This window comes from Borrelia duttonii Ly (assembly GCF_000019685.1).
Lineage (GTDB): Bacteria > Spirochaetota > Spirochaetia > Borreliales > Borreliaceae > Borrelia > Borrelia duttonii.
In genome coordinates this window covers 807,400-865,070 of record NC_011229.1, presented here as the reverse complement: position 1 = coordinate 865,070, position 57,671 = coordinate 807,400, and the positions used below count along the sequence as shown (strand labels likewise).

General features: G+C 26.8%; 56 protein-coding genes and 2 tRNA genes (2 of these 58 only partly in view). 25 read left to right on the top strand and 33 right to left on the bottom strand.

Translation table 11 applies throughout. The annotated features are described in order from the left end of the window. From truB to mutS, 7 genes are all read right to left on the bottom strand, one after another. Nucleotides 1-181: the beginning of a tRNA pseudouridine(55) synthase TruB gene (truB, locus tag BDU_RS04045; RefSeq protein ID WP_012538542.1), read on the bottom strand. Its footprint begins 665 nt before the window's first position; the window shows 181 of its 846 coding nt (coding positions 1-181); it begins with the start codon at nt 179-181; its stop codon lies off the left edge, out of view. Nucleotides 182-190: 9 nt separating this feature from the next. Continuing rightward, entirely contained in the window at nt 191-550 is a 360-nt protein-coding gene (rbfA, locus tag BDU_RS04040) for a 30S ribosome-binding factor RbfA (protein ID WP_025400981.1), read from the bottom strand. 19 nt (nt 551-569) lie between these two features. Further along, nucleotides 570-3,185, bottom strand: a complete 2,616-nt coding sequence (gene infB, locus BDU_RS04035) for a translation initiation factor IF-2 (protein ID WP_041177756.1) — start codon at nt 3,183-3,185, stop codon at nt 570-572. Nucleotides 3,186-3,189: 4 nt separating this feature from the next. Beyond that, complete coding sequence (nusA, locus tag BDU_RS04030; RefSeq protein WP_038366651.1) at nt 3,190-4,635, bottom strand: transcription termination factor NusA; 1,446 nt, start codon at nt 4,633-4,635, stop codon at nt 3,190-3,192. 13 nt (nt 4,636-4,648) lie between these two features. Continuing rightward, on the bottom strand, nt 4,649-5,080 hold the full coding sequence (gene rimP / locus BDU_RS04025) for a ribosome maturation factor RimP (RefSeq protein ID WP_012538538.1): 432 nt from the start codon (nt 5,078-5,080) through the stop codon (nt 4,649-4,651). 113 nt (nt 5,081-5,193) lie between these two features. Next, nucleotides 5,194-5,799 (bottom strand): amidophosphoribosyltransferase, encoded by a 606-nt coding sequence (locus BDU_RS04020; protein ID WP_012538537.1) that lies wholly within the window; start codon nt 5,797-5,799, stop codon nt 5,194-5,196. An 8-nt stretch (nt 5,800-5,807) separates the two neighbouring features. After that, the gene (mutS, locus tag BDU_RS04015; protein ID WP_041177755.1) at nt 5,808-8,381 is read right to left on the bottom strand and encodes a DNA mismatch repair protein MutS; all 2,574 of its coding nucleotides are present in this window, start codon (nt 8,379-8,381) and stop codon (nt 5,808-5,810) included. A gap of 74 nt (nt 8,382-8,455) precedes the next feature. Between mutS and BDU_RS04010 the strand changes: the two genes are divergently transcribed. Beyond that, nucleotides 8,456-8,965 carry an STAS domain-containing protein gene (locus BDU_RS04010; RefSeq protein ID WP_012538535.1) on the top strand — a complete coding sequence of 170 codons (510 nt, stop codon included), beginning with the start codon at nt 8,456-8,458 and terminating at the stop codon, nt 8,963-8,965. Between the two features lie 30 nt (nt 8,966-8,995). Here BDU_RS04010 and BDU_RS04005 read toward each other — a convergent pair whose 3' ends face one another. From BDU_RS04005 to BDU_RS03995, 3 genes are read right to left on the bottom strand one after another with little or no spacing between them, the layout of a single operon-like run. Beyond that, entirely contained in the window at nt 8,996-9,514 is a 519-nt protein-coding gene (locus tag BDU_RS04005) for an OmpH family outer membrane protein (RefSeq protein ID WP_012538534.1), read from the bottom strand. 32 nt (nt 9,515-9,546) lie between these two features. Then, a complete protein-coding gene (gene bamA, locus BDU_RS04000; RefSeq protein WP_012538533.1) occupies nt 9,547-12,069 on the bottom strand; it encodes an outer membrane protein assembly factor BamA in 2,523 nt (840 codons plus the stop codon). Continuing rightward, entirely contained in the window at nt 12,017-16,408 is a 4,392-nt protein-coding gene (locus BDU_RS03995; protein ID WP_012538532.1) for a translocation/assembly module TamB domain-containing protein, read from the bottom strand. The genes bamA and BDU_RS03995 overlap by 53 nt, the downstream gene beginning before the upstream one ends. 74 nt (nt 16,409-16,482) lie before the next feature. Between BDU_RS03995 and tmk the strand changes: the two genes are divergently transcribed. After that, nucleotides 16,483-17,091, top strand: a complete 609-nt coding sequence (gene tmk / locus BDU_RS03990) for a dTMP kinase (RefSeq protein ID WP_012538531.1) — start codon at nt 16,483-16,485, stop codon at nt 17,089-17,091. Nucleotides 17,092-17,123: 32 nt separating this feature from the next. Further along, nucleotides 17,124-17,741, top strand: coding sequence for a hypothetical protein (locus BDU_RS03985; protein WP_012538530.1), 618 nt, complete (start codon nt 17,124-17,126; stop codon nt 17,739-17,741). 7 nt (nt 17,742-17,748) lie between these two features. Here the strand turns inward: BDU_RS03985 and BDU_RS03980 are convergent, their stop codons facing one another. From BDU_RS03980 to BDU_RS03895, 18 genes are all read right to left on the bottom strand, one after another. Next, on the bottom strand, nt 17,749-18,855 hold the full coding sequence (locus BDU_RS03980; RefSeq protein WP_012538529.1) for a thymidine kinase: 1,107 nt from the start codon (nt 18,853-18,855) through the stop codon (nt 17,749-17,751). 35 nt (nt 18,856-18,890) lie between these two features. Further along, nucleotides 18,891-20,528, bottom strand: coding sequence for a S1C family serine protease (locus BDU_RS03975; protein ID WP_318250783.1), 1,638 nt, complete (start codon nt 20,526-20,528; stop codon nt 18,891-18,893). Nucleotides 20,529-20,544: 16 nt separating this feature from the next. Beyond that, nucleotides 20,545-22,023, bottom strand: coding sequence for a hypothetical protein (locus tag BDU_RS03970; RefSeq protein ID WP_012538527.1), 1,479 nt, complete (start codon nt 22,021-22,023; stop codon nt 20,545-20,547). A 22-nt stretch (nt 22,024-22,045) separates the two neighbouring features. Then, on the bottom strand, nt 22,046-23,956 hold the full coding sequence (gene ftsH, locus BDU_RS03965; RefSeq protein WP_012538526.1) for an ATP-dependent zinc metalloprotease FtsH: 1,911 nt from the start codon (nt 23,954-23,956) through the stop codon (nt 22,046-22,048). Then, entirely contained in the window at nt 23,953-25,269 is a 1,317-nt protein-coding gene (gene tilS / locus BDU_RS03960) for a tRNA lysidine(34) synthetase TilS (protein WP_041177754.1), read from the bottom strand. Before tilS ends, ftsH begins: the two co-directional genes overlap by 4 nt. Next, nucleotides 25,269-25,835 carry an aminoacyl-tRNA hydrolase gene (pth, locus tag BDU_RS03955; RefSeq protein ID WP_012538524.1) on the bottom strand — a complete coding sequence of 189 codons (567 nt, stop codon included), beginning with the start codon at nt 25,833-25,835 and terminating at the stop codon, nt 25,269-25,271. Before pth ends, tilS begins: the two co-directional genes overlap by 1 nt. 5 nt (nt 25,836-25,840) lie before the next feature. After that, entirely contained in the window at nt 25,841-26,389 is a 549-nt protein-coding gene (locus BDU_RS03950; protein WP_012538523.1) for a 50S ribosomal protein L25/general stress protein Ctc, read from the bottom strand. Nucleotides 26,390-26,411: 22 nt separating this feature from the next. Then, nucleotides 26,412-26,483: transfer RNA gene (locus BDU_RS03945), tRNA-Gln, on the bottom strand. A 70-nt stretch (nt 26,484-26,553) separates the two neighbouring features. Next, entirely contained in the window at nt 26,554-26,844 is a 291-nt protein-coding gene (spoVG, locus tag BDU_RS03940; protein WP_012538522.1) for a septation regulator SpoVG, read from the bottom strand. Nucleotides 26,845-26,942: 98 nt separating this feature from the next. Next, complete coding sequence (gene rsfS, locus BDU_RS03935) at nt 26,943-27,293, bottom strand: ribosome silencing factor (RefSeq protein ID WP_038366626.1); 351 nt, start codon at nt 27,291-27,293, stop codon at nt 26,943-26,945. Then, nucleotides 27,268-28,452, bottom strand: coding sequence for an LCP family protein (locus tag BDU_RS03930; protein WP_012538520.1), 1,185 nt, complete (start codon nt 28,450-28,452; stop codon nt 27,268-27,270). The genes rsfS and BDU_RS03930 overlap by 26 nt, the downstream gene beginning before the upstream one ends. Then, complete coding sequence (nadD, locus tag BDU_RS03925) at nt 28,453-29,025, bottom strand: nicotinate (nicotinamide) nucleotide adenylyltransferase (protein WP_041177753.1); 573 nt, start codon at nt 29,023-29,025, stop codon at nt 28,453-28,455. 94 nt (nt 29,026-29,119) lie between these two features. Further along, nucleotides 29,120-30,103 (bottom strand): GTPase ObgE, encoded by a 984-nt coding sequence (gene obgE / locus BDU_RS03920; RefSeq protein WP_012538518.1) that lies wholly within the window; start codon nt 30,101-30,103, stop codon nt 29,120-29,122. A 49-nt stretch (nt 30,104-30,152) separates the two neighbouring features. Then, the gene (rpmA, locus tag BDU_RS03915; RefSeq protein ID WP_012538517.1) at nt 30,153-30,398 is read right to left on the bottom strand and encodes a 50S ribosomal protein L27; all 246 of its coding nucleotides are present in this window, start codon (nt 30,396-30,398) and stop codon (nt 30,153-30,155) included. Continuing rightward, a complete protein-coding gene (locus BDU_RS03910; RefSeq protein WP_012538516.1) occupies nt 30,385-30,717 on the bottom strand; it encodes a ribosomal-processing cysteine protease Prp in 333 nt (110 codons plus the stop codon). The genes rpmA and BDU_RS03910 overlap by 14 nt, the downstream gene beginning before the upstream one ends. Before the next feature lie 3 nt (nt 30,718-30,720). After that, nucleotides 30,721-31,032, bottom strand: a complete 312-nt coding sequence (gene rplU / locus BDU_RS03905; RefSeq protein WP_038366622.1) for a 50S ribosomal protein L21 — start codon at nt 31,030-31,032, stop codon at nt 30,721-30,723. Between the two features lie 137 nt (nt 31,033-31,169). After that, nucleotides 31,170-31,700 carry an adenine phosphoribosyltransferase gene (locus BDU_RS03900; RefSeq protein ID WP_041177752.1) on the bottom strand — a complete coding sequence of 177 codons (531 nt, stop codon included), beginning with the start codon at nt 31,698-31,700 and terminating at the stop codon, nt 31,170-31,172. A gap of 34 nt (nt 31,701-31,734) precedes the next feature. Beyond that, nucleotides 31,735-32,265: a DUF2147 domain-containing protein gene (locus tag BDU_RS03895; RefSeq protein ID WP_041177751.1), complete on the bottom strand. Its 531-nt coding sequence runs from the start codon at nt 32,263-32,265 to the stop codon at nt 31,735-31,737. A 270-nt stretch (nt 32,266-32,535) separates the two neighbouring features. On the opposite strand from BDU_RS03895, the gene flgF reads away from it, so the two are divergent. From flgF to BDU_RS03825, 14 genes are all read left to right on the top strand, one after another. Continuing rightward, on the top strand, nt 32,536-33,384 hold the full coding sequence (flgF, locus tag BDU_RS03890) for a flagellar basal-body rod protein FlgF (protein ID WP_012538512.1): 849 nt from the start codon (nt 32,536-32,538) through the stop codon (nt 33,382-33,384). A 14-nt stretch (nt 33,385-33,398) separates the two neighbouring features. Beyond that, nucleotides 33,399-34,196, top strand: a complete 798-nt coding sequence (flgG, locus tag BDU_RS03885; RefSeq protein WP_012538511.1) for a flagellar basal-body rod protein FlgG — start codon at nt 33,399-33,401, stop codon at nt 34,194-34,196. Then, on the top strand, nt 34,193-34,831 hold the full coding sequence (locus BDU_RS03880) for a hypothetical protein (protein ID WP_012538510.1): 639 nt from the start codon (nt 34,193-34,195) through the stop codon (nt 34,829-34,831). The genes flgG and BDU_RS03880 overlap by 4 nt, the downstream gene beginning before the upstream one ends. A gap of 195 nt (nt 34,832-35,026) precedes the next feature. After that, on the top strand, nt 35,027-36,007 hold the full coding sequence (locus BDU_RS03875) for a flagellar basal body P-ring protein FlgI (protein WP_012538509.1): 981 nt from the start codon (nt 35,027-35,029) through the stop codon (nt 36,005-36,007). A gap of 2 nt (nt 36,008-36,009) precedes the next feature. Further along, nucleotides 36,010-36,342, top strand: a complete 333-nt coding sequence (locus tag BDU_RS03870) for a rod-binding protein (RefSeq protein WP_012538508.1) — start codon at nt 36,010-36,012, stop codon at nt 36,340-36,342. Nucleotides 36,343-36,453: 111 nt separating this feature from the next. Further along, nucleotides 36,454-37,257, top strand: a complete 804-nt coding sequence (locus tag BDU_RS03865; RefSeq protein ID WP_012538507.1) for a sigma-70 family RNA polymerase sigma factor — start codon at nt 36,454-36,456, stop codon at nt 37,255-37,257. 45 nt (nt 37,258-37,302) lie between these two features. Further along, nucleotides 37,303-38,226: a divergent polysaccharide deacetylase family protein gene (locus BDU_RS03860; protein ID WP_012538506.1), complete on the top strand. Its 924-nt coding sequence runs from the start codon at nt 37,303-37,305 to the stop codon at nt 38,224-38,226. After that, on the top strand, nt 38,195-39,211 hold the full coding sequence (gene tsaD / locus BDU_RS03855; RefSeq protein ID WP_012538505.1) for a tRNA (adenosine(37)-N6)-threonylcarbamoyltransferase complex transferase subunit TsaD: 1,017 nt from the start codon (nt 38,195-38,197) through the stop codon (nt 39,209-39,211). The genes BDU_RS03860 and tsaD overlap by 32 nt, the downstream gene beginning before the upstream one ends. Next, on the top strand, nt 39,208-40,002 hold the full coding sequence (locus BDU_RS03850) for a PfkB family carbohydrate kinase (protein WP_012538504.1): 795 nt from the start codon (nt 39,208-39,210) through the stop codon (nt 40,000-40,002). The genes tsaD and BDU_RS03850 overlap by 4 nt, the downstream gene beginning before the upstream one ends. A 141-nt stretch (nt 40,003-40,143) precedes the next feature. Further along, nucleotides 40,144-41,241, top strand: a complete 1,098-nt coding sequence (gene murG / locus BDU_RS03845) for an undecaprenyldiphospho-muramoylpentapeptide beta-N-acetylglucosaminyltransferase (RefSeq protein WP_041177795.1) — start codon at nt 40,144-40,146, stop codon at nt 41,239-41,241. After that, nucleotides 41,222-41,704 carry a CvpA family protein gene (locus BDU_RS03840; protein WP_041177750.1) on the top strand — a complete coding sequence of 161 codons (483 nt, stop codon included), beginning with the start codon at nt 41,222-41,224 and terminating at the stop codon, nt 41,702-41,704. The genes murG and BDU_RS03840 overlap by 20 nt, the downstream gene beginning before the upstream one ends. A gap of 17 nt (nt 41,705-41,721) precedes the next feature. Further along, complete coding sequence (locus tag BDU_RS03835) at nt 41,722-42,765, top strand: hypothetical protein (protein WP_012538501.1); 1,044 nt, start codon at nt 41,722-41,724, stop codon at nt 42,763-42,765. Further along, nucleotides 42,765-43,925, top strand: a complete 1,161-nt coding sequence (locus tag BDU_RS03830) for a two-component system sensor histidine kinase NtrB (protein ID WP_012538500.1) — start codon at nt 42,765-42,767, stop codon at nt 43,923-43,925. Before BDU_RS03835 ends, BDU_RS03830 begins: the two co-directional genes overlap by 1 nt. After that, the gene (locus BDU_RS03825; protein WP_012538499.1) at nt 43,918-45,273 is read left to right on the top strand and encodes a sigma-54-dependent transcriptional regulator; all 1,356 of its coding nucleotides are present in this window, start codon (nt 43,918-43,920) and stop codon (nt 45,271-45,273) included. The genes BDU_RS03830 and BDU_RS03825 overlap by 8 nt, the downstream gene beginning before the upstream one ends. Before the next feature lie 214 nt (nt 45,274-45,487). On the opposite strand, the gene BDU_RS03820 is transcribed toward BDU_RS03825, so the two are convergent. Continuing rightward, complete coding sequence (locus tag BDU_RS03820; protein WP_012538498.1) at nt 45,488-46,375, bottom strand: LysM peptidoglycan-binding domain-containing M23 family metallopeptidase; 888 nt, start codon at nt 46,373-46,375, stop codon at nt 45,488-45,490. A gap of 99 nt (nt 46,376-46,474) precedes the next feature. Here BDU_RS03820 and BDU_RS03815 point away from each other — a divergent pair, with 99 nt between their 5' ends. Further along, nucleotides 46,475-46,804, top strand: coding sequence for a nucleoside triphosphate pyrophosphohydrolase family protein (locus BDU_RS03815; protein WP_012538497.1), 330 nt, complete (start codon nt 46,475-46,477; stop codon nt 46,802-46,804). A gap of 34 nt (nt 46,805-46,838) precedes the next feature. Further along, the gene (locus BDU_RS03810; RefSeq protein WP_012538496.1) at nt 46,839-47,705 is read left to right on the top strand and encodes an undecaprenyl phosphate translocase family protein; all 867 of its coding nucleotides are present in this window, start codon (nt 46,839-46,841) and stop codon (nt 47,703-47,705) included. Between the two features lie 2 nt (nt 47,706-47,707). Here BDU_RS03810 and BDU_RS03805 read toward each other — a convergent pair. The 3 genes from BDU_RS03805 to BDU_RS03795 form a co-directional block, all read right to left on the bottom strand. Beyond that, a tRNA-Leu gene (locus tag BDU_RS03805) sits at nt 47,708-47,791 on the bottom strand. A 58-nt stretch (nt 47,792-47,849) separates the two neighbouring features. Then, on the bottom strand, nt 47,850-48,581 hold the full coding sequence (locus tag BDU_RS03800) for a hypothetical protein (RefSeq protein ID WP_318250782.1): 732 nt from the start codon (nt 48,579-48,581) through the stop codon (nt 47,850-47,852). Continuing rightward, entirely contained in the window at nt 48,556-49,146 is a 591-nt protein-coding gene (locus BDU_RS03795; RefSeq protein ID WP_012538494.1) for an ATP-dependent Clp protease proteolytic subunit, read from the bottom strand. The genes BDU_RS03800 and BDU_RS03795 overlap by 26 nt, the downstream gene beginning before the upstream one ends. A 151-nt stretch (nt 49,147-49,297) precedes the next feature. Between BDU_RS03795 and BDU_RS03790 the strand changes: the two genes are divergently transcribed. The 6 genes from BDU_RS03790 (at nt 49,298) to BDU_RS03765 (ending at nt 55,840) form a co-directional block, all read left to right on the top strand. Then, the gene (locus tag BDU_RS03790; protein WP_012538493.1) at nt 49,298-50,377 is read left to right on the top strand and encodes an NAD(P)/FAD-dependent oxidoreductase; all 1,080 of its coding nucleotides are present in this window, start codon (nt 49,298-49,300) and stop codon (nt 50,375-50,377) included. Nucleotides 50,378-50,682: 305 nt separating this feature from the next. Further along, nucleotides 50,683-51,642 carry a ribonuclease Z gene (locus BDU_RS03785; protein ID WP_012538492.1) on the top strand — a complete coding sequence of 320 codons (960 nt, stop codon included), beginning with the start codon at nt 50,683-50,685 and terminating at the stop codon, nt 51,640-51,642. Nucleotides 51,643-51,663: 21 nt separating this feature from the next. Further along, entirely contained in the window at nt 51,664-52,590 is a 927-nt protein-coding gene (locus tag BDU_RS03780) for an ABC transporter ATP-binding protein (RefSeq protein ID WP_012538491.1), read from the top strand. After that, nucleotides 52,587-53,321 carry an ABC transporter permease gene (locus BDU_RS03775; RefSeq protein WP_012538490.1) on the top strand — a complete coding sequence of 245 codons (735 nt, stop codon included), beginning with the start codon at nt 52,587-52,589 and terminating at the stop codon, nt 53,319-53,321. Before BDU_RS03780 ends, BDU_RS03775 begins: the two co-directional genes overlap by 4 nt. 7 nt (nt 53,322-53,328) lie before the next feature. Next, nucleotides 53,329-54,831, top strand: a complete 1,503-nt coding sequence (locus BDU_RS03770) for a GldG family protein (RefSeq protein WP_012538489.1) — start codon at nt 53,329-53,331, stop codon at nt 54,829-54,831. 13 nt (nt 54,832-54,844) lie between these two features. After that, nucleotides 54,845-55,840 (top strand): DUF4340 domain-containing protein, encoded by a 996-nt coding sequence (locus BDU_RS03765; RefSeq protein ID WP_041177793.1) that lies wholly within the window; start codon nt 54,845-54,847, stop codon nt 55,838-55,840. Between the two features lie 509 nt (nt 55,841-56,349). Here the strand turns inward: BDU_RS03765 and BDU_RS03755 are convergent. Beyond that, nucleotides 56,350-57,671: the 3' portion of a hypothetical protein gene (locus BDU_RS03755; RefSeq protein ID WP_012538487.1), read on the bottom strand. Its footprint extends 250 nt past the window's final position; 1,322 of the gene's 1,572 nt are visible here — the last part of the coding sequence; its start codon lies off the right edge, out of view — the gene reads right to left on this strand; its stop codon occupies nt 56,350-56,352.

The window sequence follows — 57,671 nt, the reverse complement described above, 5'->3', positions numbered from 1 at the left end:
ATGTGATATAACCTGAAAGTTTAGTATATTTACCAACCAGAACAACTAAAAGACCACTTGCAAATTTATCAAGAATACCTGTATGTCCAATGCGACTTGTAGAGAAATATTTTTTTATAGGATAAAGAGCCTCATAAGAGGTCATTCCAACTAGCTTATTTAATAAAATAATCCCATCCATTAATTTTTACTATTCTTCACTAAAATTTAGATTTTCAATTATTTTATTAACATAAAAAGCCTTAGAAATAGTATCATCTCTTATAAAATTCAATTTAGGAGTATTTCTCACCTTAATACGCTTAACAAGTTTTCTTTGAATAAAACCCTTAGCATTATTCAATGCTTTAATAGCATTATCAAGAGATACACCTTCTTTAATAGACCCAACAAATACTTTTGTATTAATTAAATCATTTGCAATCTCAACCCTTACAACAGTCAAAAATTCATGCACTCTAGGATCTTTAATTGATCTTGTTACTATCAAATTACCAATCTCTTGAACTAATAAACTCTCAAGTTTTGATTTTCTTATTGCTTTTTCCATACATAAACACAAACAATTATTAAGACTCAAAACGTCTCTTCACTTTCTTAACTTCAAATGCCTCAATGACATCACCTTCTTTAATATTAGAATAATTATCAATCATAATACCACATTCATATTGAGCACCAACTTCCTTAACATCCTCTTTAAATCTCCTTAATGAGGAAATTTTACCAGAATGTATTTGATATCCATCCCTCATGATATTAGTTACAGCATCACGCTTTATGCATCCTTGTGACACATAACATCCAGCCACTACCCCAACCTTAGGAATATTAATAACAGCACGAACTTCAGCAAATCCAATAAACTGCTGTTCAATATCTGGTTCTAACATACCTTCAAGAACTGATTTAATATCATTAATTGCATCATAAATTATATTATACTTTTTAATTTCAACTTTTTCTTGATCAGCCAAAAATTGTGCTTTTGCTGTAGGCCGCACATGAAAACCAATAATAACTGCCTCACTCGCTGCTGCAAAACTAATATCGGTCTCTGTTATTGCACCTACCGAAGAATGAATAACTTTTACTCTAATTTCATTATTAGTCAATTTTTCAAGAGAATGCTTTAAAGCTTCAACAGAACCTTGCACATCTGCTTTTAAAATTATCTTAAGTTCTCTTAATTCCCCATCCTTAATTGAATCATAAAGATTTGACACGGTAACTTTTTTAACATTTTTAGCATCTTCATATTTCTTAAGATCTTGCCTTTTAGAACTAATTAATTTGGCTTCTTTTTCTGTTTTTGTAACTTGAAATGGATCACCGGCTTGTGGAATTGATGAAAAACCTAAAACACTAATTGCTTTTGCAGGACCAATACTCTTAACAGATACTCCTCGTTCATTAATCAATGCCCTAACTTTACCATGATATACTCCTCCAACAAAAGAATCTCCTATAGAAAGAGTTCCATCCTCAATTATAACAGAGCAAACCACTCCTCTACCCATATCAATCTTAGCATCAAGAACTCTCCCAACAGCCCTCTTGGTTGGATTTGCTTTTAATGACATTACTTCGGCTTGCAAAATAATCATATCAAGAAGTTCTGTAATACCAATATTTTTAAGAGCTGATATTGCAACAAAAATTGTATTCCCACCCCAATCTTCAGGTATCAAATCATACTCTGAAAGTTGATGCTTAACCTTATCTAGATTTGAATCTGGTAAATCAATTTTATTAACCGCAACTATGATAGGCACATTTGCATCCTTTGCATGATTAATAGCCTCAACAGTCTGTGGCATTACTCCATCAACAGCAGAGACAACAAGAACAACAATATCAGTAACCTGTGCTCCCCTGCTTCTCATCATTGTAAAAGCCTCATGTCCTGGAGTATCTAGAAACGTTATTTCATGTTCATTATAATTAATAGTATAAGCCCCAATATGTTGAGTAATCCCACCAAATTCAGTTTGATTGATATCAATATTCTGCAACACTGATAAAAGTCTAGTCTTTCCATGATCAACATGTCCCATTATTGTAATGACAGGTGGTTTTGTAACTTCTTTACTCTCATCATCTTCCTCTGCCTCTATCACTGTTTCATCATAAATTGAAACAACATTAACTCTTGAACCATATTCTTCAACCAAAATAGTAGCAGTATCAGAATCAATCTTTTCATTAATAGTAGCCATTACACCTAAGGTCATTAATTTAGCAATTAAATCCGAAGATTTTAAATTCATTTTTCTTGCAAGTTCAGCAACAGTAATACTACCCATAATATCAATTGACTTAGGAATTGGATTTGCCAAATTTTCTTTCTTCTTTTTCTGAAGTTGTTCAAAGACTTTTTGTTCTATTGTTTTGCTCTCAATTTCCTCTTTCTTCCTTTTATAAACTTTTTGGCTTTCCTGTTGTTGCTTCTTTTTTTCGCCAAGTTTTCTATTAAGAAGACCCTTATTATCAGAATCAGAAGGAGGTGATATAGTTGCACTAGAGACAACCTTAGTCCTAATTACTCTTCTAAATGACTGGGAACTATTATTACTACTATTACTATTATCCCTACTATTATGAGTATAGTTTCTATTAGAATATACCCTATTACCTTGTTGCACCACCCCAGAATTATCTTTATTATCCGTAGTACGAAAAGAAGAAGATTTTATACCTCCCCCTCTAGAATAAGAATGTTCTCTATTATCTCTATTATAAGTAGAGCTTCTATTAGAATACCTTCTATTACCTTGTTGCACCACCCCAGAATTATCTTTATTATCCGTAGTACGAAAAGAAGAAGATTTTATACCTCCCCCTCTAGAATAAGAATACCCTCTATTATCTCTACTATTACTATCTCTATTGTAAGTAGAGTTCCTATGAACATATCCCTTATTGCCCTGTTGAACAGTCCCAGAATTACCCCTATTATCTGTATGAAAAGAAGACGATCTACCACCCCTATCTTTATTATCATACGAATATCCCTTACCAGAAGATTGCTTATTCCATGAATTTGAAGATTTCAAAGAATCATCTCTAGAACTATTCAAATTTTTATCAGTATGAGCTACAACTTTTACCACCTTCTTTCGTAATTTAACAACCTTAATTTTTTTTTCATCTTCACTGTGATCATCATCAATATTTTCTGACAAACTATTACTCCTCTTCAAATTCAAAACTAAGCCCTATCTTACAACCTGGACAAAAAGTCATATTTTCATTAATAACAGCACCACACTCAGGACAAAGTAAATCTTCCTCATCTTTCACATCTTCAACAGATTCATCGTCATTAGAAATTATTACCATTCCTTCTTTTAATATTTTATTTATCTCTTCTTGCTTTTCATAAGTTATTCCTAACTCAAAAAGCTTATCTTCGCTGGCATTCAAAAAATTATCGATATCATCAAGATCTCTTTGAATCAATTTGGCAACAATATCATCATCAAGAACTTTAAGTTCACTAATTTTATTTATCTCTTCAAATTCATCTTCCTGAACATTATCCTGAATAATTTTGTCAAACATTTCAAAAGTATCTTGCTTAAACTCTCCACTTGCCTTCATTTCAGCAAATTGACTATTAGTTTTAACATCAATTGCCCAATCAAGAAGTCTATTTGCAAGTCTAACATTTTGTCCCATCTTACCTATTGCAAGCGAAAGCTGATCATCACTTACAACAACTAATGCCTTATGCAAATCTTCATCAATAATATACACATTATCTATCTTAGCCGGAGTTAAGGAATCCTTAATAAACTCCTTAATATCTTTAGAATAAGGAATAATATCTATTTTTTCTCCTTCAAGTTCTTTAATTATTGATTGAATTCTAACTCCCTTTTGTCCAATACAAGGACCTACAGAATCAACTTCTTCTTTCTCAGAATAAACAGCAACTTTAGTCCTATAACCTGGATCCCTTACTATTTTATGTATCTTAATAATCCCTTCTTCAATCTCAGGAATTTCAAGAGCAAGTAATTCTTCAATAAATTTAGGATGGGTTCTTGATAAAATTACCTCTATCCCATTCCTTCCTTTTTTAACACTATAAACAAGAACTCGCACTTTATCATTAAGACTATAAACCTCTCTTGGAGATTGATATTTCTTAGGAATAACACCATCTGTACTACCAAGATTAACATAAAGATCGCCATTTCTATTTTGTTGAACATAACCAATAACAATTTTATGTAATTTATGCTTAAATTCTAAATAAAGTTCATTATCCTCAATTCCCTGCAAATCACTCTTAGTTCTTTGTTTAGCAACCTGAATTGATAGTCTATCAAAAATTTTAGGATTAATTTCAACATAAACATATTCATTATCTACAACTTCAAATGTTTTAGCATCATCTACTAATATCTCCATTACATTATTTTTAACTTCATCCACAATCCTTTTTTTGGAATAAACTATTAAGTCCCCAGTATTATCATCAAACTTAATTAAAGCATTATCACTTGTTCCAAAGTATTTCTTATAAGCTATTATTACCGATTCTCTAACCGTCTTTCTAATAGCATCTATACTCATTCCCCGCTCACTAGCAATATTGGCAATCATTTGACCAGTACCCTTTATCATATCCAAGACTCCTTTAAGACAATTTAGCCTTCTTAACATTGCTATAAAGAATTTTTACTTCCTTATACTCCGTTTTAAAAATAAAACCATCCCTCTCTGCTCTTAAGATAAAACCTTCTTCAAAATCATTGTTTAACATCAATTTAATTTTTTTACCCTCAAAAATCTTAAACTCTCTATCACTCTTAATTTTTCTATTTATTCCAGGCGTAGAGATTTCTAAACTAACATTATATTTAAGAACCGCTTCCAATTTCAATAAAATCATTTTATGTAAATCACAAAGCATATCAACACTGAAATTATCACTCTTATAAAGAACTATCTGTATTTTAAATTCATCTCTTCTTCTAAAAGTATTAATTTCTATAATTGAGATTCCTAATAGATAGGTTACATCCTTTATTAAATCATAAATTTCACTATTATCAGAAATTTTAACCAATCACATTCCTAAAAAGAATAAGGCTCTTTTTAAAAGAACCTTATTAAATAAAATAATCAATCCAACTCAAATGTAGCATTAATGTCAACAAATGTCAATATACTAATCATCAACTAAACTCTAGCAATTGACAGTTTCATTACCTGATAAAATCCATGCTTTATGAGGATATTTTCACAAAAAGTCATAGATGTTCCGGTTGTCACAATATCATCAATAAGCACAACTCTTTTAAATTTTATATGTTTATATTTAGATCTTAACTTAATCTTATTCTCTAAATTAGTATATCTCAAATTTCCACGTAATAGCTTTTGACTTCTCCCCAAATCTCGTTTCAAAATATTGATATAATTTATCCCTTTCTTAGATAAGAAATTACCAATATATTCCATATGATCAAAATCATAAAAAACATTTCTTTTAAAACTACAAGGAACACTAACAACCAAATCAAAATCAATATTCATTAAAAATTGCAAAATCATATTTGCAAAAAATTTACCAAGTAATTTTTGTCCATCACTCTTATAAGCAAGAATTAATTTTTTATATTCATCTTTATATTCAAAAAAATACCAAATATCATCTTTCAACTTAACATCAAAATGAAAAAAAGTAATACACTGCTTGCAAAGGGAATTTAAACAAACATAATTTCCATGACAATAAGAACAAAAAGGAAGCAATATACTTTTAAAAACAGTCCAATTCCACATTAATATTTTTAAGTTTTAATTTTTAATATTATTTCATTTAACAGATTCATCGCTTGAAAAGGAGTGATACTATTAATATTTATTTGAGAGATAAAATTCTGCAGTTCAAAATAAGCATTAAGTTCAGACTTATAATTTAAACTTTTTTCTGGTAATTTTTCATCAATAACAGAAGTCATAGTAGCAAAATTAGATACACAAAAATGCTCTCGACTAGTCAAACTCTTAAGAATAATATTAGCTCTTTTTACAACCTCTAAAGGTATGCCAGCTATTTGAGCAACATAAATTCCATAAGAATTAAGAGACGGTTTCTCTTCAACTTCTCTTAAGAAAATAAGTTCATCCCCTTGTTGCTCTATTTTCATTGAAAGATTCACAAAAGAATCATGATTAATAGCTGATAGTTCATGAAAATGAGTTGCAAATAAACTCCTAGCCTTAATATGCTTTAAAATATATTCAACAATCGAATATGCAATAGCAAGTCCATCATTAGTACTAGTACCTCTACCAACTTCATCCATAATAATCAAACTATTTTGAGTTGCATTTCTTAAAATATTAGCCGTCTCATTCATTTCTACTAAAAACGTAGATTCACCTTTAGAAATATTATCACTTGCACCTATTCTACAAAAAATCTTATCTGTAATCCCTATTATCGCCTTACTAGCAGGCACAAAAGAACCAATATGACTCATTAAAACAATTAACGCAGTTTGACGCAAATAAGTTGATTTTCCTGCCATATTAGGTCCCGTAATCAAACAAAAATATTTCTCACTATTAATTTTGACAGAATTTTTAGTAAAAGCTTCAATTCCTCTCATATAATGCTCAACAACAGGATGTCTAGCACACTCAAGAATAATTTCTTTATTATTTGTCAAAATAGGTCTTACATATTCATTTTTTCTAGCCAAATATGCAAAATTTGCAATTACATCGATATACGCAAAAAACTCAGCTATTTTTTTAATAATGACACTATATTTAACAACTCTTAAAGCTATCTCATCAAAAATTTCTTGCTCAAAAGCTAATAAATTATCTTCAGCATCATTAATATCTCGCTCAAGTTCAATAAGTTTGTTAGTTTTGTATCTCTTAGCAGAATTTAAATTCTGACTCTCTATAAAGTGAGATGGAACTTGTCCATAATAACTTTTTGTAACCTCAAAAAATAAACCTTTAATGTTAGTTCTCTTGATCTTAAGACTATTAATTTTATTAAAATCTCTCTCAAAATTAAGATAATCATCAATATATTTACTTGCATTATTTTTAATCTCTCTCAAACGATCAATCTTAACATTATACCCATGTTTTATAAGTTCTTCTTGTTCATTTGAAATAGAACTATCAATTAAAGAATAAACTTCCATTATGCTGGTTTCATCATTAACATCAAATATCCAATAATTAAAAGAATATTCATTAAGCAATTCTTTCACTGAAAAAAATGCCAGCAAAGTTTCTTTAATAAACAAAAAATCTTTTTTTACATATTTTTTCATTTGAAGTCTTGATATTATTCTCTCAATATCCCAAACATCACTAAGAATATCTCTCAATTGCATGCTTAAATTAACATTATTACTTAAAAATTCTACATGAAATAATCTATTATTAATTGCACCAATATCTAAGAGAGGATTTAATATATACTCTCTTAAAAGTCTCTTTCCCATTGGTGTTTTACAATCATTTAACACCGAATAAAGAGAATAACAAACTGTCAAATCATTATTATTTTTTACAAGTTCAAGATTTATCTGAGTAACATCATCAAGAAACATATACTCAGAATCATTATTAATATTAATCGTATCAATATTGATCAATAAATTTTTTAAATTGTTCTTTATATAATCTATTATTAAAAAAGATGAAATATAATAAGGCTCACTCTCTGTAAAACCAAGAACACTTAAACTAACAATATTAAAATGTTCCTTTAATGATTTAATAGCAATATCCTTATCTAAATGCCAACTGGGAACTTTATTAACTAAAAATCGATCAAGAACAAGTTTTTCTAAATATTCATAGTAAAAATCATCAGAAACTATTATTTCCTTTGGAGAATATTTTTCAATATCACGCCTTAACTTTTCTAAAAAATTTCCTTTATAAAAAATAATCCCTAGCTTAGATGTTGATAAATCTATATAAGAAAATGAATAATAATCTTTATAATCACTAATAGCTACCAAATAATTATTAACATCATCTTGTAAAAAATCCTCATCAATTACAACACCAGGACTTATAACTTCAACAACTTCTCTTTCTAATGGACCCTTAGGATCAGTTTGCAATCCTTGTTCACAAATTGCAACCTTCCTATCAAGCAAAATTAATTTTTTAATATATTCTCTGCTTGTATGACAAGGGACCCCACACATAGGGACATTTTCTCTTTTAGTCAAAGTTAAACCTAAAAGCTTACTCCCTTCTATAGCATCATCAAAAAACATCTCATAAAAACTACCTACCCTAAAAAATAGAATAGAATCTTTATATTTGTCTTTAATATCTAAATACTGCCTCATCATCGGCGTAATATCTTTTTTCATATAGATAACACTCAAATTATAATTGATATTATTAAAACTTTACAATATACTTAAAAATATCAAAAGAATGAAAAATGGAAAAAGATACTTCTCAAAGCAATGTCTTTTATATGTGTAAAGGCGATTCTATTTTCATAAAGCTAATTAACAGATTCACAGCATTATATTCTGTTAATTTTAAAACATTCATTAAAAATACATTTATTAATAATAATGATAAAATAAATAACTTATATATAGATTTATCTGAAACTCAATATTTAGATTCAACTTTTATGGGAGTATTTCTATATATTGACAATAAAAGCAATGAAAATAAAAAAAATTTCAAAATAATAAATTCTAGTAAAGAAGCACTTCAAAACCTCAGATCGCTTGGTCTTGAAAAAATATTAAAAATAGAAAATAGAAAAGAAAAATTAAATAAAAGTGATATGCAAGAATATTTTTGTTTTAACACACATAAAAATACAATATTCAAGTCTATGCTAAAATCACACATTTTACTTTCAAGTCTAAATAGAGACAACAAAAAAGAATTTTGTACTCTAATTAGAAGACTTAAAAAAGAAAATAGCAATTAAAATTAAATAAAAATATATTATAACAAGACACTATTGTTCATTTAAATATTTAACGACATCATCTGTTATATCAACAGTACTATTATAATAAAGAATATAAGGATTATCCTTTTTCATAACCAAAGAAATACCACTAGTTTCTGCAACATATTGAATACTCTTAAGTATCTTACTCCAAAGTACTCCATCACTATTTAAGCTGTTTATATTAATTTGTTTTTGTTGTTCAAAATTACTTTTCGCCAAATTTTTTAGTTTTTTAAGTTCATCAATCTTTAAATTATACTGATTACCATATAATTTAGCATTATCTAAATCATGTATTTCCATAGAATTATCATACATTTTCCTTAAATCTTTAATCTCAGAATTTAAAGTATCAATTCGCTCTTGATAATGATTTTTCAACTGTTCAAGGTTAGACTTCAATTGGGGACTTAAAAACCCAATTATAACTTTCTCAAAATCCACAATACCAATCTTTGTAACATTAAGTGACAAAAGATTTAACGGAAAAAAACATGCAAATAAAAACACAATGAAAGCCATAAAACCTCCCTATAAAAATTATCTAAATTATATCAGTATCTCATATCAATGGCTAAGAAAAATCGAAATCCTCCCAAATAATTATAATATCTATTAATACTCCCATTATCAAAATAAAATGGATAAGCCATCATAAAGGACAAAGGTATTTGAGGTAAAACAAATCTAATCCCAGATCCCCAACTAAAAATAAAATTACTAAAAGGCACAAATAAAGCATTTTTTTGTCCTTCAAGAGCATAAGAAGCCATATCTAAAAATAAAATATCCCAAACCATAATATTTTTAATTAAAGGCATTGATAACTGAATAGTATTTACAAAAGAACTATAAATATTACTCAAAGTTCCCCATCCCCTAGCAACCATAAAATTTTCACTAATAACCAAAAGATGATGCGGTTGTATTTCTATTTCAAAACCATTTCCAAGTGGTGGCAAAATATTTGAATAAATACTTCTAAAAGTCAAAATTAAATCGATAAACGGACTAAAAACATCTTGATAACCTAAGAGAGAAAAATATCTCTCAAAAGTTGTTGTGGACTTTGTAAAATGACTTTGTCCAAATAAAAATCCACCAAAAAAATCAAATTGTTGTTTAAGTAAAAACCCATTATTAGATAAAGACTGAGAATTTCTCGTATCCCACGCAACACTAACTCCCAAAGAATTCTCAAATCTAATAGTATTATAATTATCTCTCAAATAATAATTTGAAGGTCTATTAACATTATCATCATAATATACATATTTTAAAGCCGTCTGAATAGTTCCAATAAATGACTGCTTTCCAAGATAATTGGAAAAAGCATAGCCAGTAAATCCACTAACACTAAATTTGGCTAAGGAATAATTCATAATATTAAAATCAGAAAAATTTTTAGCATTATTATATGCTTCCCAACTTACAAAAGGATCTGGAACCTCTTTTTTACCTATAAATATAGGACCATTAATATCTTGATAAGCGGTATTCACAGAATGTGACAAATCAAAAAACCCACCAATAGTCCATCTAGTTTGCATAAACCAATTATCCTCAAACATCAACCGAATACTTTGTTCAGAAAAAGCAAGATTAATTCTTGCTGAGAGAGAATATCCTTTACCTAAAAAATTAGATTGTTCCCACTGTCCAAAAAGTGAAAATGGAAACCAAGAATTAGTAATACCACCAAAATTCATACCAAATCTCAAACTTGCTGTCTCTCGCTCTTCAACAATAAAATTTATTTTCATTAAGCCCTCAATATTACTTGGAACAACATCGGGTACTACATTTCCAAAATAACCAAGCCTTTGCAAATTAAGCATTCCCATACGAAGCCTCTCCAAACTGAAAACATCTCCCTCAATTAATGGAATTTCTCTAAGTATCACATGAGAATCTGTTTTGTTATTACCTGAAACAGTAATAGACTCAATATGTGCCTTATCTTTTTCTAATATTTTAATAGAATAATCTACAAAATCATCTCTTATAGTTTGAGAAGGAATAATCTCTGTAAAGATATAACCATCAGAATAATACTTTTCCCTAATCTTTGCAAAATCTTGTTCAAATTTTGACTCATCGAAAATATCTCCTTCTTTAAAAGTAACTAAAGATAATAATTCATCCAATTTAAAAACCAAATTTCCAATAATTTCAAATTTACCAAATTTAAAAATATCACCCTCTGAAATAAAATATTTTAGGTAAACTTCTCTCTCTAATTTTTTAGAATCACTAGGAACACGTATATCTACAATATTATTTACAACTTTTGCATTAATGTATCCATTATTTTTATAATAAGATTCAAGCCGCATTTTATCTTTATCAATATTTGATTTTAAATACTTACCATCAAAGAATAAAGATGCTGGTTTTGATACAAGATATTTTCTAAGAACACGACTCTTAAAATTCAAATTGCCTTCAAAAGAAACCTCTTTAACAATATATTTAGGACCTGCATTAATTTTAAATACAATACTTACCAAATTATTCTCTTCTTTAATATCATATGTAACAGCAACATCAAGATACCCAGCATCCTGATACATTTCTTCAAATTTAATAACACTCTTTTTAATCTTTGAAAGATTTAAAGCTTCTTTTACCTTAACATTCGACTTCTCACGTAATTCACTATTCCAAAAAATTCCACTATCATCAACAAAATTAACACTTTTTATTAACGATTTTTCTTTTACAAAAAATACAATCAGAAGTTTGTCATCATCAAGTTTAAACTCAGGCCGAATAAGTCCATCAAAATAATCAAGAGCATAAAGATCAACTTGTAATTTATCAAAAAGTTCATCAGAATAATGCTGCCCCAAATAAACATTTAAAATACTTTTTAAATCATTTTCACTTACATTTTTAAGACCAATAAAGTCAATATTTTTTATAATCTTGCCCTTATAACTGTCTTGGGAATAAGACAGATTAAATACTAATAAAAAACAAACTATAAAAATAAAGGTTCTAAATAACTGCACTTCAAACCCCTCAATATTTAAATTTCCAAAAAATAGACACCTGGCTCCCGAAACCATAACCATGCTTCATAAAATTATAGTCAAAAGTATAATCAATAAAGAAAAACGGAGAATCAAGTTCAAGACCAAGATTAATACTAAAATTTAAATTTTGAGAAAATGGTGTTATTTCTTCTATTAAAAATCCAAATCCTGCTTTGGCAAAAACACCATCAAGAATATATTTACCCACTGTAACATTTGTTTTATCAAGAACACCTACAAACGTAGGAGAATTTCTCAAAGTACCAATAGCATTCCTTAGTATATCCGTTTTTATACTCAGTAGGTCTAATTTTAATACAGAACGCATATAATCTTCAATAGGTTGTATGATCAAATCAATCAGGATATCACCAACTAGTCCAAGTGCCATTTCAAGCGTATTTACACCTGCCGATTGTAAACCATGTTTACCTCCTCCAATTATTGCATTTGACAAGAGATATTTAATCTCTTGTTCTGTTCTCGCAGGATAAGATGAAAACTTAAAATTCCATAAACTTAAAGGACTATCTATAGTCATAGTTATAAATAAATTTTCACCACCATCTTTAACAATATTTGTAGCCTCAGCTTTTACCCAAGGATCAAATTTATTTTTATTCTCATTAAAAGATATATACGATACACCTCGAAACACAAATTGTTTGCCATTATAATTAAAAGAACCACTTGCAATATTTAAATCACCCTTAAGAATAAAATCATCTGTTTTAGTATCTGATTTAACTTCAAGCGTATTTCCTTTTACAATAACAGCATTTAAAAAGGAAATCTTATTATCTGGCCAATGAAAAGCAACATTATTATCAAAATTAATTTTAAGATCAGTCACAATATCTAAACCTTTAGAATCAGTATTAAATACTCCAACATCCTTTGATTTTTTATAAGGATCTATTAATAAGTCAACAATTGAATTTTCAAGTAAATAAACCCACGCATTAGAGACATTTAAATCTCCCTTAAACATAATCTCTTCAGAATTACCTTCAATAAAGAAATCACCCGAAGCATGTCCAACAAAATTTATAGTCACTTTATCAAATTTAATAGGTACCCCAGAATTACCAGAAACATTAATATCTATTTTATAATAATCAACAATACTATCACTTAAAAAATTAAGATTTAAATGAGCAACAACATCAACAGCAGAATAATAATCTAAATGAAATTTATTCTCAATAATAACACTATTATCTTTAATAGAAACTGGTACATCAATTAACTCTAAAATTCTACTCTGACCATATTGTCTAAATGATTTTAAATATTCAGTGCTCATAGAACCATTTAAAACCTGAAATTTTCCATTAAGATTTGGATTATATAAATCACCATCAAGCTCTAATTCACCAACTAAATCAAGATCATAGAGAACAAAATGTTCCTTAATATTGAAAAGAGATTGTGACACTAATAAATCTTCTGTAATTAATTTTGAATTAAATTTAATATTCCCTATACTACTTGTAATTTTATCCTTTACAATGTTTCCTGTTGCAATAAAACTAAAGGGTAAATAATCATTTAATATCAAATTAAAATTACCATTAGCATATTCATATAAATAACTAATCAAATCATATTCAATTGATGAAATCATCAATCTTTCAGAATTATTTTCAAATTCAATTGTAAGTTCAGAAAGATTTTTGTCTTTATACATTAATTCTCTTAATGCAATCTCTCCATCAATTTCACTCCTTAAAATTCCAAATTCTTCTTCTGTTGAATCTTCCAACATTTGAAAACTTGCATTCACTTTTGACGAAAAAAGATCACTATTAACATTTAAATTAGAAAGTCCAATAGAATTTTCAATATCATATCTAAAATTACCTGTTAAAACTTCTCTTTTATTTTGAATAGCCTTTATATTATAAATATTAAGATTATTATCAACCAATCCCAAATTCAAAGAAAAATATGTAGGAATACCTACCAAAGAAAGACCATCTGTTTCAAGATAAGCATTAAGAGAATATTTAAAAAAATCACTATCTTTAAAATTAAGTATAAAATTACCATTAATCTTACCACTTAAAAATGATAGAAATTTCAAATTATCAAAATTAAATCCCTGAAATCTACCAACAAAATAGCTGCCATCCTCATTAGTATCAATTCCTAAAAAATAACGTTCAGAATTTAAACTTGAAAACAAATTTAAATTACCATTAAGCTTATTATTTAAATTTAAATATCCTTGACCTTGTAAATTTGAATTTTTATTCACAAACTTAATATTTGAAAGACTAACTTTTTGATCCTTATATAAACCTTCAAAACTAAAATTAAAATTAAAATTAGGATTAATAGAAATTTTATCTAACCTAAATTTAGAGAGCATAATACTCAAATTATCTGTCACTCTTTGATAATCACCATAAGAATTTATACTTAACAAAATTTCAGAATCGCCATTATAAAAACGAAAATCATTAATATCACAAAAACAAGCTATGATTAAATCAGAATAAGTTAAATTGATCTGTGCCTTAGGTGAAAGTTTTAAATTGGCATATCTATCTTTAAAATTAAATTCAAAAGAAACAGGATAATTCCTATTTAAATATTGAAACTTAGTATCTATCTTTAAACTATCATCAAACAAATGTACCAAAAAACTAGAATTTACATCATAATCGCCACTATTATAATTAAAGTATTTTACTTTATAAGAATTTCCTTCTCCACTAGCATCAAACATTAAACTAAAATTACTTAATTTTGAAAATAGAGTAAACTTAAGATCATTTAATTTACTCTTAGTATAATCAACAATATTTAAGTTAAAATCTGAATTCAAATTTAAATACTTACCCGACAAAAAATACTCAGGAATGATTTTACTCATAAAAATTTCTGGAAAGATATCTTTAAAGAAAAGCACAGGAAACTCTTTAACACCTAGATTAAGATTGAAATTTTCCCTATTAAAATCACCCTTTAAAGAAAGGGTAGAATTATTGTTAACAAAATTTAACAAATAATCAACATGGATATTCTTTGAATCAAAATCCGTCTTTAAATTTAAATCTTTAATTTTCAGTCTACCAATTTTAAAATCTTTAGATTTTACACAAAAATACTGTTTTTCTTTACTAAAATTCAAATGCCCATTAATATCATTTAAATTAAATATTTTGGCTGATTTAAAATCAAGCTTTCCTATCGGCATTAAATTTTTAAAAGAATAATAACCCTTATACCCAACAAACCCTCTCTTAAGTTTTATGAAAGCATTCTGTATATCTGCAATTTCCTCATTACCTTTAACTTGTATTTTAACACCCTGAATTTCCTTATCTGCAATATCATCACTCAAAGACGAGTTTAATAAAAATGCATACCTTAAGTCTTTATCTGTAAAATCATAAGAAAACGCAAATTGACCATTCAAACTTGTATCAAGATAACTATTATAATTTTTCAAATAATCATTAAGCTTTATCCAATCTAAAAGATTTATATCAAAAAACAAAGCATCCAATCTTAAAAAATTTTTGTTAAAGTCATATTTTAAATTAAAATCCAAATTTTCTCTTATAATATTAAAAACCTCAATATTACCCTTTGAATAATTTATTTGAAACCCTTGTTCAAGAAAAGTAAAATAATCTGTATAAAATTCTAAAAAACTAAAGTTAATATACCCATCTTCAAGATCTTTTTTAAATTTACCCTCAAAATAAAAGACTGAATTAACAATATTTTCACTATTAACATCAGGATATAAAATTTCAGGAAGGCCAAAATTAACAACAAAATTAAATAAAAAATCATCATCAATAGTCTTTAATATAAAATTATTAATTTGAAATCTCAAAAATCTACCAGGACTTAATTTTAAATTAATATTAATATCTTCTAAATGCATATGAAGACTTTCAAAGGAACCAAACATCTTGCCAATTATTACACGACTAGCTTTTTCATCATTTAACTCTAATTTCATAGGAATTGAACTTTTGGATTTAAGAATTTTAAAATCATTTAAATCAAAATTCAAAGTACTACCCTTAACAAAAATATCTAAAATAATATTTTCATTTCCTAACAATAAGTTAAATAAATCTAAATTAACCTTAACAGTATGCATCAAGACTTTATCTTGTTCATTTAAACTCAACTCCAAATTGTCTATTTTAATCGAAGATAAAAAATAAGGATCGATTTTACTATATTTAATCTTAAAACCGAATTTTGCCTCAAGATAATTCATAATAAAAAACCTAGCAGAATAAACTTGAAATTGAACAAACAAAACAAAAATAATAAGAACAAATATAAAAACTAAAATCGAACAAATAAAAGATAGGGTATCTTTATTCCTTATAAAAAACAAATTCATAGATCTATTAATATATATTATATAATATTTACAGTAAGCATCTAATTACTAAAATATCTAAGGAGATAATTTTTGTGACTAAGATCCTAAAAAATTTTTATTGTATAGAAGGAATTGATGGAAGCGGCAAAACAAGTATAATCCAAAAATTACAAAAAATCTGTAACAATAAAATGAAATACCATTTTACAAAAGAACCATCAACAGGAATAATTGGCAAACTCATAAGAAAACAACTGACCAACTTTAAAAATCCCTTACGAAAAGTATCATTAGCACATTTATACGTTGCAGATAGATACGAACATTTATATAATATACAAAATGGAATAATAGCAATACTAAATAAAAATCAAACAAAAGTAATAAGCGATAGATATTTATTCTCATCTATAGCATATCAAGGAGAATTAGGGTATAAACTAAATAAAGATTTCCCATTACCTGAAAAACTTTTTTTTATAAAAACAGACCCCAATATAGCATTTAAACGTATTCAAAAAAATAGAACACAAGCGGATCTTTTTGAATTTGAAGAAGCTAAATTTAAAGAAATAAATTCTAGATACATGGAAATGTTTCAAATTTTTAATCAACTAATTGATATTGTATATATTGAAAACTCAAGTGAACACGATCTTGAAATAAGTGCAAGGAAAATTTTTGATTTAATAAAATTTTAACATCTAGTATAACAAAAGGAAGGATACAAAACATGTTTCATAATAACTTTTTTGTATTATATTTAATAGTACTTTCAATTTTACTCATAATTAACGTCAATGCATCATCAAAATTTTTCTATGCTGAACAATGGTATGTTATTTTTAATGAAAATATGAAAAAAAAACCAGACAATTATAAAAGGAATATTTTTTTTCTACAAAACGCATTAAAATATCCATTCGGGAATCCAAATTATTCTCTAGCTCAAATAAAAACAAAAGAAGAATGGAATAAATATAAGCTGCTCTTTAAAATGCATGTAAATTTACTTCTTGTTAAGCAACATCTATATTTAGGTAATTTATTTGACACAAAACATGTATATTTTTATAACACTCCCAAAAAAGATGGCATTCTTAAAAACCTAAATCAAGCCATAATTTTTTATAAAATGGCCACTTCTTATTACAAAAAAGCTTTAACATATCATAAACAATTAGACAAATACAAATTTATCAAGATACAAGGTAATGGAATAACAAATTGGGAAGATGAATATTATAGAATTGAAATAAAAGAACTTAACTACTATGACATAATCGAACGAGAATTAATACACATTGAAAAAACAAAAGAATTTTTTCAAAAAAGACCAAATTTTTATTAATATTATTTTAAAAAATTCCCTTATACTCTCTTGAAACAATTACTTTTTGAATATAATCTTTACTAAGTGAAAATCTATTAACAATTTCCTTAAAATCTTCTTTACTTAAGATATTATATTCAAACGAAAGTGTAATCAAGGCTCTTTCTGCCAAAAAAGGCAATTTTAACACATTTTCTAAAATGGTAATATCATATTTCTCGCCAACCTCAATTAAAAGAGACTTTTGAAAATTTGAATTTACAATATTACTCTTTAAATCAACAATTTCTCTCTCTAGAAATTTTCTATCACCCTGAATATATAATAATGCAAAAGGTTTAAGAATAGTAAAAAAATATTCTCTCCCAACAAGATAATGATGTTTAGAACATCTTGTAGCATAATTTGGATAAATAGCAGATTCAACAATCTCATCACCACCAACAATTAATAAAGGATCAAAATAAGGTGCAGCTATTTCTTTACCTTCATAAAAATAATATCTATATGTCAAAAAAGATTCATCCATACAATTAATATGTTCACAATAAGCACCAAGACTACAAATTTTATCTGCATACTCTATTAAAAGTCTAGCCGTGTTATTAAATATTTCTTTTCTAAAATTATAAAGTAAAGTAGGAAGTATAAATAATACATTTAAATCTAAAGCTATCTTATTTACAATAAATACTAATCTCTCATCATAAAAACAAGTCTCATCAATAATAAAAGTCCCATATTCAGGATTTTTCTCTATCAATTGTCCTACATCAAAAGAATCACTAGCAAAATCAACACCATCAATTTCATCACTCCCACCGCCTCTATAAGGAATAACATTCTCAGGATAATTCTTAAATCTTTTTTTATCAAGAATATTTCTAATAAAAAATACATTGGCTCTATTTCTAAGACCCCTTGTGATAGAAGCTAAAATTTCAGAAGATTTATTTTTAATAATAAGAGAATCTTTATAAATTTTAGCAGCATATTCTGTCTTACCACTACCCATAGGACCAATAATAAGCATTAGATTTGAATTGTCTTTAAAATTAAAATGACTAATAGAAACAATATTATCAAGCTTAGAACGAGTATCGCCATTAACTAAATTCAAATAAAAGCCCATAAAAACAAACTCCCCCCAAACATAGCTCAATTTATTTATACAAATATAATAGAATCAAAAGGAATAATAAGCTGCAAAGGAGCTCCTAAATATCCAGAAAATAATCTTTTAACATAAAGTAATAATATAAATACTCTCTTATCCCTAATATATTTTAAATCATAAATAAAAATTTCATCATTAGTCCTAAAATTCAATTCATCACCAAGACCATTTGCAAAAACCTTGGCGACCCTATACTCTTTTCCAGCAATAAAACTTAAATTTAAACCCAAAAAAGCTCCCACTACATTTTTAAAAGAATCTCTATTAATGATACTCTCAAAAATATTTTCGGGTCGATTTTGGGGATATAAATAACTCTCGTATTCCTTATTATTCCTTTTATATTTAACACTTACCATAGACTTTCTTTGCAAAATATAATATTGTAATTCTCTTAAACTATCAAATTTTAAAGAATTAACACTTAAAATAGAATCTCCACTTCTAAGTCCACCAATATCTGCAGGCGAATTAGGAACTACATACGATATTTCTAAATTATTTAAACTTTCTGCAAAAGTAAAACCCAACCAATTATTCTTTAAAACACCACCTCTATACATAAAGGGCAATACCTTTAAAACCCATTTTGAAGGTATTACAAAATTAAGACCTTGAGAATATACAAATCCAGCAAATGTAAGGCCAACAAAACCTCCATTCTCATTGATGACAGGTCCACCAGAATTTCCCTGATTAATGGCAGCATCAATTTGATAAGAATCACCCACAGACAACAGATTTCTATTCTTACCAGAAATTATTCCTGAAGTAATAGTCTTCTCAAATCCCAAAGGAGAACCCATAGCATAAATTCTGTCTCCAATATTAATATTTGAAGAATAATCCAAATTAAATTGATGCTCTAATTTAAAAGAAACCTTAATTAATGCAAGATCCATCTCTTTTGAATAAGAAATCACTTCTGCGGGAAGCTTTTCACCCTTGCCTCTTGGAAGCTTAACATAAAGATTGGAAACTCCATTATAATCACTGTTAACTTGAGAACTAATTACATGATAATTAGTCAAAGCATATCCCTTCAGATTATCAATAACAAAAGAAGAACCTAAAGCAATATTGGGTACTCTATTACCATTTACAATTTTAGTGCCCATATCTACCCAAACCGTTAATACAGCTGTATCTAGCAAAACATTTTTTGAAGGAGATTTTTCATGAATAACAAAATTTTGCAAAAAATCAAAATTATTATCAAACAAATAATATTTTGCAAAAAAACTTGCAAGCATTGGATCCTTATGTCTCAAACTCTCAAGATGTTTTAAAATCAATTGCTTTTTGCTCTCATTAAGCATAATACCAAACAAATTTAAAGTCTCAAGCTTAAATAATGCTCCCTCATAATCTTTAGATTTGCATAAATTTAAATATTCATTTTGAATTCCAGATAAAGCTTTATCTCTTAAATCCAAAATATCCTGTTCCATTTCAAAACCATTATTTCTTAGATTGTAATAACTTGAAAGAGCAAATTCAAAATTATTGTCCTCAATATGCTTACTTATGCTTTCAGATGGGACATAATAAATTTGTTTGTCATCTATATCTCTTATTGTGTTGCATGAAAAAATTAACATAATGACAATAAAAATTTTTCTATGCATCAATAATTTTTAAAAGCTACTTAATGTTACGATAGACATCCAAAGAATCATCTAAAATAACTCTTTTAGCTTTAAAAACTCCTTTATCATAAATTTCAATATAATTAAACTTCTTAGAGTCATTAATTTTTTTATAAACTGAAGTCAAATCCCCAAAAGAATAATTTCTAATTTCAACAACATCATGCTCATTAAAAATCTTTTTAGATATCAAAGCTTGTCGGATATCAAAAGAAGAAACTTGCTTTGGACTTAAATTTAACATATTAGGAACAAAAATTTCTGGAACATCGGCTATCAAAAAATTATTAATACCTACATAATCAAAACTATAACTAAAATTATCAAAAATTTCATAACGAAAAGAATCCAAAGCAAAAATATAAACGGCTTTCTTATTTGGGTACTTAACCTCAATCATACTAACATAAGGATAAATAGAATAATAAACATTATAACCAAATAAAACATTTTCATAACGAATAGGAATTTTATTTTCAAAATAAACCTTATTCAGATATTTTTCATCTAAATTTAAATTTGAAGTATAATTCGCTATTTTGGAAAAAAAATTCACTAAAACACCATTTTTAAATACTGCAACATCATTCTTATCATCTACAAAATATACACCTGATAAGTTTTTATAATAATTTAAAAATTCTTCTCGTATATTAGGATCACCCAAAAGATCATAAAACATTTTATAGTCACGAAGCGTACTTGGCGGCTTTTCTTTTAAAAAAACATAGGCCTCATCAGGTGTTAAAAGACGATATTTAAGCAAATACATACTCTGAACACCATTTATTTGTTTGCTTTTATTCTTAAGAAAAGTAAACAAAGCAACAGCATTAGGTTCATTTAATGTTGTATTTTTAAAAATAAAATCAATATTTTCGCTTTTAAAAAAAGAATCTCCCTTTAACTTAAGCTTATTAAAAAGACTTGCAAAAAATTTATCTTCCTTTAAAAACCATTTAAAAAACCTTATATCATCACTATACACAGAAAAAGCACTTTTTAATACTTTATCAAAAGTACCACTAAAATCTCCAAGCCTACTAGACGCCTCAAGTCTCATATAAATCAAGTCTTTATCATTTTTTAAATCACTATCCAACTTATCATAAATGTCAATAATTTCTTTATTCTTATAAACATCCTCATTTTGATCCAAAATTAATGAAAAATATTGAAAGTATAAATCCAAGGGTTTTACAAGTACAAAATTATTAATCTCTATAGCTGATTTTAATAAATAAATTCTATCTAACAATGAAATATCATTCCTCAATGACAGCTCATAAAGAGAATCGGAGTTTTTTAAATTAAATTCAAGAGAACCATAAAGCATATCAAGTCCTCTTTGAGTACCATTAAAACTTTTAGATTCAAGCAAAAGAATTTTAGATATATCTTCGTCTCTCTTATTTAAATTGGCATTTAAATTTACAAAAATTAAAAACAATAATACAATTTTTAAGACAACCACAAAGACTCCTTAAAAACTTGTTTTATCTATCAATTGTCTCTTCTTGCTTAGACTGCTTTAAACTTAGTTCATAATCACTCTCAATTAATTCAAAACCTAAAAGTTCTCTCACTTCATTATCTGTTAAAGTTTCTCTTGTAATCAAGGCCTCTGCAAGTTTTACTAACTGATCCTTATGCTTAATTAAAATATCTGATGCCTCTTTTAAACACCCTTCAAGAATTTTCTTAACTTCTCTATCTACTCTATCAGCAGTATTTTCAGAATATGCTTTTGATTTAGAAAATTCTTTTGGAAGAAAAATTGGAGCTTCATCATCTACCAAAAATATAGGACCTACATCCTCTCCCATACCCCATTCTGTAACCATTTTCTTTGCCAAATTAGTAGCTTGCATTAAATCATTCTGAACACCAGCTGTAGTAAAACCTAAATTAATCTGCTCACTAGCATAACCACCATAACATATTTTAATTTTATCAAGAATTTGATTCTTATTGATTGAAAGTCTATCTTCTTTAGGAAGAGAAAAAGCAACACCAAGAGCTCTACCTCTAGGAATAATAGTAACTTTATGTAAAGGATCAGCATGCTCAAGATAATAATGAAGCAAAGCATGACCAGCTTCATGATAAGCTGTTTCAAGTTTTTGCCTATCAGTAATAGTCATAGATTTTTTAGCAACTCCCATAAGTATTTTATCCCGAGCTTCTTCCAAATCATGCATCAAAATTTCAGATTGATTATTTCTAGCAGCAATCAAAGCACCTTCATTAATTAAATTTGCAAGATCAGCACCACTAACACCAGGGGTAGCTCTTGCTATTACTCTTAAGTCGATCTCTTTTGCAAGCTTAGTCTTCTGAGCATGTATATTTAATATTGCTTCTCTCTCCTTAATATCAGGCAAAGTAACTGCTACTTGCCTATCAAATCTACCTGGTCTTAACAAAGCAGAATCAAGAACATCAGGTCTATTTGTAGCTGCCATCACTATTACATTAGTATATGTCCCAAAACCATCCATCTCAACTAATAATTGATTAAGAGTCTGTTCTCTCTCATCATGACCACCACCAAGTCCAGCTCCACGACTTCTCCCAACAGCATCAAGTTCATCAATAAAAATTATACAAGGAGCATTTTTTCTTGCATTATCAAAAAGATCTCTAACACGACTTGCCCCAACCCCTACAAACATCTCAACAAAATCAGAACCCGACATATGGAAAAAATTTACTCCTGCTTCCCCAGCAACAGCCTTGGCAAGCAAAGTCTTTCCTGTTCCAGGAGATCCAACCAAAAGAACACCTTTAGGAATTCTGGCACCAATTTTTTCAAATTTTTTAGGATATTTAAGAAATTCAACTACTTCACCAAGTTCTTGTTTTGCTTCTTCTTGCCCAGCAACATCTTTAAAAGTAACTTTATTCTTTCCTGCTTCATATTTTTGAGCATTGCTTTTTCCAAATGAAAAAACTTTTCCACCACCACCTTGAGTTTGACGAAAAATAAAGAAAAAGAAAACAAAAAATAATATCCAAGGTAAAGTTTGAAGTAAAACGCCAATTAAAGACGATTGACTCTTTCCAGAACTTACCTCTACTCGCTTGGCTTTAAGCTCCGCAAGTAAATTAATATCAAAATAAGGAATACTAGTAGAGAAATAAGACTTTCCTAAATTAGAATTTTTGACAATAAACTGAATTTGACTCTTATCAATAATCACAACTGATTCAATCAAACCACTATCTAAATAAGTCTGAAATGTACTATAAGGAACGTTTTTATAATTTTCTCCACCACGCATAAAATAAGACATGAATATTGCTAAAACTAAGAAAACAACAACAAGTCCCAAAATCCAATTCTTATTTTTCTTTTTATTATTAGATTTACCATTATTATTCAAATTATTATTGTTAATATTCATTCCTTTAAAAATCCTCCGAACAAAGATATACTAATTTTTTTAAGAATATTCTTATCACTCCACATTAAGTTTAAAGTATTTAAATCAATAATTCCAATTATCTTATCATTTAATACTAACAACATTAAATAAAGTGGATTATATCTTACAAACTTAGAAAAGAACTTCTTTGATTGTAACTTTTTTTTAAAAAATTTATGCCTAAACTCATAAGAACAACATCTCAATGTTAGTATAGAATCATCTTCACACTCCAAACATTCTAACAAAATCTTACCTAAAGATAAACTATGATATTCATTAACTCTTAATAAAAAATCAAAAGGTCTACGCATTTCTTCAGATCTCCTAAAAATAAGATTAACCTTATCTCTACGTTTCTCCAAACAAAAATCATCATTCTTAAGTAAAATATTACTCCTTTTATTATCAAGACTCACTCTAAAAATCTCACTTAAAGACCCGTATGACAAATTTGTCACAATTTTTTCTAAATTTAAAATTTTAAAAACACTTCTAAAAACCAAATATTTTGGCAAATTAAAAAAAACCATAGCATCAAAAGAATAATAATAATTACCTTTAATAAAGGGAAGAAAATCTTCTCTATCAAAATAGTTTGTAAGTTCCCTTGAAAAATCAGATATTCTCTTTAATCCTTTTTCATATCCTTTAAAAATTTTTTTAATAACAGGAACAAGATTATTTCTAACTTTATTTCTTAAATACAAATCTTCATGATTAGTACTATCAATAGAATAAACAATATTATTAACAGATAAAAATTTTTCAATCTCTTCTCTTGACACTTCAAGCAAAGGCCTAATAATGAAATTATTAATAACTGGAATACCAACAAATCCATCCAAAAATGAACCTTGAAAAAATCTCATTATTAAAGTCTCAAATTGATCATTTTTATTATGAGCAAGAGCAACATAACTAGCATTATTTTCATTAAGAGCTTCTAATAAAGCATTATATCGATATTTTCTGGCCAATTCTTCAATAGAAATACCCAATTGCTTCGCTTTTATTTTAATATCAACATCACATTTCTTTATCTGACAAACGATATCATACAAATTACAAAATTTCTTAACATGTTCTATTTCTAAATCTTGTTCACTTTTTGACCTTATATAATGAGCAAAATAAAAAGCAACAATATTATTATTTAAATATTTTTTTAAATTCAATAACAAAACAGTAGAATCTGGACCTCCAGAAAAGGCAACAATTACTTTCTCTTTAGTCAATAAATTTCTTTTATAAAAATCTTCTATTCTTGTTATTATATTATCCCAAACCATCAAAAACTACTAGAATTAATAGTTGCAATTTTATGCTCAAAACTAAATTCATCTATACCCAATATTTCTTCACTTAAGAAATTAAATACATTTTTAACACGAACAAGTTCACTATCATTAAATTTTGAAAGAACAAAATCTTTAAGAGCAAAAGCACTATTATTTCCAACCCCAATATAGAGTCTACCATACTTAGTACTCCCAAGACTCTCAGAAATAGAACGAAGCCCATTATGAGTAGAAGCACCCCCTACCTTTCTAAGTCTACACTTTCCCAAAGGTAAATCAACATTATCAACCACAACCAATAAATTATTTATTTTCATATAAAACTTAGAAAAAACAAAAGGAAAAATATTACCACTCAAGTTCATATAAGTTAAAGGTTTAATTAAAACTATTCGCCTAGAATCAATATTAAAATCTGCATATTCATAGTTTTTGGCTTTTCTTAATGAAAGAGCATTTTTCATAACTAACTTATCTATCAATCCAAAACCAACATTATGTCTAGTATGCAAAAAATTAGACCCAGGATTACCTAGGCCAACTATTAATAAATTCATATTTTTTATTTTACAAATAAAACCGCCAAATTTTCATCTGTTTCAGAAAGTTTTACATTATCAGAAAGCACAATATCTTTCAAAGTTATTTGATCCCCCTTTTTAACAGGAGTTAAATCTACTTCAACAAACTCCGGCAAATTCAAAGGCAGAGCCTTCACTTTAACTGTATTACGGAGTACACTTAAGGTACCACCTTCCTTAACACCAACAGAAGCTCCTATAAATTTAATTGATATATCCCTTTCAATTTCCCTAGTTCTATCAACTTCATAAAAATCAATATGATAAATAAATTTCTTTGTAAGATTTTCACTAACATCTTTAATGAAAACACATTTTTCAACCATACCGTCATTTAAAAGCAAAACAGTATTATCTGTAAATTTAGCAAATTTTTTATCAAATTCATTACTATTGATCTTTATATGCAAAACATCACTTTCTTTACCATAAACAACAGCTGGTATTTCGGACTTTGCCCGTAAAATACGAGCACATGATGAACCAAATTTAGAGCGACCCTCATACTTTAAAATCCTACTACTATACACAACAAAACTCCTAATATAAATACTGGGACGGAAGGATTCGAACCCTCGAATGCCTGGACCAAAACCAGGTGACTTACCACTTGTCCACGTCCCAAATACTTAACAACTAATTATCCACAAGTCAAAAGGATACAAAATACAATAAACTTTGTCAATAATATTATCTAGACTAATTCAAGTTCAAAATTTGAAGGGTTTTCTTTGACATATTCTTTAAAAATAGCACTTTGCAAAATTTCTCTAAAACTTTGATTAATAGGATGAACAATATCTTTATATTCTCCAATTTTAGTTCTCCTATTAGGCATAACAATAAACACGCCTTTTTGCCCTCTAATAACTCTGATATTATGTAAAACTAAGCAATCATCAAAAGTAACTGTAACATATGCTAATAGCTTAGAACTGGAATCTTTATTATCAACTCTCCTAATTCTTACATTTGTAATATTCACTTCTAGGCCTCCCTAAAATACATGTTTTAAATCTAGAATATTTTTAATTTTTTGTAAATAATTCTTGTGATATTTTTATTTTTTTTAATTAATAACTCTCAAGAATAAATAACTTCTCCCTTATCCCATATTTTTTCAAGTTCATAATATTCTCTAGAATTTTTACTCATTAAATGTATAACTAGACCCCCACAAGAAATAACCGTCCAATCAAAAAGGAAACCTTTACCCTGAAGACAACAATTTAAATTTCTCTCATTAAAAAAAGCTATTAATTTTTCAGTATACAAAACTTCCATCTGTTTAAATGACGAAAATGAAACAATAATAAAAAAATCAGCCCAATTGCAAACAGAACTAACATTAATGCCCAAAACGTCAATACCACCAAAATCAGATATAATTTTACATAACTTCTTAATATCATCGACTCTTAACATATCTTCCATCAAAATCATCTCCCAAAATTATTACAACATCAGGACCCATATCAGAGATATCAAGTCCCAAAATATCCATATGAAACTCAGAGATTGGCTTGATATTTCTCGCTCTAATAACATCTCCAGCCTTAATAGCAATCTCCAAATTATCAGAATTATTTATAATCAGAGTATTAGAATAATTATGCTTATCTGCATTTCCAAATCTTATAACCTTAAATTTTAAAGATTTAAAAATATCTGCTACATTCCTTGCAAGCCCAGCAGTTTGTGTGCCATTTAAAATAATAATCTTAATTACATCTTCGGTTTTAGTTCCATCTATTAAAATCCTATTCAAATTTTCTATTGATTCCTTAAGAACTGCTCCCCCATAATAAGGAAAAATAACTTTTATTAAATTATCATCATCATCTTTAAATGTTTCCTCTTGACCCTTAATATTAAAAAAAATAAGCTTCTCATCATTTATTTTATAATTGGAAAGAATATATTTAAATACAGTTTCAGAAAGATTAGTATCTAACATAACATACATTTTAGAAAAATAATCATATTCTTCTTGAAAATTAGCAAATTGTGCTAAAATTTTTTTAAAAAATTCTTTATAAAATTCAAATCGCTCATCATAAGAAGCAATATCTCTGAAATAACTTAAATAATCATAAACTTTATCACCATCAAAAATAGAATTACCAGAAGGTATTAATATAGAGTGTACCAAATTGTATACCTTAACAGGATTTCTAACAAGAAATCGAACTCCACCAAGATAATCAACAAACCTCACAAAATTATCTTTTTTAAAACGAATATAATAATCAGGTTCATGATTCAATTGTTTAGATACTTTAACTAAAAATTCAGTAAAATTATTTTTTTTATACAAAGCCTCAAACCACGAAATATTTCCTTTAAAATCTTCATAACCTGTATAAATAGGAATATCCAAAAATCCAACATTTCCTGTCTTTATGTTAATAAAAACTTCTTGCATACTTAAAAGATTTTCATTATCATCTTCTACAAGAAATAAAAAGCTAATATTGCTTTTGGTATTTAGTTCAAAATATATTTGCTCTCTTTTAGAAATATCAACAAAAAAAATTACAATACCAAGAATTATTAAAATGATTAGAACTAAAAAAAATAATTCTCTCCTCAATTACATACCTTTAACATACAAATTATTATTTTTAATATATCTCAAAACATCAAAGGGAAGCAAATAATCTACAGGTAATCCTTGTTCAATTCTATTTCTAATCTCTGAAGACGAAATAGGAAATACCCTATTATCAACATAAATATGTTTAAATCGACTACTCAATCTCTTGCTATAAATTCTATGAACAACTACAAGATTAACAGATTCAACTATTTTTTCCGGATTTTTCCATGAATCAAAAGTTTCAAAAAGATCATCTCCAATAATCAAATATATATCATCATTAGCATATTTATTTCTAATACAAGCAATAGTATCAATAGTATAAGTTACCCCCCCATGTATCACATCGCATTCATCAACAAACATATTATCTTCATATTGTACCGCCAATTTAAGCATTGTCACTCTATCTGTAACACTAATATCCTCAACACATTTATGAACAGGTTTATGAGTAGGAATAAATAAGATCTTATCAACATTTAAAAAATGCTCTATTTCTTTTGCCAAAAACATATGTCCAATATGAACAGGATTATAAGTACCACCCAATATTGCTATTCGCATCAATCTCCCCTATTATAAATTTAATTCATCAATTAAACAAACTAAAACCTGCATAATACTGATCTGTACTTTCTAAAAAACAAAATAAACACCTTCAAATTTTTACTAAAGAAAAAAATTCACTAACAAGTTCATTTATTCCGATATTATCATAAATAGAAATTCCTAGCACCCTCTCTTCAGACAAAATACTTTTTAACTGATTAAAATTTTCTGTTGCACCCTCTAAATCAAGTTTACTAGCAACAATTATGCGCTTTTTTTTCAAAAGTCCAATATCATATACTCTAAGTTCATTAATAAGAATATCATAAGCACTCATAAAATCATCACTAGAAACATCAATCAAGAAAACCAAAATTTGAGTCTTAGAAATATGCCTTAAAAATTCAAAACCAAGACCTATACCTTTACTTGCTCCCTCAATTATTCCAGGTAGATCAGCAATAATCAAATCATTATAAGAAACTCTTACAACACCAAAATGTGGAATTTTAGTTGTAAAAGGATAATTTGCAACTCTTGATCGTGAAGCAGTTATTTTAGAGATAAGAGAAGATTTACCTGCATTAGGAAGCCCAACAAGTCCAATATCAGCTATTAATGACAATTCAAGGCGTAAATTTAAAGTAAGCCCAGATTCTCCTGGTTGAGCAAATCTTGGTGTTCGTTTTGTAGAACTTTTAAAATTCACATTTCCAAGACCACCTCTTCCACCTTTCAAAACAACAACTTCATCATCAAAATTTTTAAGCTCAAATAACATACAATTAGAATCAGCATCATAAATGCTAGTATTTGGAGGAACAAAAATAATCAAATCTGACCCAGCAGCTCCACTTTTCTTTAAACCCATTCCAGATTTTCCATTACTAGCACTAAGTTTTTGGCCATTTCTATAAAGAGACAAAGTTTTAAGATTTGACTTCACTTTAAAGATTACATCCCCACCTCTTCCTCCATCACCTCCATCAGGACCTCCTTTAGCCTTAAATTTTTCACGCAAAAAAGAAACACATCCTGCACCCCCATTCCCTGAAGAGACAATCAAATTTAAAGAATCTTTAAATAGATGCAAATCAACCTCAATTGTAATAATATTAAATAAAATTAAATAAGTAATGATATTAAATAATATTTATATATTTTCGACCTTTGGAAGTTTTAAATTCTACTATACCATCTTTCAGAGCAAATATTGTATGATCTCTACCAAGACCAGAATTTTTACCTTTATGAAATTTTGTACCTCTTTGTCTTATAATTATTTCCCCGGCTCTTACAAATTGTCCACCACTTCTCTTAACACCAAGCCTTTTAGATATAGAATCTCTTCCATTCTTAGAACTACCACCACTTTTACTTGTTGCCATTAGTTTCCTCCAAAATTAATTTAATATCATAAGGATATTCAAAACACAAATCCTTTATACCGTGTATTAAAAATTTACTATGATAAAAAAGACTCTCCTTATTCAAAGCTCCAAAAGAAGCTCGAAATTCCAAATAGCCTTTTAAAGAATTATCCACAATAAAGTCCTCTCTCTCATAATCAAGAATACTAAAAAAAGTTCTTAAAATAAAAGAAAAAGAGGAACAAACTACATTAATATAACCATTACTCTTAGCATGTCCATTAGCTAAAATATAAATAATTATATCATTATGGGTTCTTATCAAAAGATTAATCACTAATTAACAAATTATATCATCAACTAAAACATAAGAATAAGATTGACGATGCCCAACCTTTCGCTCGCTTTCCTTTCTTCTTCTGTATCTATAAGAAACAACCTTCTTATCTTTCTTATCTTCTAGATAAGTACATTTTACACAAGAACCTAAAACATAAGGCTTTCCTATTTTTAGATCCTCATCTTTTTTTACAAGCATTACACTATTGAATTCCAATTGATCACCACTATTTGCCACAATTCTATCTACCCTTAACATTTCTCCCTTTACAGCCTTGTATTGCTTACCTTTTATCTCTACTAACGCATACATTACAATCACCTCTCAATATTCAGCTAAACATTATAATTTTAATAAAATTTAAAGTCAATTATTTAAATTTAAATCATATTAATTAATAATTAATATTTATTACATGAATAATACAAAATTATTTATTAAATAAATTACTAAGGATATCTAACAAGAGAATTCACATTATACTCTCCCAAAATATCTCTACCTCTTATTGATACAAGCTCAATAAAACAAAATATATCAGATATCACTCCACCCGCTCTCTCAAGCAACCTAACAGCTGCCCTTATAGTACCTCCAGTAGCTAAAATATCATCAACCAACAAAATCTTTGTGTGCTGTTTAATATCATCCTTATGTATTTCAATACTACCCAATCCATATTCAAGTTCATACTCTTCTCGTAAGACTTGACGTGGAAGCTTTCCTCCTTTACGAATCAACAAAAGAGGTAAATTCATCTTTAAAGCCAAAGGAGCACCTATTAAATATCCTCTTGATTCAATAGCAGCAATGCAATCAATTTCTTTTGACGAATAAAGGGCATGTGCATCTTCCAGTAAAGACTTATAAGCTTCTGCTTGAAGCAAAACATTTGAAATATCATAAAAAAGTATACCTTCTTTTGGAAAATTAGGCACTTTCATGATAAACCTATCATAATATCCCATTTTATCTATCATCAAATTTTCCATTAATATCAAAAATATCAAATATTTATTCTTCTACAACAGGAGGATTTGGCACTATACCATCTACATCCAAATTAGGAATTTCATTTTTTTTAGCTCGTGTCCAAACTTTACTCCTACCAAAAACCCATACTTTACCCTTAGTAACAAGATTTCCGGTTTTTGGATCTACTCTCATTTCAGAAGTATAAATCTTGCCATTATTAGGATCAATAATTTTACCCTTATCCCATTTTGAAGAAGACTTAAAATACTTAAGACCCCACATAAAATCAAGTCCCTCAGTACTTAAATGTTCAAAACCTACAACCTTATAACCAGAAGGGTTGTTAATATCATGTATTTTGCCATCCTTAATTACATTTAAAATCCTACCATAAACCTTATCATTATACTTATAAACATAAATCACAGAATTTTTAGCATTGGTCTTATCATCATAGCCAACCCAATATCCCAAAACTTCACTACCATCCTCTTTTTTATTCTCAGATTCTGCAAATAAAAAAAATGCAAACCAGAATAAAAAAACAATTTTTAATATATTTTTACTCATACAAACTCCTAAAACTAACATTACAAAAAACACTTTAAACATTTCATAATAAAAAAGAATTATACATTTATTTTATATCTTTTGCAAAAGATACCTTATATACATAATTATACAAAGTCAATCATTTAACAACAATTAACATCTCAATTTTTCTGGATAATACCCACATAAAATACAAACAAGTATCATAAACCAATATTTTTGAACTTAAAAATATTGACTTTTATGATAACATATTTATAATTGTAAAAAGAAGTAATAAGGATTTATATGGTAAGAGGAATTTATACAGCTGCCAGTGGAATGATAGCACAAAGACATAGGTTAGAAGTTATTGCCAATAACTTAGCAAATATTGACCTTACAGGATATAAAAAAGATTTATCTGTTCAAAAAGCCTTTCCTGAAATGCTAATTAGACGAACTAATGATGATGGTCTTTATAAATTTCCTAAAGGATATCTAGAAACAGCACCTGTTGTCGGGAAGCTTGGAACAGGAGTTGAAGAAAACGAAATATACACATCCTTTGAACAAGGTCCACTAAAAATAACTGGAAATCCTCTTGACTTGGCATTAACTGAAGAAGGCTTTTTTGTTGTACAAACCCCTGAAGGAGAAAGATATACACGAAATGGATCTTTTACACTTGGACGAGAAGGCATACTTATTACAAAAGATGGATATCCTGTTATTGGAGAGAAAGGATACATACACATAAAAGATAATAATTTCAAAATAACAGAACAAGGACAGATATTTCACAATTCAACATTCGAAAGCAATCCCAAAAGGCTTGTAAGTGAAAGTGAAAATTCATGGGAAAATTATGAACTACTAGACAATTTAAAAATTGTCAATTTTGAAAAAGCAAGATTTTTAAAAAAACAAGGAAGTTCCCTATGGTACAGCACAGAAATATCTGGACAAGCTAAAAATATTCCCATAAATTCAAGACCTAAAATTGAATCAGGAGTTTTAGAGTGTTCAAATGTAAATGCAATTAATGAAATGGTTTCAATGATTACAGTTAACAGAGTTTATGAAGCAAATCAAAAAACAATACAAACTGAAGATACACTTCTTGGCAAATTAATCAACGAAATTGGAAAATTTTAAAGGAGTATATATATATGATGAGAGCACTCTGGACATCAGCCAGTGGAATGAAAGCACAACAATATAATGTAGACACAATTGCTAATAATCTTTCAAACGTAAACACTATTGGTTTTAAAAAAATAAGAGCTGAATTTGAAGATTTAATATACCAAACACAAAGAAGAGCAGGAACGCCTGCAACTGAAAACACAGTAACTCCTCTGGGCAATCAAGTTGGACATGGAACAAAAGTATCAGCAACACACAGATTGTTTGAACAAGGAAATCTGCAAGTTACCAATTTAAATACTGATGTTGCAATTGAAGGTGACGGATTTTATAAGGTTCTCTTATCAGATGGCACTTATGGATATACCAGAGATGGTTCATTTAAAATAGACGCAAATGGAAACTTAGTAACAAATCAAGGATATATATTATTACCAGAAATATCATTCCCTGAAGAATACATCAAAAACTCTATTGCAATCTCTCAAGAAGGAATAATATCTGTAAAAGTTAACGAAGGTCTTGAACCAATTGAGCTTGGACAAATAGAAATCGCAAGATTTGTAAATCCAGCAGGGCTAAATGCAATTGGTAACAATATATTTAAAGAAACAATAGGATCGGGAGAGGAAATATCAGGAATTCCAGGAAGCAATGGAATGGGCAAACTTAAACAAGGAATGCTTGAAATGTCAAACGTAGCAATCGCAGAAGAAATGGTGACAATGATAGTTGCACAAAGGGCTTATGAAATAAACTCAAAAGCAATCCATACTTCAGACAATATGCTAGGAATCGCTAATAATTTAAAGAAACAGTGACAACACTCAAAAGTAGGCTTATATTTTACTTACTTACAATAAATTTATCATACATAAAAGCTTATGATACCTGCTTTAAAATGTCTCCCAACAAAGTATACTTTTTTTCAAAAGAATATTCAAAAATATGCAATGGAAATAATTTATCCCAAATTTATGTAAGTCCACATTTCAAAAAAAAACAAATAATATATTATATGATTAGTCATATAACTAAAACTCTTGAAAATAAAAATATATACATATTGCAATTCAGTTTCGATGAATCAGAAATCAATATCCAAAATCAATCAGCAATCAATATAAAATTTAAAATAACAAATCAAACATCATATAAAAATATACCTATACAAAAAATCATAATTTATTATGCAAAACAATTTGAAGACTATAAAAAACATAACAAAATAAATATATACATAGACATCATAGAACCAATTGTATTTGCAAAAACAACTTTAAAGACAGGACAAAATTTAAACGAACATAACGTTTACTTTAAATACCAAATAAACACAACAAGCAACAACGAAAACTTAAATTTAAATGCATTACATCAAAACAAATATATTGTATTACAAAATATAATGAAAAATGAAAAAATCAAGCTAAACAAAATACAAAAGCAACAATAATACACTTATATAAAAAGTATCATTTTCAATTTTGTTAGTTAATTTCACATACAAGCAACAAAATTTTTTCTTCAAGTATCATTTTTCATTTCAATTTACATAAACAAAAAAAGCCAAATAAAACACACAAGACTAAACAATTGAAATAATATTAAAATAAAGGTAAACTATATTGCCATACAAAGGAACAAAATCATGAAAAAATTGATAATGTTAATTATATTAAATTTAAGCTCATTTGCACAAGAAAATCAAGTTAAAAATTTTTCTAACCAAAATAATGCTGACAAACAAATAAACGAACACACAAAACTAAAAAATATTTCTGAAATACAACCTGCTAATTCGCAAATATTAACAGGAATTGGAATAGTAGCAGGACTTACTGATAAAGGAGATTCAATTAAAGAAAAGGAAATTTTAAATCAAATTTTAAACAAAATTGGTATTAACGAAATAGATCTAACCAAAACAGGAAGCAAAAATATAGCATTAGTAAATGTAGCAATCAAAATAAATGGAAATATGATTAAAGGTGCAACTCATAACGTTTACATAGCATCTATGCTAGATGCAAAAGATTTAACAAACGGAATGCTTTTAAAAACAGAATTTAAAGATAAAGAAGGAAAGTTATTAGCAACTGCATCAGGACCAATAATAATCAATGATAAATCAAAAGGTACAGGATACATATTAAATGGAGCAACAATACATGAGAATCAGAACTATACAACTTACAATATAATTTTAAAAAACAAAGATTATTCTCTAATAAATTTAATAAGTCAAAATCTAACAAAAAACAACATAAAAAATAATATAAAATCAGGAAATATTATAGAAATTGAAGTTGATGACATTAGACTAATAAGTAAAATTGAGAAAATAGAAATAAAAACTATGCCTAAAGTTTTAATCAATGAACAAAATAAAATAATTATGGCAAGCACACATGCAGAAATAGGACCCCTAGTATTATCAATTGAAAGAAAAGAAGAAGACTTATTTAGTAACAAAACAAATAAAAATATAAAAATAGAAATACAAAAGATGAAATTAAATGAATTCATATCAAATAATTCAACTAAGCTTAATAACAAAGAATTAATACAAATAATTAAAAGAGCAAATAAAATTTCTAAACTATACGGAGAATTAATTTTAGAGGAATAAATATGATAAATAAAATCAATTCACAACATATAAAAACACAAAATCAAATAAAAATATTAAAAGAAAAAGTAGGAGAAATAAATCAAAGCAAAAATGACAATAAACTTTATGAAGCTGCTCTAGAATTTGAAGCAATATTTATAAATCAAATGCTCAAGAGTATGAAAAATACTTTAAATAAAGAAAATAATTTAATTAATGGAGGACAAACAGAAGAAATTTTTGAAGACATGATTTATTCAGAAAGAGCAAAACAAATAGCCAAATCCAAAAATTTTAGGCTTGCTGATGTAATCTACAATCAAATTAAAATAACAAATAATCTTAGAAAATAATTAATATTTAATAAAAATATCAATTATTTTCTAAGTTGGCATGATTTTTGCATCACATCAAAAAGGGAGAAGGATGTTGATACACAAAATTTAAAAGATGGGAGAAGTAGTGTGAATATATTTAGCAATGAAGATTTAAATATATATCTAAAATCTGTAAGAGAACATAGACTTATAACTCACGAAGAAGAAATCGAACTTGCAAAACAGATAAAACTAGGAAGCTTAAAAGCAAAAAACCAAATGATAAATGCCAACTTACGTTTAGTTCTCAAAATAATTAAAAGATATGCTGGTAAAGGATTAAAAATAGAAGATCTAATACAAGAAGGAAATTTAGGTTTAATTAGAGCTGCAGAAAAATATGATCCGAGTAAAAATACCAAATTTTCAACTTATGCTTCATTTTGGATTAAACAATCTCTTCAAAGGGCATTAAACACAAAAACAAGACTTGTAAAAGTACCATACAGAAAAGAAAATTTAATACTTCAAATCAATAAATATCTAATGGAAGAAGAAAAATCACCCAAAAAAGAAGACATAATGGAAAGATTTAACTTGACAACTGCTCAATATGTAAAGATTATTCCTTACCTTGAAAAAGAATATTCTCTAGATAAAAAGATTGAAGGATCAGAAAATTCCACGCTACTAAATCTCTATGAAGATAATTCTTTTAATCCTGAGAGTACTCTTGAACAAAATTCAACATTAAAGCATCTAAACTATATACTAGAAACTAAACTAAATGAAAAAGAAAGATATATAATCAAGAAAAGATACAATTTGGACAATAGTGATAAAAAAAGCACATTAAAAGATATTTCTACAGAACTTGGAATATCTTCAGAAACTGTAAGACAGATCGAAAAAAGAGTACTAAAAAAACTCAGAGAAGAACTTTATCAATAAATATTGACTTAGTCACATATTTAAATATAATAAGAATTTCTGAGAATGAATATTCAAAATATTTATGTTTTTATTAAAAGACATAAGTTACAAATTAAAGTATTGTTTATCATAATTACATCTTTTGCATCAATAAGTATATTGTTTTCTAGTTTTGTATATCTAAAATCCAATAACAATAAAATTAATTTAAAGTTAAAAGATAAATTGGCAAAACTTAAAAGACACAATTTAACAAAAACAAAACAAAAATTAAAACTCAACAATTCAAAGCCAGAATTTTATCTTATAATTGATGACGTTGGATACGATGAATTTATGTTAGACGAATTTATAAAAATTAATCTAAACATTAATTTTTCAATTATTCCCTTTTTACCAAAATCAATGGAATTTTATAACAAACTACAAAATAAAAACAAAATTATAATGATTCATTTCCCAATGCAATCAAAACATAAAAATTCAATAGAAAAATTTCATATCAATATCAATGATGATGAAATCACTATAAGAACAAAAATTGAAACAACATTCAATACATATCCAAATGCAAAGATAATGAATAATCATATGGGAAGTCTTATTACCTCAAATGAAAACATTATGAAAATCATGTTAATAAAACTTAAAGAAAAAAATAAATATTTCTTTGACAGTCTAACTACTAAAGACAGCATATCTATACAAACTGGTAAAAGCATTGGAATCTTGGTAGAACAAAGAGATATATTCCTTGATAATAGAGATAATGAAAAATCTGTAATTAAAGCACTTGAACGAGCAAAACAAATAGCTAGAACAAAAGGAATTGTCAAAGTAATAGGACACATTTGGTCAAAAAACACCCTTAAAATACTTCAACAAGAATCAGAAAACTTAAAGAAAGAATTTGTATTTAAAAATTTAATAAACCTTTATCAAAGAGAGGAAAACAATGAAGGTACTTGGAATAGAAAGCTCATGTGATGATTGTTGTGCAGCTATAGTAGAAAATGGCAACACAATTTTAAGCAATATCAAACTTAGTCAAAAAGAACATAAAAAATATTATGGAATAGTACCAGAAATTGCCTCAAGACTACATACAGAATTTATTATGTATGTTTGTCAACAAGCCATAATAAGTGCTCAAATAAATATATCTGAAATAGATTTAATAGCAGTTACATCTCAACCTGGGCTTATTGGCTCTTTAATTGTTGGTGTAAACTTTGCCAAAGGACTGTCCATTGCCCTCAAAAAACCTCTAATTTGTATTGATCACATTCTAGGACATCTTTATGCACCCTTGCTGAATCACACAATAGAATATCCATTTCTATCATTAGTATTAAGTGGAGGTCACACAATACTTGCCAAACAAAATAATTTTGATGATATTGAAATACTTGGAAGAACACTCGATGATGCTTGTGGAGAAGCATTTGACAAAATAGCAAAACATTATAAGATGGGATTTCCTGGTGGCCCAAATATAGAAAAATTGGCTATAGACGGAAATCAATATGCATTTAATTTTCCAATTACAATTTTTGACAAAAAAGAAAATAGATATGACTTCTCATATTCGGGCCTCAAAACAGCATGCATACATCAACTTGAAAAATTTAAAAACAACAATGCCCAAATAACAAATAACAATATTGCTGCCAGTTTTCAAAGAGCAGCTTTTGAAAATTTAATAATTCCAATAAAAAGAGCAATAAAGGATACTAACATAAAAAAATTAATAATATCTGGAGGAGTAGCAAGCAACCTTTATTTAAGAGAAAAAATTAAAAACCTTGAAATAGAAACATACTATCCCCCAATCGACCTTTGTACAGACAACGCAGCAATGATTGCAGGAATTGGATATCTTATGTATTTAAAATATGGAGCAAGTTCCATTGAAACTAATGCAAACTCAAGAATAGAAAATTATAAATATACAAAAGGAGTAAAATTATGAAACGAGTATTAGCCATGCATGATATTTCAACCATAGGTAAAGCATCACTTACAATATGCATACCAGTAATATCATCATTTAATATTCAAGTTTGTCCACTAGTAACTGCCGTTCTCTCTGCAACAACAAATTACAAAGAATTCGAAATAATAGATTTAACAAATAAATTAAAAAAGTTTATACTATCCTGGAAAAATCAAAATGAAAATTTTGATATATTTTATAGTGGATTTCTTGGCAACAACAAACAACACAAAATAATAGAACAAATTCTAAAACTATTTAAATTTAAAAAAATAATAATTGATCCTGTTTTTGCAGACAATAACATGCTCTACCCTACTTTTGATTACAAAATAGTAAGTGGTTTTAGAGAAATAATAAAACATGCAGACATAATAACACCAAATATCACAGAATTAAAAATGTTAGCAAAAACTGAAAAAATTAGAAATAAAGATGAAATAATAAAAGCAACATCAAATCTTGAAATAAAAGGAACAATCATAGTTACAAGCATAGAAAAAGACAATCTCATAGGAACCGCTGCTTACAATACAAAAACAAAAGAATATTCGGAATTTTTTTTAGAAAAATTAGAACAAAATTTTAGTGGAACAGGAGACCTATTTACAAGCTTACTAATAGGATATCTTGAAACATATGAAATAGAATACGCATTAAAACAAGCAACTAAAGTCACTCACTCAATAATAAAACATTCTACTCTAAACAATAATTCGACAAAAAAAGACATTCAAATTGAATTTTTTTTAAAAAATAATTTTTAACATATTGCAATAATAAAAACCATTTATTTTAGTCTAATAAATGATTTATTATTTAAAAGAAAAAATGCAATATTTGCATTAAAATACATTATTAAATTAAAATAAAAAATATAGGAATTTAAACAATAAATGCAACAGTATATAAACACTAAGAAAAGGATTTTTTTTACAGGAGGGGGCACAGGAGGACATGTTTTTCCAGGAATAGCAATAATTTCCAAATTAAAAGAATATGATACAAATATTGAATTTTTTTGGCTTGGAAAAAAAAATTCAATAGAAGAAAAACTTATTCAAGAATACGAATATATCAAATTTATTGCAATTCCGTCAGGGAAATTCAGAAGATATTTTTCTCTACAAAATTTCACTGATTTTTTCAAAGTAATATTTGGAATAATAAAAAGCTTTCTCATCATACAAAAATATAAACCAAAAATCATATATGCAACTGGTGGTTTTGTATCAAGCCCTCCTATTATTGCAGCAAGTTTCCTTGGAGTAAAAAGTATAACTCACGAAATGGATCTTGATCCTGGACTTGCAACAAAAATTAACTCAAAATTTGCACACAAAATACATATAAGTTTTCAAGAAAGCACAAAATATTTTAAAAATAAAAACGTCTTATATACAGGATCACCAATAAGAAAAGAATTTTTAAATCCAAAATCAGATATAATCAAAAATTTGACTCAAAATACACAAAAACCCATAATTAGCATAATTGGGGGTTCCCTTGGAGCAGAAATTTTAAATAAATTAGTTATAAATATAAAAAACAAAATTGATGTCTATTTTATTCACCAATGTGGCAAAAATTTAGATCCAACTAGAGAAGACAATTATCTAAGAAAACAATTTTTTAATGCAGAAGAAATGGCAAGTATAATAAAATTTTCAGATATAATAATAAGCAGAGCTGGAGCTGGAGCCATTAAAGAATTTGCAAATGCCGGTGCATGCGCAATACTTGTTCCATTTATAAAGGGCTCACGAGGAGATCAAGTTAAAAATGCAAATTTATTAAAAAACCAAAATGCATGTTTAAAAATAGATGAAGATGACCTAAATGAAATTAAAATCATAAACTTGATAAAAGAAATTTTAAATAATAAAGAAAAATTTAATATAATAAAACAGAATATAAAAAAATTTCACAATCAAGATTCATCAAGTATAATATCCAATCTATTATTAAAGGAATTTGAGGACATCAATGCTAAACAATCCTTTTAAAATAACAGGCGTAGTTGACATATTAATAATAATAATTTTTACATCATTAGGCCTCAGAGGGTTTTTACGAGGTTTTATTAAAGAAATTACTGGATTTGTCGAAATTTTTACTTTAATATTTTTAATTTACAATAAAACTAATGATTTCAAGATATTAATATCGCCAATCCTTGATTTGTCATATGTTCAAGCACTATTAGTATTTTTTCTAGTAATACACATAGGATTCTTAATTTTACAAGCATTAATTGAATCAATAATAAGTCATCTTAAATTACTATTTTTCAATAGAATACTTGGTCTTGTACTTGGCTTACTTGAAGCTTTTGGAATAATAGCAATTGTAGTATATATAATTCATGCTCAACAAATATTTAATCCTAACTATTTCTTAGAAGGAAGTAACTTTCTTGAATATCTCAATCCTGGAATAAATTACCTATTTAAAATATCAAAAACATAGCAAAGAGAAGTAAAAATATGAAAATATTACCTGAAATAGCTAAAACAATAATTAATGAATATAAAAAAGAAAATTTAGCAAATGCAATGCTTTTTTGGGGAGAAAGATTTTCTTTTAAAAAGACAACTGCAATTGCACTAGCAAAAGAAATTCTAAATACAAAAAATTTAACAAATCCTAATTTAATTATTCTCTCAGATCTTAATGTAGTGGAAGCAAAAGCTTATCTCAGCTCAACATCAAACGAAGTTATAAATCGATATCTAGAATATGTTAAAAATATTATCTTTGCAAAATACAACTTTAGTAGTGACAAAAATTTAAAAAAAATAGAAACAAATATCAATTTTATTAATGATGTCTACTATAACAATCAATACAATGACACAACAAAAAAAGAACTTATTAATAAAATTGAAGAAATAATTAAAGAGATAAATTTTAACATTACAATTAAGGATGTTAGAAAAATTAAATACTGGGTACTATCTGAAAAAAACAAGATAAAAGTAATTTACATTAATACAATTGAAAACCTTAATTTTAATGTCTATAATGCATTATTAAAAATACTAGAAGAACCACCTTCAAATATCTATTTCATTTTAACCACAAGAAATAAAAATAAAATTCCAAAAACAATTTTATCAAGACTTAGAATATACAAATTCAACAAAGAAAACAGAGAATTTGAAATTAGTCTATTTCAGGAAACTTTTAAAAAAAATGATAAACTTACAATAGAAGAATATTTTAAATCATTTAATAGCGAAGAACATACCAAATTAAAAGAAGAAGTCAAAAAAATTTTAAATGTCATACAAGAAAAGCAAAGTATATTTAATCTAAGTTCAACTAATTTCATAAAAGACGACAACATATTCAGTCTATTTTTAGAAGAACTTGCAAACCAACTTAGAAATGAATTTTTAAACCAAAATTTAGATATAAACACATACTTACAAAGATTAGAATATCTAAAATATATAATGAAATATAATCCTTACAATCAAAATAAAAAATTAATAATCGAAAATCTAATGTTACATTATGAGGATTAATGAGCAAATTTTTAAAAAAAACATTGACCAAATTAAATAAATTATCAAGTGACCAAAAACTTAAATTCATACAAGATATTTATAAAAAAATAGAAATATATGATGGTATTTTCGCATCTATTAATGAAGGCATTATGGTACTTGATAAAATCAACAACATAATTTATCTAAACAAAATGTTATTTCAAATTCTATCTATAAGCCCCAAATATAAATTAGAAACTCTTAAAGATATTTCAATTCCAACACTAACAAATCTCATAGAAGAACTAGCAACAAATGAAGATAAAATAATAGGATTTGAAGTACAAATTTCAACAAACATATATATCAAAATATCATTTATGCCATATGTAAGAGATCAAAAACTTGAAGGAAATATCATTTTAATTGAAGACATTAAAGATAAAAAACATAAAGAAGAACTCTTTAGAAGAGCTGAAGCTTTAGCTGCATTTACAAGACATGCAAGAAACATAGCACATGAAATTAAAAATCCTCTAGGAGCAATTGATATAAATTTACAACTCCTTAAAAAAGAAATAGATAAACAAAACATCGAAAGTACAAAAACAAATCATTACTTTAAAATAATTAAAGAAGAAATAAATAGAATGGACAAAACAGTAACAGATTTCTTATTAACAGTAAGACCAATAAAAATAATGCCACAAAAAAAAGATATTTCAGATATTATAAAAAGTGTATATAATTTATTAAATCCAGAATTAAAAAATAAAAATATTAAATTTATACTTAGTTTAAAAAAAGTAAGCTTTGTATTAATTGATGAAAAACTTATAAGACAAGTAATTATTAATATAGTAAAAAATGCAGAAGAAGCATTACTTGAATCAAATAAAAAAATAAAAAAAATAGAAATATCTATTCATGAAAATGAAAATAACATTTATGTTTCTATTAAAGATAATGCTAATGGAATAACAAACGAAACAAAAGACGATATATTTAAACCACAATTTAGTACAAAAGAAAATGGAAGTGGTATAGGACTTACCATTTCCTATAAAATAGTGAAAGAACATGGTGGTGAAATTTTTGTAGAAAGTAAAGAAATGAAAGGAACATCTTTTACAATAACACTTCCAAAATTAAATAAAGGCAAAATTTTAATTGAAGGATGTTTAGAAAATGAGTAAATTATTGGTAGCAGATGATGAAAAAAACATACGAGAAGGAATAGCAACTTATCTTGAAGAAGAAGGTTACTTTGTATTTACTGCTAGTGATGGCGAAGAAGCTCTTGAAACAATTCAAAATGAAAAAATCGATGCTATAATATCTGATCTTCGAATGCCTCAAATATCAGGAGAAGAATTATTAAAAATTGTAAAAGATAGAAATCCAAATATACCTTTTATCATTCTTACAGCACACGGCACTGTAGATTCAGCTGTTGATGCTATGCGAGAGGGTGCTTATGACTTTTTAACAAAACCTGTTGACCTTGAAAGACTATTATTAATCATCAAGCGAGCTTTAAAAAAAAGGAATGACAAAACACAACAAAATGTATTACAAAAAAACGTCATTATAAGAAAAAATTTAAGCTATTACGAAGAAATATTTGGAAAATCACTTATAATGCAAAAAATCTTAGAACTTGTAAAGAAAATTGCAAAATCAAAAGCATCTGTTCTAATAACTGGAGAAAGCGGTGTTGGAAAAGAAGTAATAGCAGATGCAATATTTGATTTATCAAATAGAAACGACAAACCTTTTATTAAAGTCAATTGTGCCGCACTATCTGAAAGCATACTTGAGAGTGAACTTTTTGGACATGAAAAAGGAGCATTCACAGGTGCAATTTCCCAAAAAAAAGGCAGATTTGAACTAGCGGATAAAGGAACCATATTTTTAGATGAAATAGTAGAAGTATCACCTGAAGTACAAGTAAAATTATTAAGAGTACTGCAAAATAAAACCTTTGAACGAGTAGGCGGAGAAACTACTATGCAAGTTGACATTAGGTTACTAACAGCAACAAATAAAAATATTGAAGAAGAAATTCAAAAAGGAAAATTTAGAGAAGATTTATTTTATAGACTTAATATAATAAATATAAATATTCCACCATTAAGAGAAAGAAAAGATGACATTCCAAATTTAACAAAAATACTAATTAAAGATGTTGCAAGTGAAAATAATAAAGAAGAAAAAAGTATTTCAAATGATGCACTAAAAGCTCTTTATGCATATGATTGGCCAGGGAATATCAGAGAATTAAAAAATGTACTTGAGAGTGCATTAATCCTATCTAAAGGGAAACAAATTGTTAAAGATGATCTACCCCCTAAAATCAAAAACAACACAAATCAATCATTTAATATAACACTACCAATAGGAATAAGCTTAAAAGAAGCAGAAAAAGAGATCATAAAACAAACACTTCTTCATTCCAAGAATAATAAAAGTAAATGTGCTGAAATACTTAAAATTGGAAGAAAAACTTTACACAATAAAATCACAGAATATAAAATACATTAACTATTAATAAATAATCAATATCAAACAATATAGCCATTATCTGATGGTGTATATTTTTTATACTAAAAAAATTCCAATAGTAACAATAATATATCAAGTCGAAACATATTAAATAAATCTTTTAAATAAAGTGTAGCAAAAAATTACACCCTTATATTTAATTTATCTTAAAATATAACATAATAATAAACACAATTTAATAATACAATTATGTTTACTTTAAAATTGTTACAGGATTAATAGGAGCATCTCTCTTTAATATTTCAAAATGTAAATGAGGCCCTGTAGATCTACCAGTTTGTCCTACTTTACCAATAATATCTCCTGTTCTTAAAATATCCCCCCTTTTGACAACATAAGAATTAAGATGTCCATAAAGAGATTTAACATTATTTTTATGTTCAACAACAACAAAATTACCATAAACATTATTAAACCCAACTAAACCTACAACACCATAAGCCGAACAAAAAACTAAAGTGTTAATCGGCGCTGCAAGATCTATACCTGTATGAAAATTTTTAACACCAGTAAAAGGATCTGGTCTAAATCCAAAATCAGAACTTATGATAAATTTCTTTAAAGGGAAAATAAAATCAGAATTTAAAAAGAAAAGCATCTCTGTAGTTGAAAAAAAACTTAATTTTGGTTGTTCAATCGAATCAAAAAAATAAAACTCATAAATCTTATTATTCCTCTTAATTTTTACTTTCTCTGCTTTTTTTAAATCCCTTGTTGCTAAGAGTAAATTATTAAATCTATATTCCCTACTATTAAAGATAAAAAGACCTTTCTTACTGGGAAATAAAATTTCTTGTCCTACCTTTAAAACAGGAGAATCTAACATGTTAATTGTAGCAATACTAGCCTGCCAACCATTCAATTTATTCGCAATCCTAAAAAAAGTATCACCTTCCTTTACTCGATATAAATAAATAAACAAAGGAACATTTTCTCTTTTATTATATTTAACAATTTTTTTTCTCAGATCATAAAAAACAGGATCTTTATTTGAAAAACTTTTTATCTCAGGATAAGAATATATGTAATTAAATTGTACAACAAAAAATAGAGTTGCAAATAAAAAAATACATTTACTCATAATAGCTAAACCCCAATTAATATAATAAAACTTTAAAAAAAAAAGAAATAATAAATAAACTTGTAAATAAATAAAAACTATATTAAACTAGTCTTAATTATGGAATTAAATGAATATCAAACAAAAGCTAAACAAACTGCAAAATATAAAAATAAAAAAGAAGAACTGATTTTAAGCACACTTGGCCTTGCTGGAGAAACAGGAGAAGTAGTAGAAAAAATAAAAAAATTAGGTCGAGATAGAGAATACGTCCTTGATGAGGAATATTTATTAGCAATAAAGAAAGAACTTGGTGACGTATTGTGGTATATTTCAAATTTAAGTAATAACCTTGGAATAACACTTGAAGATGTTGCAATCACAAATCTAGAAAAGTTAAAAAAAAGACATAAAAACGGTACAATTAGTGGTGAGGGTGATGAGAGATAACAAACATCAATTCTATGTAAATACATAAATTACGATGGGAATTTATATAAAAGGCCTCTTAATTGGTATCGCAAATATAATACCAGGCATTTCAGGAGGCACGATAGCCTTAATCACAGGAATATACTATAACATCATTTATTCGTCGACAAATCTTGTAAAACTAAAAAGAGTAAAAGAAAGCATAACTTTTTTGGGAAAATTATCACTCGGAATATTAACCTCAACAACAATATTTGCAAAAATACTTAAAAAATATATTTTAGACAATGCAACAAAAGAAATGTATTTAAATATATTTTTTATAGGACTAATACTAGGAAGTATATTTACATTAAAAAAAGAGATTAATACAAATTCAACATTTAATATCAATACAAAAATTAATAAATACTTATTATTTATATCTGGCCTTTTAACTATACTATTTCTCTTAATCCTAAAGCATCATAATGTATCACTAAACCTAACAACAAATCAAGATAAAACATCAATTCAATACTATTTATTACTTGCCTGTTCAGGAATAATAGGTGGTTCTGCAATGATATTACCAGGTATCTCAGGCTCACTCATATTATTAAGTCTTGGAACTTACAAAGAAATAATCAACATAATAGCACAAATTAAAATAATACCATGTATCATATTTAGTACTTTTACAATAATAGGCATAGGAATCACAATAATAATAATTAAAAAAACAATAGAAAAATACTTAATTGATTTTCTCTATCTATCTATAGGACTAATTTCAGGAACAATTATACAAATGACATTTCTTACAACCAAACTACAAATAAAACTTAGTCTACAAATTTATGTCTTTTCAATTATCTTATTTATTGGCGGAATTTATATAAACAACCTACTTAACAATAAAAACAATCCTAAAATTTGAAATACCGAAAACCGGACTTGAACCGGTACGGAGCTTCCTCCTCAGGATTTTAAGTCCTGTGTGTCTACCACTTCCACCATTTCGGCATCGGTAGTAATAATATAACAATGCAATAATGATGTCAAGAACTAAGAATTGCAAAACCTATTTAATTAAAATACTTTTTGGCAAGCCGCTCATATAAAAATTATTATACAAATAGCTTAAAACAACATACCTTAAAGAATGAATAGAAATTTGTGCTACAAAATTAGAATAAACCTTAGAACTAATGGCATTAATGATATAAAAAGGATTAATAGAATTATAAATTAAATTAAAAAAACCATTCTTAATAATCATATCTAACAAGATAAGTTCACTCTTATCTAAAATAAAAAGCAAATTTTCATACCTATAACTTAAATATTTAAGTTGCTCATTAACAAGATCAATATCCAAATTATTAGCTATTTTCTCATCAAAATTAAAAATAACAATCCCATAATGCCGATCTTTAAACACAAAATCAACAACCACACCCAATCTACATGCATAAAATCCCTCTATTAAATCTAAAATTTGAATTTTAATTTTTTCTTTAGAAAGAATACTTATTGATAAAATATCATTTTGTCCAATAAAATATGCATTTTGAAAATCTCCAAATGCAACTTTATTATTAATAAGATCCAACTCCTCTTTATTCTTTAAATTTTTAACAATCACTAAATCAAAATCAAAAAAAGATAGATTATAAGCAATATCTACTAACGCATTAATTGAAATCAAATTTTTTTGGAAATTAATAACACTAAATTCCAAAATACTAAAATCTCTTTTCGGAAAACTACAAGATAATACCAACAAACTAAGAAATAAATTTCTCAAGTTCAAGTCTAGTAGTAATAATCTGAAAGACAAGCCCATATTTTACTGCTGATTCGCTGTCTAACCAAAAATCCCTATCAGTATCTTTTTCAACTTTATTAAGCTCCTGGCCCGTCTCTTTTGCAATAATATCATTAAGTTCACTCTTAACTTTATTAAGCTCATTTGTATAAATTTCAATATCCGTAGCAACACCTTTAAAACCACTTAATGGTTGGTGCAATAAATATCTTGCATGTGGCAAAGAAAACCTACTCTTTGAATCTGCTGCTAAGAAAATCAAAGCACCAGCACTTGCAACAAGCCCAACTCCAATCGTAAAAACTTTGGGCCTTACAAAACGTATCATATTAAAAATAGCAAAACCAGCATCAATGTCACCACCTTCTGAATCAATATAAACAAATATTGGTTTTGTAGAATCTGATGCTTCTAAAAATAATATTTTTTCTTGAAACAACTTAGAAGTATCTTTATCAATTTCACCTGTAATAACTATTGATCTACTCTTTAATGCAAATTCTAATGATTTTTGTATTTCTGTTTGCACATTCATATCCTTAAAATCCATAAACTTACCTTTTAAACAATTATAATTAAATATATATAATTATAATTAAAAACAAAAGGTTTTTAAATCTCAACACACATAATAAAAATAAATAGTATATTAAAATAAATAATTATTCAAAAAAATCAAATTTAACATAAAGGAAAATTAAATGGAATATGAATTTGCAATTATTGGTGGTGGGATTGCTGGAAGTACTTTAACTTATGAAATACTTCAAAGAAAAAAAAGTGTAATTTTATTTGATGATGGCATTCAAAAAGCAACAACAATAGCAGGAGGAGTTATTAACCCCATTATGGGAAGAAAAATGAATATTGCTTGGAGAGAATCTGAAATTTTTTTCTTTGCAATTCAATATTACAAAGAAATGGAAAAAAATATTCATTGCAATATTTTAAAAGAAATTCCTATTTTTAGACCATTTACCACAAAAACACAAAAAGAAGAATTACTTTCCAAAATAAATAATTATTCAAATATAGAAAAGTTTATTATCGAAATAAAAAATGACAAAATAAACGATTTCTGTAATGACAATGATGGAGGCATACTAATCAAGGGAGCAACAATTAACACAGAACTATACATAAACAATCTCAAAAAATACTTTATTAAATATCAAGCATATACAGAACAAGAAATAAATAATAAAAATCTTAAAATAGATGAAAATTTCTTTACAATAAACAAACTTAAATTTAAAAAACTAATATTTACAAAAGGATATAAAGAAAAAATTGAAGGGCTCTTTTCATATCTTCCATTTAAATTAGCAAAAGGAGAAATGCTTATAGTAGAAATTAAAGGTCTCAATCTAAAAGAAATATACAATAGACATGTATCACTAATACCTCTAGAAAATAGTAAATACTATCTTGGAGGAACTTATGAATGGAACACTTTAGATACAAACACAAATGAATGGGCAAAAAAAGAATTATTAAAAAAACTAGAAAAAATTACAAATCTAAATTATAAAGTAATAAAACATAAAGCACACATAAGACCTGCCACAATTGATAGAGAACCATTTCTTGGAGAACATCCACAATATAAAAATATATTCATCTTAAATGGATTTGGAACAAGAGGAATATCAATGGCACCATATTTATCTAAAAAAATCTTAGATTATATTGAAAACAAATCTAATTTACCAACTTATTACGATATTAAAAGATATGAAAACTTATATAATCATTCAAATAAAAAAGGTACTATCAAATAACCAATTAATTCGTATTAGAACTTTTATTAAAATAAATAATTTCTATTTGAAACATTTCTAAATTATCAAAAAAAATAATATAATGTTTGCAGTGTGTGCAAAATAAAACATAATAGTAAAAATAAAATATATCTATCTTTTATAAAATCAAATACTCAATATGTAATATCAAGGAGTATCTACTATTAAATTAAAAAATCATTTAAAAAAAATGCAAAATACCAATATAATCATGCACATTTTAAAAGCCAATTTTAACATGTATATCCATAATTTACTAAACAAAAAGAATTGGGAGATTATTTTTGAATTTTAATATTAATATTCTTGGCACAGGAGGCACAAGACCATTACACAACAGATATTTAACATCTGTTTTAATTGAATACCACGGAGAAAGTATTCTTTTTGACTGTGGAGAAGCTACACAAATGTCTCTTAGGAAACAAAAAATATCATGGCAAAAAATTAAAATGATTTGTATCACACATTTACACGCCGATCATATCACAGGACTACTTGGAATAGTAATGTTAATGGCACAAAGTGGTGATACAAGAAAAGAACCTTTAACCATTATTGGCCCTATAGGTATCAAAAAATATTTAGAAACAAATATTGAACTCTTAAGAGTACATAAAAATTATCAAATAATATATAAAGAAATAATAATTAATAAGACAGAACCTGTACTATATGAAGATAAAAGAAAAAGAATTGAATATATAAAACTTAAACATTCAATAGATTGTATTGGATATTTATTTATAGAAAAAGATAAACCTGGTAAATTTGACATACAAAAAGCAGAAAGCCTAAATATACCAAAAGGACCTATTAGAAAAAAACTACAAGAAGGATATGAAGTAATGCTGAATGGAAGAAAAATAGTTCCTTCTGAAATATTAGGAGAAACAAAAAAAGGACTCAAATTTGCATATATTACAGATACGGCTTACTTTGAAGAATTAAGCACATATATTCAAAATTTCAATTTAGTAATTATTGAGAGTACATTTAAAGATGACTTAAAAGAAGAAGCTAAAAAAAAATTACATCTAACAGCAAAATTAGCAGCACAAATTACAAAAAAAGCAAAAGTATATCAAACTGGACTTATACATTTTAGTGAAAGATATACTTTAAATAAAGACCTATACGAATTATTAAATGAAGCACAACAAGAATATCCAAATGGAAACATATTCTTAGCAAAAGATGGTATGAAACTTAAAGCAAATAAAGATAAATTTATTATAAAATAATAATATCTAAGGAGATAACAAATGATCAATGTAAACAACATTACTAAAACATATGGTTCATTTACAGCTCTCTTAAATGTTAGCTTCAAAGTTAACGAAGGAGAAGTGCTTGGAATACTTGGCCCAAATGGAGCAGGAAAATCCACATTAATCAAAATTTTAACATCATTTCATTATCCAACTAAAGGCAATGTAAAAATCTTTGGAAAAGATATAACAAAAAATCCAAAAGAAATATTGCAAAATATAGGCTACATACCTGAAAAATTAGCTCTCTATCCTGAATTATCCGTTAAAGAATATTTAAACTTTATATCCGAAATTAAAGGTGTTACAAATCACAATAAAGAAATAGATAGAGTAATAAGCATTTTCAAACTTGAAAGTGTCAAAAATAAACTAATATCCACATTATCAAAAGGATTTAAACAAAGAGTAGGAATAGCTGGTGCTTTAATTAATAATCCCAAACTTGTAATACTAGATGAACCTACAAACGGACTTGACCCAAACCAAATTATCGAATTTAAAGACTTTTTAAAAGAACTTGCAAAAACCAGTACAATACTATTTTCATCTCACATTCTAAGTGAAGTTGAGTCAATATGCAAAAGAATCGTCATTATTAATAATGGACAAATTATTGCCGATGACACTAAAGCAAATATAGCCAAAAACAGACTTCAAGAATCTGAAATAGAGCTTATTATTTACAAAGATTCTGAAACAATCAAAGAACATTTCAATAACAATGATATATTTACATCAATTAAAATAGAAGAATTTGAAAAAGAAACCAATGTTTCATTAAAACTCAAACCCAATAAAACTGAAAGAGAACTTTTTAATTATATTACAAGTAAAGGAATAATACTTAAAGCAATGATTCCAAAACATGAAAGTCTAGAAAAAATATTTAGCAAATTAACAAAGGAGAGAAAAGAATGAAAATAGATCTAAGACAATCCTTAATTTTGTCAAAAAAAGAATTAAAAGTTTTATTTGGAACGCCAACTGCATATGTTGTAATATTATTTTTCTTAATATTTGTAAACTTTTCTTTTATTTTCTTATCAGGATTTTTTATCAAAGACAACGCATCATTAATGTCTTATTTCTCATCAATGCCTATAATTTTAATGTTGGTTCTCCCAGCTCTAAGTATGGGAGTATTCTCAGAAGAATACAAAACGGGAAGTATTGAATTACTATATGCACTACCAATAAATCCACAAGAAATAGTACTTGGCAAATTTATTACACTTAAAATATTTACACTAATACTCTTTGCTCTTACATTGCCACTAACATTAATGACAATCTTCATGGGTGAATTTGATCTTGGTATAATATTCCTTCAATATCTAGGAATAATTCTTTATTCTTACTCAGTGCTCAGCATAGGAGTTTTTATATCTTCCATTACCAAAAGTCAAATAGTGTCTTACATATTAAGCGTTTTTGTTTTGATCATAATAGTATTTTCAGGAAAGTTAGTAATGATATTTGGAAAAGACAATATATTTGGACAAATACTAAATTTTATCTCAATTAGTAATCATTTTGGTTACTTTAACATGGGAATATTAAACTTATCAGATTTAATTTACTTCAGCACGTTTACAATTACATTTTTAATACTAAGCGCATATAGCATAAGATTAAAAAAATGGAGATAGTTATTTTATGAAAAACAAACATCAAGAGATTCTAAATTTAACCTTAAACCTTATAATAATATTGCTAATCTTTTGTAATATATCTGTTTTTACTTTCAAAATAGATCTTACTAAAAACAAAGCTTTTACGATTTCTCAAGTTACAAAAGATTTATTTTCAAATGCGAATGAAAAAATATATATTACTTATTATAATTCTGCAAGCCTTGGCAATTATTTTGCATTCCCGGAACAAATAAAAAATTTTTTAACAAGTTTTTCTGACGCTTCAAGAGGAAAAGTGATTTATAAAGATATAGATGCTGATAAAATAGCAACTCCATTAGAACAAATTGGAATTCCATCACAACAAATAGATTTAAGAGAAATTAATCAGCTCTCAATACTAAAAATATATTCAGGAATTGAAATCACATATGAAGGCAAACGTGAAGTACTTCCAATAGTAACAGAAATTAGCAATTTAGAATATGATCTTGCAAGCAGTCTGGACAAATTAATAAATAATACACAAAAAATATTAGGACTCGTATTTGGAGATACAAATTTAAAAGCAACACATAAAAACTTTATAGAAATAATGCAAAAAGTTTTTAAAACAGAAGTTAAAGAAATAAATATAGAAAACGAACAATTACAAGACATCAATGGATTATTTATTATTGGCTCTAAAGACATAAATGAAAACACATTAAAAAAAATTGATGAGTTTATCGTCAATAATGGAAGAATATTAATAACTACAAGTAAAATTGATTATAATCCTCAAAACCCATATACAACAACTTCTACTCAATCTCCAATATTTAACCTAATTGAAAGTTATGGTATTAAATATAACGAAAATATTATACTTGACAAGAGATCACCAAGTCTTTTCTTAGGAGGCAATTTCCAAACTTATTACCCATGGATCTTGATTAATAAAAATAATATCATAGATTCTAATAATCCTTTACTTAAAAATTTTTACGATGCTATCATTCCTTGGAGTAATTCACTAAATCTTATAGAAACAAAAGAAAATAATGATGACATAAAATATTCACCCTTATTTACAAGTTCTAAAGAATCTTGGCAAGTCAACAACGAAGAAGTTGCAAACATAGCCATGTATTCATTTAATATACCTAAAACATTTGATAAAGAAAATCAACAAATTCTTGGATATTCAGTTGAAGGAAAAATTAAAAGTCTATATAAAGACATAAAATCTGCAAATTCAAAAATAGTGTTACTAGGTTCAAACATGATCTTTAGCGATTACATGTATAATGGTTCACCCTCTAATTTTGAATTTGCTGGACGAATTTCAGACTATTTAATGCAAAAAGAAGCTTTTTTTAACATTAAATCAAGAGAAGTACGCTCAAAACTAAAATTTATAAATTCTTCAAAAGAAATGTTAAACGCAAAATTTTCATTAATAGTCATAAATTTGGTTATACTACCTATAGCAATAATAATATTTGGACTTATTAGATTTACAAAAAAACGAAAAATCAACTAATGAAGGAGAACTTATGAATAATAAATACACATTGCTAGGAATTAAAGAGAACATAAAAATAGTAATAATCATAATATTAATATCCACATTTTTGTTAGGAATAATCTTCTCAAAGCAAAACCAAGTTACAAGACTTTTAGAAGAAAAATTATTTACAATTGACTTTAAAAAAACTGCAAAAATTGAAACAGCTCTTGAAGGAACAATTATAAAAGCAGGAACAGGTTGGGAACTTAAATACAACGATATCAAACTTCCAATTGATGAACAAAGGGTTAATTCTATGATTCAAAATCTAGAAAAACTCGAAAAAAATAAACTTGTAAGCAGAAATCCAAAAAAACATAAAGAACTGGGAATCAACGAAAATCCTGCTTTTAAATTTTTTGACGAACAAAATAATCTGCTAACAGAAATATTTATTGGAAATCCAGGAGAAGGAGATTCACGATTATCTTATATCAAGGGAAGTGACGAGAATGTATATCTAACAAATAACATCTTCCTATCTTACAAAGGCAACTCTTACAACACATTTGCCGATACCAAACTCTTTAATGAAAACAATGCAAAAATAGAAAGTTTGTCCTTTAAAATAGCAAATAAATCAAAAAAATCTGAAGAAAATTCAATACAAAATGATTATAGAGTATATATTAAAGACGGCCTTTACTTTATCAATCAAAAAGTATTAAAACAAGAAAAACTTTTACAAATAATTCAAGAATTCACAACAGATGGCCTTGAGATAGATCAAAATAAAATTAATGATTATAACCTACAATATAACATTGAAATACAATGGGACAATAAAAGTATCAGTAACATTGATGTTTATATTAACAAAGATGAAAAAAACAAAGATATCTTAATGAAAAGAGACAATGATGTATATTATTATACTACCAATAGATGGTCATTCTTTGATGTATTTAATTTAGAAAAAAAAATAGAACAAAAAGATAAAGAATCTACTGAAGATCATCTAGAACACAATGATCACAATTAATATCTCGATATAGTCGATATAAAATAAAGACAGAAAAACAAAAATATAAAAAGGACATTACAAAAAAATAAGAATATAAAATATAAAGTATCCTGCTCTTGGGTAGGATATTATAATATACAACTAAACTTATAAAATCATCACTCAATTCAAAGTTAACTTTAACTTTTTTAATAAAAATACTATTTATTAAAAAAGTTGGTTCTAATTTATCGGATAATCTATAAATTGAATCATCTTTTGATTTATAAACTAACATACCATTAACCGATGATAATAAATAATAAGAATTCACTAAATCATTATCAAACAAAGTGTTAGAAAAATAATTTTCCAAATCTAAATCTTTAAAAAAATTCATATTATATGATTTCACATCATTAATTAAATCATCAAAATCAAAATCAATTTGATTTAAAAATTTATTAATAAAGTAAAAAAAAGTTAAAAACAAAAATAAAATTGAAGTTATAAAAAACAAAAAATAGTATCTAATTAAATAGATAATCCTACTCTCTTTCTAGTAAACGCTTAATCTTTTGTAAAATCTCATATTCTTTTTTAATTTTAAAATTATTACCCTTAGGATTAAAAGAAAGTTCATTTTCTAAATTATCAATAAACTTAACTAACAACGCACGTTCTTCATCACTTAAATTAATCTGACTTAAATAATCATTATCATTAAACTTATTTATTATAGCCTCAACATCAGTAAAACTAAAATTACAAGAATTATAACCATCCCCGGTAGTCTCTTGTTCTTTTAAAAAAGATGCATTTAATTTTTCATCCTGTCCCACTTTTTCTTCTAAATCACCTGCATCATCGTAAAGATTTTTCTCTTCAAAATCTTTAATACAATTTTGTAAATCCACATAATTTAAATCCGCCTTTAACACATCTTCAAAATTATCAAATTTTTTCAAATTAGAAGAAACAACATTACTATTTTTATGCCCTACTGTTAAAGTAGAATCATGATCACTTTCTTGTAGCTTGCCATCATTAATCATGTCTAAGCTATTAACCTTATGATCAGTAATATCAACTAAACCATCTAATTCTTTATTACCTTCCTGAACTTCCACATCATTTGCATCTTGCAAATTTTGATCTAAAGACATAGCTTCATTTAAATTGGAATTTAAAGAATGCTGTTCATATTTACCCAAATTATCCTGCTCAAAAGATGCAATATCACTCTCTATATTTTTCATATCTGAAGTAACTTCATTTACACTGGAATTATCAATATAATCATTCTCGCTCTTCAACTCAACATTAGTAGGATTCTCATCAGTAAAAGAACTAGTCAAAATCTTATTATATTCATCCAAACTTGCAGCAGAAGCCTGATCACTACCATCCTCATGAACAATATTATCCATCTTTAAAGAAGAAGATTCTTCTAATAAATCAATATTCTCAGACATTGCCAAATTAGATTTTAAGGATTCATTTTTTTCTGTTTCTGACAATTTATCTTGAACACCATATATATCATTATTGTATAAAGATAAATTATTATCGATATCTAAACTCTTACGATCATCCATCAAAATTTCTTTGGGTTCAGAATCATCCTCTACAGCATTACCATTATTACCATTATCAAAATTCTTCTTATTATCACTCGAAATTTCATTAAGCCCTTCAAGTAAAGCATCTAATTCTTCCTGAGCAAGCGAAACATTTGGCAAATTATTCTCTCGTTTTAGCACTTCACTAAATTCATTATCTCTAACAATAATGTCATCATGAGATTTCATAAAACCCATTGATTTTAAGCTAGAGTGATCAGAATTTTCAAGAAAATCCAAACTACGAT

Excerpts from the sequence above, each read along its gene's own strand:
- rbfA (WP_025400981.1), bottom strand. The coding sequence starts at position 550 with ATGGAAAAAGCAATAAGAAAATCAAAACTTGAGAGTTTATTAGTTCAA.
- nusA (WP_038366651.1), bottom strand. The coding sequence starts at position 4,635 with ATGATAAAGGGTACTGGTCAAATGATTGCCAATATTGCTAGTGAGCGG.
- BDU_RS04020 (WP_012538537.1), bottom strand. The coding sequence starts at position 5,799 with ATGTGGAATTGGACTGTTTTTAAAAGTATATTGCTTCCTTTTTGTTCT.
- mutS (WP_041177755.1), bottom strand. The coding sequence starts at position 8,381 with ATGAAAAAAGATATTACGCCGATGATGAGGCAGTATTTAGATATTAAA.
- BDU_RS04010 (WP_012538535.1), top strand. The coding sequence starts at position 8,456 with ATGGAAAAAGATACTTCTCAAAGCAATGTCTTTTATATGTGTAAAGGC.
- BDU_RS04005 (WP_012538534.1), bottom strand. The coding sequence starts at position 9,514 with ATGGCTTTCATTGTGTTTTTATTTGCATGTTTTTTTCCGTTAAATCTT.
- bamA (WP_012538533.1), bottom strand. The coding sequence starts at position 12,069 with ATGGTTATGGTTTCGGGAGCCAGGTGTCTATTTTTTGGAAATTTAAAT.
- BDU_RS03995 (WP_012538532.1), bottom strand. The coding sequence starts at position 16,408 with ATGAATTTGTTTTTTATAAGGAATAAAGATACCCTATCTTTTATTTGT.
- BDU_RS03985 (WP_012538530.1), top strand. The coding sequence starts at position 17,124 with ATGTTTCATAATAACTTTTTTGTATTATATTTAATAGTACTTTCAATT.
- BDU_RS03980 (WP_012538529.1), bottom strand. The coding sequence starts at position 18,855 with ATGGGCTTTTATTTGAATTTAGTTAATGGCGATACTCGTTCTAAGCTT.
- BDU_RS03975 (WP_318250783.1), bottom strand. The coding sequence starts at position 20,528 with ATGCATAGAAAAATTTTTATTGTCATTATGTTAATTTTTTCATGCAAC.
- ftsH (WP_012538526.1), bottom strand. The coding sequence starts at position 23,956 with ATGAATATTAACAATAATAATTTGAATAATAATGGTAAATCTAATAAT.
- tilS (WP_041177754.1), bottom strand. The coding sequence starts at position 25,269 with ATGGTTTGGGATAATATAATAACAAGAATAGAAGATTTTTATAAAAGA.
- pth (WP_012538524.1), bottom strand. The coding sequence starts at position 25,835 with ATGAATTTATTAATAGTTGGCCTAGGTAATCCTGGGTCTAATTTTTTG.
- rsfS (WP_038366626.1), bottom strand. The coding sequence starts at position 27,293 with ATGGAAGATATGTTAAGAGTCGATGATATTAAGAAGTTATGTAAAATT.
- nadD (WP_041177753.1), bottom strand. The coding sequence starts at position 29,025 with ATGCGAATAGCAATATTGGGTGGTACTTATAATCCTGTTCATATTGGA.
- rpmA (WP_012538517.1), bottom strand. The coding sequence starts at position 30,398 with ATGGCAACAAGTAAAAGTGGTGGTAGTTCTAAGAATGGAAGAGATTCT.
- rplU (WP_038366622.1), bottom strand. The coding sequence starts at position 31,032 with ATGTATGCGTTAGTAGAGATAAAAGGTAAGCAATACAAGGCTGTAAAG.
- BDU_RS03900 (WP_041177752.1), bottom strand. The coding sequence starts at position 31,700 with ATGATAGATAAAATGGGATATTATGATAGGTTTATCATGAAAGTGCCT.
- BDU_RS03895 (WP_041177751.1), bottom strand. The coding sequence starts at position 32,265 with ATGAGTAAAAATATATTAAAAATTGTTTTTTTATTCTGGTTTGCATTT.
- flgF (WP_012538512.1), top strand. The coding sequence starts at position 32,536 with ATGGTAAGAGGAATTTATACAGCTGCCAGTGGAATGATAGCACAAAGA.
- flgG (WP_012538511.1), top strand. The coding sequence starts at position 33,399 with ATGATGAGAGCACTCTGGACATCAGCCAGTGGAATGAAAGCACAACAA.
- BDU_RS03875 (WP_012538509.1), top strand. The coding sequence starts at position 35,027 with ATGAAAAAATTGATAATGTTAATTATATTAAATTTAAGCTCATTTGCA.
- BDU_RS03870 (WP_012538508.1), top strand. The coding sequence starts at position 36,010 with ATGATAAATAAAATCAATTCACAACATATAAAAACACAAAATCAAATA.
- BDU_RS03860 (WP_012538506.1), top strand. The coding sequence starts at position 37,303 with ATGAATATTCAAAATATTTATGTTTTTATTAAAAGACATAAGTTACAA.
- tsaD (WP_012538505.1), top strand. The coding sequence starts at position 38,195 with ATGAAGGTACTTGGAATAGAAAGCTCATGTGATGATTGTTGTGCAGCT.
- BDU_RS03850 (WP_012538504.1), top strand. The coding sequence starts at position 39,208 with ATGAAACGAGTATTAGCCATGCATGATATTTCAACCATAGGTAAAGCA.
- BDU_RS03840 (WP_041177750.1), top strand. The coding sequence starts at position 41,222 with ATGCTAAACAATCCTTTTAAAATAACAGGCGTAGTTGACATATTAATA.
- BDU_RS03835 (WP_012538501.1), top strand. The coding sequence starts at position 41,722 with ATGAAAATATTACCTGAAATAGCTAAAACAATAATTAATGAATATAAA.
- BDU_RS03830 (WP_012538500.1), top strand. The coding sequence starts at position 42,765 with ATGAGCAAATTTTTAAAAAAAACATTGACCAAATTAAATAAATTATCA.
- BDU_RS03825 (WP_012538499.1), top strand. The coding sequence starts at position 43,918 with ATGAGTAAATTATTGGTAGCAGATGATGAAAAAAACATACGAGAAGGA.
- BDU_RS03820 (WP_012538498.1), bottom strand. The coding sequence starts at position 46,375 with ATGAGTAAATGTATTTTTTTATTTGCAACTCTATTTTTTGTTGTACAA.
- BDU_RS03815 (WP_012538497.1), top strand. The coding sequence starts at position 46,475 with ATGGAATTAAATGAATATCAAACAAAAGCTAAACAAACTGCAAAATAT.
- BDU_RS03810 (WP_012538496.1), top strand. The coding sequence starts at position 46,839 with ATGGGAATTTATATAAAAGGCCTCTTAATTGGTATCGCAAATATAATA.
- BDU_RS03795 (WP_012538494.1), bottom strand. The coding sequence starts at position 49,146 with ATGGATTTTAAGGATATGAATGTGCAAACAGAAATACAAAAATCATTA.
- BDU_RS03790 (WP_012538493.1), top strand. The coding sequence starts at position 49,298 with ATGGAATATGAATTTGCAATTATTGGTGGTGGGATTGCTGGAAGTACT.
- BDU_RS03780 (WP_012538491.1), top strand. The coding sequence starts at position 51,664 with ATGATCAATGTAAACAACATTACTAAAACATATGGTTCATTTACAGCT.
- BDU_RS03775 (WP_012538490.1), top strand. The coding sequence starts at position 52,587 with ATGAAAATAGATCTAAGACAATCCTTAATTTTGTCAAAAAAAGAATTA.
- BDU_RS03770 (WP_012538489.1), top strand. The coding sequence starts at position 53,329 with ATGAAAAACAAACATCAAGAGATTCTAAATTTAACCTTAAACCTTATA.
- BDU_RS03765 (WP_041177793.1), top strand. The coding sequence starts at position 54,845 with ATGAATAATAAATACACATTGCTAGGAATTAAAGAGAACATAAAAATA.